The 57,671-nt window shown below is 27.4% G+C and carries 47 protein-coding genes and 1 other RNA gene (1 of these 48 running past the window's edge); 4 read left to right on the top strand and 44 right to left on the bottom strand.

Going from position 1 to position 57,671, the window contains the following annotated elements; translation table 4 throughout:
- The 6 genes from AAHF53_RS00240 to AAHF53_RS00215 form a co-directional block, all read right to left on the bottom strand.
- Positions 1–477, bottom strand: partial view of a hypothetical protein gene (locus tag AAHF53_RS00240; protein WP_342189816.1) — the beginning only. Its footprint begins 501 nt before the window's first position; 477 of the gene's 978 nt are visible here — the first part of the coding sequence; the start codon lies at positions 475–477; its stop codon lies beyond the left edge, outside the window.
- Between the two features lie 305 nt (positions 478–782).
- Positions 783–2,183 carry a hypothetical protein gene (locus AAHF53_RS00235; RefSeq protein ID WP_342189815.1) on the bottom strand — a complete coding sequence of 467 codons (1,401 nt, stop codon included), beginning with the start codon at positions 2,181–2,183 and terminating at the stop codon, positions 783–785.
- Positions 2,183–3,145, bottom strand: a complete 963-nt coding sequence (locus AAHF53_RS00230) for an ABC transporter ATP-binding protein (RefSeq protein WP_342189814.1) — start codon at positions 3,143–3,145, stop codon at positions 2,183–2,185. Before AAHF53_RS00230 ends, AAHF53_RS00235 begins: the two co-directional genes overlap by 1 nt.
- Before the next feature lie 47 nt (positions 3,146–3,192).
- Positions 3,193–4,122, bottom strand: coding sequence for a 6-phosphofructokinase (pfkA, locus tag AAHF53_RS00225; RefSeq protein ID WP_342189813.1), 930 nt, complete (start codon positions 4,120–4,122; stop codon positions 3,193–3,195).
- Positions 4,123–4,422: 300 nt separating this feature from the next.
- Positions 4,423–5,733 (bottom strand): phosphopyruvate hydratase, encoded by a 1,311-nt coding sequence (eno, locus tag AAHF53_RS00220; protein WP_342189812.1) that lies wholly within the window; start codon positions 5,731–5,733, stop codon positions 4,423–4,425.
- 339 nt (positions 5,734–6,072) lie between these two features.
- The gene (locus tag AAHF53_RS00215) at positions 6,073–7,164 is read right to left on the bottom strand and encodes an Mbov_0401 family ICE element transposase-like protein (RefSeq protein WP_342189811.1); all 1,092 of its coding nucleotides are present in this window, start codon (positions 7,162–7,164) and stop codon (positions 6,073–6,075) included.
- Between the two features lie 561 nt (positions 7,165–7,725).
- Here AAHF53_RS00215 and AAHF53_RS00210 point away from each other — a divergent pair.
- Both AAHF53_RS00210 and AAHF53_RS00205 read left to right on the top strand, forming a co-directional pair.
- Positions 7,726–8,202, top strand: a complete 477-nt coding sequence (locus AAHF53_RS00210) for a hypothetical protein (protein WP_342189810.1) — start codon at positions 7,726–7,728, stop codon at positions 8,200–8,202.
- A gap of 18 nt (positions 8,203–8,220) precedes the next feature.
- Positions 8,221–8,706: a hypothetical protein gene (locus tag AAHF53_RS00205; RefSeq protein ID WP_342189809.1), complete on the top strand. Its 486-nt coding sequence runs from the start codon at positions 8,221–8,223 to the stop codon at positions 8,704–8,706.
- Positions 8,707–9,004: 298 nt separating this feature from the next.
- Here AAHF53_RS00205 and AAHF53_RS00200 read toward each other — a convergent pair whose 3' ends face one another.
- The 18 genes from AAHF53_RS00200 to rpsF all read right to left on the bottom strand — a co-directional run bounded on the left by AAHF53_RS00200 (position 9,005) and on the right by rpsF (position 19,366).
- Positions 9,005–9,529: a hypothetical protein gene (locus tag AAHF53_RS00200; RefSeq protein WP_342189808.1), complete on the bottom strand. Its 525-nt coding sequence runs from the start codon at positions 9,527–9,529 to the stop codon at positions 9,005–9,007.
- 48 nt (positions 9,530–9,577) lie between these two features.
- On the bottom strand, positions 9,578–11,458 hold the full coding sequence (locus AAHF53_RS00195; protein ID WP_342189807.1) for a hypothetical protein: 1,881 nt from the start codon (positions 11,456–11,458) through the stop codon (positions 9,578–9,580).
- Positions 11,459–11,725: 267 nt separating this feature from the next.
- Positions 11,726–12,118 (bottom strand): hypothetical protein, encoded by a 393-nt coding sequence (locus tag AAHF53_RS00190; protein WP_342189773.1) that lies wholly within the window; start codon positions 12,116–12,118, stop codon positions 11,726–11,728.
- 22 nt (positions 12,119–12,140) lie between these two features.
- Positions 12,141–12,389: a hypothetical protein gene (locus AAHF53_RS00185; RefSeq protein WP_338967900.1), complete on the bottom strand. Its 249-nt coding sequence runs from the start codon at positions 12,387–12,389 to the stop codon at positions 12,141–12,143.
- Between the two features lie 2 nt (positions 12,390–12,391).
- Complete coding sequence (locus AAHF53_RS00180; protein WP_342189806.1) at positions 12,392–12,676, bottom strand: hypothetical protein; 285 nt, start codon at positions 12,674–12,676, stop codon at positions 12,392–12,394.
- A gap of 3 nt (positions 12,677–12,679) precedes the next feature.
- The gene (locus tag AAHF53_RS00175) at positions 12,680–13,666 is read right to left on the bottom strand and encodes a hypothetical protein (protein ID WP_342189805.1); all 987 of its coding nucleotides are present in this window, start codon (positions 13,664–13,666) and stop codon (positions 12,680–12,682) included.
- 24 nt (positions 13,667–13,690) lie between these two features.
- Entirely contained in the window at positions 13,691–13,936 is a 246-nt protein-coding gene (locus AAHF53_RS00170; protein WP_342189776.1) for a hypothetical protein, read from the bottom strand.
- Positions 13,937–13,955: 19 nt separating this feature from the next.
- Positions 13,956–14,090: a hypothetical protein gene (locus AAHF53_RS00165; protein ID WP_338968593.1), complete on the bottom strand. Its 135-nt coding sequence runs from the start codon at positions 14,088–14,090 to the stop codon at positions 13,956–13,958.
- An 11-nt stretch (positions 14,091–14,101) separates the two neighbouring features.
- Positions 14,102–14,332 (bottom strand): hypothetical protein, encoded by a 231-nt coding sequence (locus tag AAHF53_RS00160; RefSeq protein WP_338967679.1) that lies wholly within the window; start codon positions 14,330–14,332, stop codon positions 14,102–14,104.
- A gap of 3 nt (positions 14,333–14,335) precedes the next feature.
- On the bottom strand, positions 14,336–14,479 hold the full coding sequence (locus AAHF53_RS00155; protein ID WP_342189778.1) for a hypothetical protein: 144 nt from the start codon (positions 14,477–14,479) through the stop codon (positions 14,336–14,338).
- Positions 14,480–14,496: 17 nt separating this feature from the next.
- Complete coding sequence (locus tag AAHF53_RS00150; protein ID WP_342189804.1) at positions 14,497–14,718, bottom strand: hypothetical protein; 222 nt, start codon at positions 14,716–14,718, stop codon at positions 14,497–14,499.
- A gap of 2 nt (positions 14,719–14,720) precedes the next feature.
- Positions 14,721–15,047 (bottom strand): hypothetical protein, encoded by a 327-nt coding sequence (locus AAHF53_RS00145; protein WP_342189803.1) that lies wholly within the window; start codon positions 15,045–15,047, stop codon positions 14,721–14,723.
- A gap of 579 nt (positions 15,048–15,626) precedes the next feature.
- Entirely contained in the window at positions 15,627–16,247 is a 621-nt protein-coding gene (locus tag AAHF53_RS00140) for a hypothetical protein (protein ID WP_342189802.1), read from the bottom strand.
- Complete coding sequence (gene dnaB, locus AAHF53_RS00135) at positions 16,222–17,607, bottom strand: replicative DNA helicase (RefSeq protein ID WP_342189801.1); 1,386 nt, start codon at positions 17,605–17,607, stop codon at positions 16,222–16,224. Before dnaB ends, AAHF53_RS00140 begins: the two co-directional genes overlap by 26 nt.
- The gene (rplI, locus tag AAHF53_RS00130; RefSeq protein ID WP_342189800.1) at positions 17,607–18,029 is read right to left on the bottom strand and encodes a 50S ribosomal protein L9; all 423 of its coding nucleotides are present in this window, start codon (positions 18,027–18,029) and stop codon (positions 17,607–17,609) included. Before rplI ends, dnaB begins: the two co-directional genes overlap by 1 nt.
- Positions 18,030–18,142: 113 nt before the next feature.
- Positions 18,143–18,385: a 30S ribosomal protein S18 gene (rpsR, locus tag AAHF53_RS00125; protein ID WP_342189799.1), complete on the bottom strand. Its 243-nt coding sequence runs from the start codon at positions 18,383–18,385 to the stop codon at positions 18,143–18,145.
- A gap of 3 nt (positions 18,386–18,388) precedes the next feature.
- Positions 18,389–18,922, bottom strand: coding sequence for a single-stranded DNA-binding protein (locus AAHF53_RS00120; protein ID WP_338967839.1), 534 nt, complete (start codon positions 18,920–18,922; stop codon positions 18,389–18,391).
- Positions 18,923–18,946: 24 nt separating this feature from the next.
- Positions 18,947–19,366, bottom strand: coding sequence for a 30S ribosomal protein S6 (rpsF, locus tag AAHF53_RS00115; RefSeq protein ID WP_338967838.1), 420 nt, complete (start codon positions 19,364–19,366; stop codon positions 18,947–18,949).
- 296 nt (positions 19,367–19,662) lie between these two features.
- Here rpsF and AAHF53_RS00110 point away from each other — a divergent pair, with 296 nt between their 5' ends.
- A complete protein-coding gene (locus AAHF53_RS00110; RefSeq protein WP_342189798.1) occupies positions 19,663–22,194 on the top strand; it encodes a vitamin B12-dependent ribonucleotide reductase in 2,532 nt (843 codons plus the stop codon).
- Positions 22,195–22,265: 71 nt separating this feature from the next.
- Here the strand turns inward: AAHF53_RS00110 and lysS are convergent, their stop codons facing one another.
- From lysS to AAHF53_RS00020, 18 genes are all read right to left on the bottom strand, one after another.
- Positions 22,266–23,753: a lysine--tRNA ligase gene (gene lysS / locus AAHF53_RS00105; protein WP_342189797.1), complete on the bottom strand. Its 1,488-nt coding sequence runs from the start codon at positions 23,751–23,753 to the stop codon at positions 22,266–22,268.
- A gap of 19 nt (positions 23,754–23,772) precedes the next feature.
- The gene (locus tag AAHF53_RS00100) at positions 23,773–25,107 is read right to left on the bottom strand and encodes a CoA-disulfide reductase (RefSeq protein WP_342189796.1); all 1,335 of its coding nucleotides are present in this window, start codon (positions 25,105–25,107) and stop codon (positions 23,773–23,775) included.
- Positions 25,108–25,230: 123 nt separating this feature from the next.
- The gene (locus AAHF53_RS00095) at positions 25,231–25,638 is read right to left on the bottom strand and encodes a hypothetical protein (RefSeq protein ID WP_342189795.1); all 408 of its coding nucleotides are present in this window, start codon (positions 25,636–25,638) and stop codon (positions 25,231–25,233) included.
- 60 nt (positions 25,639–25,698) lie between these two features.
- Positions 25,699–29,529 carry an ABC transporter permease gene (locus tag AAHF53_RS00090; protein WP_342189794.1) on the bottom strand — a complete coding sequence of 1,277 codons (3,831 nt, stop codon included), beginning with the start codon at positions 29,527–29,529 and terminating at the stop codon, positions 25,699–25,701.
- Between the two features lie 67 nt (positions 29,530–29,596).
- Positions 29,597–32,650 (bottom strand): FtsX-like permease family protein, encoded by a 3,054-nt coding sequence (locus AAHF53_RS00085; protein WP_342189793.1) that lies wholly within the window; start codon positions 32,648–32,650, stop codon positions 29,597–29,599.
- Between the two features lie 63 nt (positions 32,651–32,713).
- The gene (locus AAHF53_RS00080; RefSeq protein WP_342189792.1) at positions 32,714–33,616 is read right to left on the bottom strand and encodes an ABC transporter ATP-binding protein; all 903 of its coding nucleotides are present in this window, start codon (positions 33,614–33,616) and stop codon (positions 32,714–32,716) included.
- Positions 33,617–33,656: 40 nt separating this feature from the next.
- Entirely contained in the window at positions 33,657–35,669 is a 2,013-nt protein-coding gene (ftsH, locus tag AAHF53_RS00075) for an ATP-dependent zinc metalloprotease FtsH (RefSeq protein ID WP_342189791.1), read from the bottom strand.
- A gap of 29 nt (positions 35,670–35,698) precedes the next feature.
- Positions 35,699–36,955, bottom strand: coding sequence for a tRNA lysidine(34) synthetase TilS (gene tilS / locus AAHF53_RS00070; RefSeq protein ID WP_342189790.1), 1,257 nt, complete (start codon positions 36,953–36,955; stop codon positions 35,699–35,701).
- Between the two features lie 13 nt (positions 36,956–36,968).
- Complete coding sequence (locus AAHF53_RS00065; RefSeq protein ID WP_342189789.1) at positions 36,969–37,943, bottom strand: hypothetical protein; 975 nt, start codon at positions 37,941–37,943, stop codon at positions 36,969–36,971.
- Between the two features lie 65 nt (positions 37,944–38,008).
- On the bottom strand, positions 38,009–38,665 hold the full coding sequence (tmk, locus tag AAHF53_RS00060; protein ID WP_342189788.1) for a dTMP kinase: 657 nt from the start codon (positions 38,663–38,665) through the stop codon (positions 38,009–38,011).
- Between the two features lie 15 nt (positions 38,666–38,680).
- On the bottom strand, positions 38,681–39,289 hold the full coding sequence (gene recR / locus AAHF53_RS00055; RefSeq protein ID WP_338967816.1) for a recombination mediator RecR: 609 nt from the start codon (positions 39,287–39,289) through the stop codon (positions 38,681–38,683).
- A 20-nt stretch (positions 39,290–39,309) separates the two neighbouring features.
- On the bottom strand, positions 39,310–41,202 hold the full coding sequence (dnaX, locus tag AAHF53_RS00050) for a DNA polymerase III subunit gamma/tau (protein ID WP_342189787.1): 1,893 nt from the start codon (positions 41,200–41,202) through the stop codon (positions 39,310–39,312).
- 93 nt (positions 41,203–41,295) lie between these two features.
- Positions 41,296–41,751, bottom strand: coding sequence for a nucleoside deaminase (locus tag AAHF53_RS00045; RefSeq protein WP_338967813.1), 456 nt, complete (start codon positions 41,749–41,751; stop codon positions 41,296–41,298).
- 31 nt (positions 41,752–41,782) lie between these two features.
- An RNA gene (gene ffs, locus AAHF53_RS00040) (signal recognition particle sRNA small type) lies at positions 41,783–41,877 on the bottom strand.
- A gap of 243 nt (positions 41,878–42,120) precedes the next feature.
- On the bottom strand, positions 42,121–43,401 hold the full coding sequence (gene serS / locus AAHF53_RS00035) for a serine--tRNA ligase (RefSeq protein ID WP_342189786.1): 1,281 nt from the start codon (positions 43,399–43,401) through the stop codon (positions 42,121–42,123).
- A 33-nt stretch (positions 43,402–43,434) separates the two neighbouring features.
- Positions 43,435–45,873, bottom strand: coding sequence for a DNA gyrase subunit A (gene gyrA, locus AAHF53_RS00030; RefSeq protein ID WP_342189785.1), 2,439 nt, complete (start codon positions 45,871–45,873; stop codon positions 43,435–43,437).
- Between the two features lie 13 nt (positions 45,874–45,886).
- Positions 45,887–47,797 (bottom strand): DNA topoisomerase (ATP-hydrolyzing) subunit B, encoded by a 1,911-nt coding sequence (gene gyrB, locus AAHF53_RS00025; RefSeq protein WP_425289534.1) that lies wholly within the window; start codon positions 47,795–47,797, stop codon positions 45,887–45,889.
- A gap of 293 nt (positions 47,798–48,090) precedes the next feature.
- Entirely contained in the window at positions 48,091–49,473 is a 1,383-nt protein-coding gene (locus AAHF53_RS00020) for an Mbov_0401 family ICE element transposase-like protein (protein ID WP_338967661.1), read from the bottom strand.
- Between the two features lie 248 nt (positions 49,474–49,721).
- On the opposite strand from AAHF53_RS00020, the gene AAHF53_RS00015 reads away from it, so the two are divergent.
- Positions 49,722–54,611: an ankyrin repeat domain-containing protein gene (locus tag AAHF53_RS00015; protein ID WP_342189783.1), complete on the top strand. Its 4,890-nt coding sequence runs from the start codon at positions 49,722–49,724 to the stop codon at positions 54,609–54,611.
- Positions 54,612–55,023: 412 nt separating this feature from the next.
- Here the strand turns inward: AAHF53_RS00015 and dnaN are convergent, their stop codons facing one another.
- Positions 55,024–56,145 carry a DNA polymerase III subunit beta gene (gene dnaN / locus AAHF53_RS00010; protein ID WP_338967809.1) on the bottom strand — a complete coding sequence of 374 codons (1,122 nt, stop codon included), beginning with the start codon at positions 56,143–56,145 and terminating at the stop codon, positions 55,024–55,026.
- Positions 56,146–56,316: 171 nt separating this feature from the next.
- Positions 56,317–57,663, bottom strand: coding sequence for a chromosomal replication initiator protein DnaA (dnaA, locus tag AAHF53_RS00005; RefSeq protein ID WP_342189782.1), 1,347 nt, complete (start codon positions 57,661–57,663; stop codon positions 56,317–56,319).
- Between the last annotated feature and the right edge of the window lie 8 nt (positions 57,664–57,671).

Raw genomic sequence — 57,671 nt, 5'->3', positions numbered from 1 at the left:
AAACATATATTTTATATCATTAGTTTCTTGCTTAATAATATAGTGTCTAGTATCTTTAATATTAATAAAAAATTGCATTTCTTTATGAGAATCCATTTTAATAAAACGATTCGGTACTACTGTTAAAATAGTTTTAACAAAAATATCTTCATTTATTACAGTATTTAATTTATTAGGTTGAATATTTAAACCATCAGCAGTAAACAATTTAATATTTAAATGTCTAATGTAATTTGAGTTATTAAAAAAATTAACAGGAACAGGTGAATTAAAACCCACTAAAGTTGGCTTATGTTTTAAATATTCGTTTAACCCCTTAAAAATTAATTCATTTGTTAACCGTGGATTTTTTTCAGTTAAGTTAATTCTGAATAATGATTTATCTAAATTATTAAAATGATTAGATAAAATTGATAAATCAATTATTTTTCCTTCATCATTATTAATGATAACAAATTGATCCGTTTCTAATAGCAATGCTATATTACTTAGTAGCAAAAATACTAATTAATACTAAACTAGAAAATAGTTTATTCACCAAAAACTCTCCTGACAATTAAAATAATAAGTTAATAGTAAAAGATAATACTTACAACCTCCTTTTTTAAAAAATAACTATTTATTAGTCTAACTTCATAACATTCTTATGAATAATATTAACAAATTTAATATTTAATTACTACTAGAAAAATAATAATAATTTTAATTTAAAAAATAGTTCTTACACATATTGTATAAGAACTATTTTTATTATTAATATTAATCAATTTAAAAGTAATAAATTAAGTAAAATCTTTATTTTTAAACACCCATCAGGTTCCAAAAATGACACCAATAGTTAAAAGAATATAGAAAACATAAGCACCAGGAATATTAATAATTTCTCTTGTAATATCAGGGCGATATGAATATGAACTATCAGCATTTTTTACAAATCCAATATTCTTGTTAGTATTAATCTTATTTATATTATTATCATTCAAGGCTGGTGACACTAATAACTGTCAATGTTTAACAACATTTAAATATGAAATTGCAGTAGCTATTTTCCCCATCGTAACAGTAAATGGTGGTATCTTCTGACCTAATAATTTTCTTCATTCATCAAATTTGATTGCAAACCAATATCCCATAACCTTATTAAATTCTTGACTATCATCTCATACTCTCGTAATTTTATTAAATATTTTATATTTCAAAATGATATTAAACATTTGTTTATAATTAATGTTATATGGGTTACTAATATTATTTGTATTATCCACTGCTAATTGAAAATTTGTTTCTTTTCACGGTTCTATTGAATAATCAAAATAATTATATCCAACTTCACCACCATTGTCTTGTGCATATTTATTAATTGCATTTTTTCATTCATTAAATCCTGATTTTTCTAATTCAACATCACTTAATAAAAGTAATTTCCTAAAATCAGGAATTAACTTAAAGTCTTCATCTCATTCTGATTGTCTTTGAAATAAATTTGAACCAGCAGCCATCGGACTTATAAATGTATCAACTAAACCAAAAATTTGAATTAAACCAAGAAATAAAGCAGCAAATAATATTAAAACTTTTGAAGAAAAAACTAATGACAATAATAAAGCAGGACTAGAAATTAAAAACTGCAATAATATTAAAACTCCAATTAAAATAAAAATATTTTTAGCAAATTGACCCATAAAAATAAATGGTAAAACTTTAAAAAATAATGGTGTTATTAAAATTGGCAATCCTAAACAAATAATTATATAAGTTATAATTGTAATGTGAAATGCTAAGATTTTTTCTGTAACAAGTCTTGTTCTTGTCATTGGTAAAGTATTAAAAATTAATAATGTTCCATCACTAATTTCATCACGAAAAATTTGTGATGCTTTATAATAACTTAATAAAATTAAAAAACTAATAAAAAAACCATATAAAATAGTAATTATTTGATTATTTAAAGAAACATATTCTGCTCTTATCACATCAGTAGTAATATTAGAAACAGTTTCTAAACGCATATTTAAAAAATAAGATAATGAACCGACAATCGCTAAAGGAATTATTAAACCAATAATTAGAAAAACTCAAGATGAAATTGCTTTAATAATTTTATTTAAAGTATAAAGCAAAATTGGCGCTCTAAAACTAAATTTATAGTTTTTACTTGTTACTTTTTGAGTTTTAATCGGCATTACTTCTTACCTTCCTTTTTATTACTGTTTTTATGACTAGACACAATTTCTGATTGTTGATCATTTTTAATAATTTGTTCATACAACTCAGTTAAGTCTGTTGTATACGGTTGTGTTGATTTAATTAAAATTTTATGTTCAAGCGCTAATTCACTAATATTTAACAATTCTTGATCATTTTTAATTTGCACCACAATTTTTTCATTCATTATTTGAACATCATAACCAGCTTTTTTTAATACTTTAATAAACAATTCTGGTTTTAAAGGATCAAACATATATAAATTTTGTTTTTTAGTTTGAATGATATCACTGTAAATAACATTACCATGATTTAAAATTGTAACTTCATCAATAATATTTTGTAACTCTAATAAAATATGTGATGAAATCAAAATGCTTTTTCCCATATCACGAAGTTTAATTAATTCATCAAATAATTCCATTCTCGCTGTTGGATCTAAATTAGCTGCTGGTTCATCTAAAATTAATATTTTAGGATTAGAAATAAGAGCTTGTGCTAATAATACCTTTTTTTTCATTCCAGAAGAAAAACTATTAGGATTTTTTCGTTGAAACTTTCATAAATTTAATTGTTCTAATGATGCTTTAGCTTCCTTTTTACTTTTTTTTCAATCGTTTCCTCGTAAAAAACTCATTCAAGTTAAATATTTATATGTTGATAAGTGCATTGGAAAACGAGCATTTTCAGGAATATATCCTAAAACTTCTTTAGCTACAGACAGCGTAGCATCTTTACCATCAATTTGTATTTCACCACTATTAGGAATAATTGAACCGATTAAACATTTAATTGTTGTTGTTTTTCCACTACCATTAGGTCCAATAAAACCATGAATTTTACCACTTTTTACTTTAATAGTAATGTTATTAACAGCAACTTGTTTTTTAAACCTTTTGGTTAATTCACTAATAGAAATTGCATAATTATTATTTTCCATTAATTTACTCCTTGTATATTTTATGACTAATGATGAATACGACCAGCTTATTTTCGTTTCATTGCTAATGCTTTAGTAAAAGAATAACTTTGTAAACCATTTCCACTTAATCCAATACAAATCCCTGTATTGCCAGCAATTAATTGCTTAATAGCTTCAGTTCCTAAAATTGTTGCTAAATAGCGATCCATTGCTGTTGGCATACCGCCTCTTTGAATATGTCCTAAGACTGTTGCTCGCGTAACATAACCACTACCTTTTTCAACTTCTTTCGCCAATTGATGAACATCATACAGTTTTTCCGTTACAAGAATAATTACCGAACGATACTTTTTCTCATAACATTTTTTAGTTTGCTGAATAATTTCTTCTTCTGTCAATTTATTTTCTGATGTACTAATAATTTCCACACCACTACCAATTCCCGCCAGCATCGCAATATCTCCACAATAACGACCCATAACTTCAATAATTCCACAACGATTATGAGATTCATTAGTATCGCGAACACGGTCAATTGCTTCAATAACGGTATTTAATGCCGTATCAAAACCAATAGTAAAATCACTTGATACAACATCATTATCTATTGTTCCTGGCAAACCAATACAATTTAATCCCATTGCTACTAATTTATTAGCACCTTGATAACTACCATCACCACCAATAACAATTAAATTATTAATTTCTAATTGTTTTAAATTATTAATCGCTCGTTGTCTTACTTCTTCCTTTGCAAATTCAGGATAACGGGAAGTACCAATCGCTGTTCCCCCACGATTAACAATTTTTCTCGCAAAGTCTTCATTAGTTTCTTCAATTCAACCTTGTGTTAAACCTTCATAACCATCCCTAACAATGTAAGGCAGAATATTATTTGCTATTGCTTTTTTAATTATTTGCGCCACCGTATTGTTCATTCCTGGCGCATCGCCACCAGAAGTTAATATCGCAACTTTCTTCATCAATTTTGCCATTTTTAATTTATCCCTTCTAAATATTTAGTATTTTAATTATAGCAAAAATATATTCTCCACAATATACTAATTTATTAAAGTGCTATTTGTCTCCTTAATAATTAATTAGTTGGGGACTATACTATTAATTTGTTATTTTTTAAAAAGGTATCCTTAATAAAATTTTAATTTTATCGTTAAACCTCCTTTACTACTACAATAGCAAGAATAGAGTGAAAATCGTTTCTAATTAAAGAAATAATATTCTTAAATAAAAAATATCTCCCAATTAACTAGGAAATATTTAAAGGTTTTAAGATTTTAAGATTTTTTTGTTAAGTTATAAAATGTTTCCATTCCATCATATTCACCAGTAGCACCTAATTCATGTGCAATCGTTAAGAGACGATTATATTTAGCAATCCGATCGGTTCTTGACATTGAACCAGTTTTAATTTGTCCAGTGTTTAAAGCGACCGCTAAATCAGCAATAGTTGTATCCTCAGTTTCACCTGAACGATGTGATACAACTGTTGTTCAATTAGCTTTTTGCGCCATTTGAATCGTCGCAATCGTTTCACTCATTGTTCCAATTTGATTTACTTTAATTAAAATTGAGTTAGCCGCTTGCTTTTCAATACCTTCTTTTGTTATTTTAGGATTAGTTACAAAAATATCATCTCCCATAATTTGGATTTTATTACCTAATTTTTCTGTTAATTTAACAAAACCATCTCAATCATGTTCTGATAGTCCATCTTCAATAGAAATAATCGGATATTTATTAGCTAACTGTTCTAAATACGAAATCATTTCATCAGTAGTTTTTTCAACAACTTTGCCACTTTTTTTGCTTAGTTTTTTAAAGACATAAATTTTTCGTTCTTTATCATATAGTTCGCTAGAAGCACAATCCATTGCAATTTTAATATCCGTACCAGCTTTATATCCTGCTGTTTCAATTGCTTTAACAATAACATCTAATGCACCTTCATTATCTAAATTTGGAGCAAATCCACCTTCATCACCAACAGAAGTAGTATCACCAGCATCGTGTAAAATTTTCTTTAAAGTATGAAATACTTCTGCTGCCATTCTAATTGCTTCTTTAAAATCAGGAGCACTAACCGGCATAATCATAAACTCTTGAAAATCAATTGTGTTGTCTGCATGTTCTCCACCATTAATAATGTTTAACATTGGTACTGGTAATTTTCTAGCATTAATACCACCAATATATTGATATAATGGTAAACCTACTTCATCAGCACCTGCACGCATAACTGCCATTGATACTCCTAAAATCGCATTAGCTCCTAATTTTTCTTTATTATCTGTACCATCTAATTTAATCATCACTTGATCAACTAAAAGTTGATTAGTAACATCCATTCCTACTACTTTTTCACGAATCATTTTATTAATATTAGCAACAGCTTTTAAAACACCTTTACCCATATATCGCTTTTCATCGTTATCTCTTAATTCTAAAGCTTCTAATTCACCTGTGGATGCCCCTGACGGAACCAAGGCTTTGCCGTAACCAAATTCACTTCACACTTCCACTTGAATTGTGGGATTACCACGAGAATCTAAAACTTCTATTGCTCTTACATCTGTAATTCTTGACATCTATTACTATCCTCCTCTAAATAAGATATATATTATATATTATAGCAAAAACTAGACAAAGACAGAAGGGCGCATAAAGTTTTGTTAGGTGGGTAAAGATTTGAATAATTTTGAAAGAAAAGCAACTAAAAATTTATTACCTTTTTACTTGAAAAATAATTAATAAAACAAAATATTTAATATTAACAAACATATTCTTAATAAAAGGTTATAAAAACTAAGTAAAATGCTTATAAAAACAACATTAAAATAATTTTTTACAACAAAAATCATACATAAGAAATATATACTTAATTTGCATATTGAAATAATTTATAGTAAATGACTATTTTTTCTTTTTTAAAAAATACCTAAGAAAACTAAACGCGACCGCTTATTATTACTGAAATAATTACTCGCCTTTCTTAAATTTGTTTTAATATCTTTATTTAATTCATTTTTAGCAAAATTACGAATGTTTTTGATTAATTCTTGATGATTTCCATCCTTATATAATTTAATTCAACTATTTAGTGTTACTTTGCGATTTTCAAAAATAATATTAAATGCGGTTTGTTTTAATTTTTTAATAGCGTGATAACCATCTAAAATATATCTAACATTACCAAAACTGTTGGCAATTTCTCTAATTCAAGAATCACCATCACCACAAACAATTACTCTGTCATAATTAATATTTACATAATTTTTTTGTACTTCTTTAATTAATAAATCACGATAATCCATCGTATTTATTCGTTTACCAACTTTTAACATTAGAAAATGACCTCGTTTGTTTTCTAATTCTCTACGAGCGTTTTTGTAATTTTTTTCTTTATGTCCGGTATGAAAAGTAACTAAACGAATTCTTTGGTCTTGTTTAACTTTATTATCTAATGTTGCTAAAAATGTCTCATCTAGTTGAATATATAAATCCTTATTTTTGACATCAATTCTAGTTTTAGTTTCTTTTTCTGCTAGTTGAAAATATTCGGCAATATCGTATTTATTTAAAATATTTGAAATACTAGCTTTTGAAATATAACAATGATTTAGAGCATCTAAAACATCACGATACCGTTTACCATCTCCCAAAAGACTTAAAACTTTAAATTGGACATCAAAATAAATGCGTTGTTTAGGCAATAAGCCAATTTCTTTATCTAACAAACATACATATTCAAATTTACCTGATTTTTGATTTCAATATTTATATCGGCGTCGTTTAAAAGTAACATCACCAAAAATTGTAATAATTGTTCTTGGTGCAAAATGAACTACTTTATAACCTTGTTTTAAGCGAAAATGATATAAATATAAGTATTCATCTAATTTTTCATATTCATTAGCTAGTTGTTCACATTTGTTGGTGTACATATTTTTATGGGTTGCGAATAAACCGAATCAATGCCTGTTTTCTACGGTTTTTACATTATTATTAATTTCTAACATAAAAAAATAACCTTTCTTGGTAGAGTAATTTTAACAAAGTTAAATTTAGTTAACTTATTTTTCTTTTTTAAAGATAAATGTTTTTCTAGAATTAGTATTCAATATTCTGAAGGGCGCATAAAGTTTTGTTAGGTGGGTAAAGATTTGAATAATTTTGAAAGAAAAGCAACTAAAAATTTATTACCTTTTTACTTGAAAAATAATTAATAAAACAAAATATTTAATATTAACAAACATATTCTTAATAAAAGGTTATAAAAACTAAGTAAAATGCTTATAAAAACAACATTAAAATAATTTTTTACAACAAAAATCATACATAAGAAATATATACTTAATTTGCATATTGAAATAATTTATAGTAAATGACTATTTTTTCTTTTTTAAAAAATACCTAAGAAAACTAAACGCGACCTATTCTGAAAAAATAATATAAATTCTTATTTAATGCTGTATAATTAAATTCCAAAAGCAAAGAGACTGTAGATTAATTTTTGGAGAAAGGAAAGGGTGTTGTAAATTTTATTAATTAATAAAATTTACGAAAAGGATTTGATTAATATGAAAAAATTACTCGCTATGTTAACAACAATTACGAGCCTATCAAGCATGACACCAATAATCTTGGCGAATGCCCCAGCAAAAATACCAGAAAATAAAATAGTAAATAACGAAATTAATTATCAACAAACAAATAATTTAGAAAATTTAAGTAGAAATAAAAGAGCAAATCAAAAAAGGAATCTTAGAAATCTTGTTTCTTATACTAATTTAGGTGAAATTAAGGATTTAAATATAGAGACAATTAGAAGAGCTATACATTGCAATAATGGAAATATTCCTTTTTCTGTGATTGAGAGAATAAAAATTAAGATTGAATCAAGTTCTTATGCATCAATATGAATAAGAGATGAATGAGAAGATGATTATTTTGGATCAACATATGTATATTTTAGAGTTAATCCAAATTTACAAGAATGTTCATCATCTGAATCATCATATAATTCTAGTAATGATAGTGAAAAAGATGAATTGTAATTGAAAGGAAATAACGAAATGAAAAAACTTTTAAGTTTATTAAGTATTATGACAATTACAGGAACAGCAATGCCGATGGTCATTGCCGCAGCCCCTTATCAAAAAAAAGAACATACAAAATTAAATAGAACAAAAAGAAGAGTTCATCCCAGTCGATTAGATATACAATATGATTGAGGTTCAACATGAAATAAAATGATAGCAACTTTTAGTCCTGCTGTATTTAATGATATAAGAAGACATTATGAATGTGCTAATACTTTTGATGAATTTAAAGCTCTTTTTGGTGTGGAAATGTATACTGGCATTTGAAAAGATCATAGGGTTGAAAATAATAAAGATACTTATCTACCCGCTCTTGCTAAATGCATTTGAAATAATTGAGAAACAATAAAAACAACTTTTATTAATGGTTCTATTGCTAATGGTAAAAGTAATTATAGTATAATAATTACATGTTGAGCATCTAATGGTAATTTTATAGAAACAGCAGTAGCGAATTAAATATTTAAAAAAAAAGAAAAACATTTATGGAAATAAATCAATAATTTATTTCCATTTTTAATTAAAAGAGAAGAATATTTCTTATATGTGTTATGTAGAAATAACCCGATTTTTAATTTTAATATATTTGTTAATTATCTAATTTAAATTAAGATTAAAAATATTTTTATTAAAGCAGTATTTAAATTTAAATACTGCTTTTCTATTTTGACAAAATAAAAAAATGAAAAAGTTGTTTAAGAGTATTGTCACTATAGAAAACTGCCTTTCTTGGTAATGATTTTAACGGTTTTTAAATTTAGTTATTAGGGAGATTTTCATTTTCAATTTCAAAATCATTTGTACATATTAAACTATAATCTGTTGTATTATCATCTTGTTTGTAGTCATTTAAATTTGTGCCTTGTGCTTTGATTGTTATTTTTTTATTGATTACTCATTCTTTCTTTCCTACTTTGGTTCCGTATGTAGTTATTAATTGTCTTATTTCATCTTGTTTATTTTTATTATTAGAGAATTCTGATTGTATAAATTTGAAAGTAAAATCGTTTAAGTTTTTAAATTCTGGTAATTTTTCATTTAGATTGATATTATCTTCTTTCTTTATGTTAACTTCTATAAGTCTGGTTGTTGGCCAAGTTTCGCGATCGCCAAAATGAAACCTCACCTTTTGTAAGTTTTTGATTTCAAAATTATAAATTTTATTAATATCTTTATTACTATCTTTATTTTTTTGTTTTACTGGTTCATTTGTTTTTTTGGAACAGCCGATTATTGGTAGTGTTATTAATCCTAAAACAGCGGTTATATTTAAAAATTTCATAAAATTAACTCCTTTATTTTATTTTTTCAATATATATATATATATATATTATACAAAAATTCTTAATATCATTAGAAAGATGGCAAAACCGATTAAAAATTGAAAGGTATAGTAAAAAGCTGGTACTGTTTTAAAAACCGGGAAAATTGCGGTTGAAAAGTTAACTGTTGCTTTTGCAATGATTGCTAATGGTCGTAAAATGGTAATGATTTGTGAGGCCGTTAGCATTCAATTAATCATTTTGATACCAGCATTTTGAATGGCACAGCCAATGTCATTAAAAGTAGGTATTCATCGTCCAGAATATTTACAATTTGCTGGCGGGATTATGTCATCTCATTCCGAGTTGGTTGAACCATCAGGTATAAACGCTGTGGAATTAAGGACATTAAAGTCATAAATTTTAAAATTATAATTAGAGGTATTTGTTTTATGGTACAAAGGAAAAGTTAAGGTAAAAATATTAATGCCATAGCGAATATCAATGTCCGTATTGAAGTAATTAATGCTGTTAGCAGTCTTACTGGTTGGCAAGGTAATCAGTTTATTGTCGTAAGATTTAAGAACATTAAATTCAATTTGATAGATACTATTATTATTTTTAATAGCATTAAAATTTTCTTGGTGCGTTTTTTTATCAAAAGTAAAAAAATAACTTCTTAGTAATAATTCTGAGTCTCCTATAATATTTATTAAGTATTTTTTGGGATAAAAAGTAATTAACGAGCGATAAAAAAATCCAATTTGAATAAAATAATTCTTGTTATAATTATCTACGCCTTTAAAATCAATTTCGGTATGAGTTTTTTCGTCCATATCAAAAGTCGCATAAAATAAACTGGAAAAGAAATTGCCAAGAATTTCATAGATTTCGTCAAAAACATTTTTGTACTCGCTGTTGTTAATACTAGGAATGTTGTTTTTAAAATAAAGGTAAATGTCATTTTTTAATTCAGGATCGTATCTCAAAAAACTAAATTTAACATTAAGATAATTTAAGGTACCAAAAAGATACTTAATTAAGTAATAATCGTTATCGTTTGCAGTGTCATATTTTCAGATTTCACTTTCACTGTGTAATAATTGTAAATAGTTATTACCCGCAATTAAGGTTTTATTAAAAGCTTTAATTTTCAAAATATTTGTATTAATTTCATCTTTACTACTAGAAGTTTTGTGATAAAAATAGCTTTCGTTTTTAAAACCGTGATTTTTAATGGTAAATTCTTTGTAATACCCTTTTTCTAAAGTATTAATGAAATTAAATACTGGTGTTCAATAAAGATAAGAGTAATTAAATTTATCAAAATCACCGCGGTGAATCATTAAATAATCAAGGTTATCAATAACATCGCTGTATTTGTGATTACCGTCAAAGTTAATAGTTGTTTCTGGTAAATCAATATCGGTGCTATCTTTTTTAATTTCAATTTCAAAATCATTTGTACATATTAAACTATAATCTGTTGTATTATCATCTTGTTTGTAGTCATTTAAATTTGTGCCTTGTGCTTTGAATGTTATTTTTTTATTGATTACTCATTCTTTCTTTCCTACTTTGGTTCCGTATGTAGTTATTAATTGTCTTATTTCATCTTGTTTATTTTTATTATTAGAGAATTCTGATTGTATAAATTTGAAAGTAAAATCGTTTAAGTTTTTAAATTCTGGTAATTTTTCATTTAGATTGATATTATCTTCTTTCTTTATGTTAACTTCTATAAGTCTAGTTGTTGGCCAAGTTTCGCGATCGCCAAAATGAAACCTCACCTTTTGTAAGTTTTTGATTTCAAAATTATAAATTTTATTATTTTGTCTTTTAGTTCTAATTAGTGATTGTGTTGTTATTTCATCATTGTTAATGTTTTGGGGAATGGTAAAAATGTTATTCAAACTAATAGTTAGCACGGTAAATATTTTCATAAACATTTTTATCACTCCTTTTTAAAATATTTTATTTTTCATTGTTCTTTTTTCTTTAATTTTTTTAATAAGTCACTCAATACCACAGTTTATAATTACCACTATTGTAATGCATATATCTAAATATCCTAGTATCTCATAAGTGAAATTAATAATTAAAATTTTTCATATAATAACTTCAAATCATTAATTTCCAATTTTAAAAATGAAATGAAAAAGATAATAATCATAAAAATGTAAAGTAAAATTCTCCATCAATATTTTTTTAAAGAATTAATGAGTTTGTTTGATTTCATTTTTCAAGGCTCTTTTTCTTTTAATTTTTTGAATAATCAAGCGGATGAATTTTTCAAATTTAATTGCAAAATATATTGCTCCGCCTCATCAAAAAACAAATATTCCCGCTAGCATAATACCACTATTGAACTTGCCAAAGAAATTAACCATTTCTTTATTCATAAAGTCATTAAATTCGTCACTTGTTCCGGTTATTCATTTAGCATCACTTACTGTTAATGCACAAATTAATAAGCTTATAAAGATGAAAACGATACTTAATACGATTTTTAACCACTGCTTTTTAAAAGAATTTTTAATTTTTAATTTTAATGGCATTTTTTCTTTTGAATTATCTTTTTTAAATAATTTTCCTAAAAGTTTTTTCATTTTAATTCTCCTTTCATATTTTTTATCGTCCTTTAATCACAATAAATAAAGCAATCAGCACACAAGTTACACCAAGAATGGTAAAAATTGGGTGTTGCGAAAATGTTCGTGCCATTGGTTTAAACAAATCTAAAATTGTTAAATTGCTAGTAATAAACTTTTGGAAATTGGCAAGCCCTTCGCTAATATAGTTCGTTAAAGTTTCAAAATGACTACCAGCTAATAATCCAAGAACAGTTATTAAGATAAAAATAATAATTAGTTTAAACATTGTTAGTTACCTTGTTTTGTTTTTATTGGTTTTATTTGTTTTTTAGCTTTTCCTCATGCACTTAACCGCCCTTTATTTTTAACGGCGTATTGGCGTTGTTTTTCTAAATTAACTTGTTGACTACCAAATCCAAGAATAATTGCCATAAGAAATTCTACAGCCAGCGTTAAGAATAGAGGAAATATTAGTTGAATATTCGTTCCTGGTACTTCCAAACTTCAAATTAAATCAAAAACTTTATAAAACATTTGGGCGAGAAAGTCGGCCATTTTTGCAAGATTTTCCATTTTTTATTGTTCCTTTTCTTTCATTTTTCTTAAAAATTTACTAAATTTATCCATTTTTAAGTATTCTAAGTCTTCTAAATCAATTGCCGTATCAGTATAGTATTTATCTTCATAATCAGGATTTACTTTTGCATTTAAGTAATCTCTTAAAAATGCTAGGTAAAAAGAATTGTAAGTGTTTAATATTGGTAGCGGGATTTTTAGTTTAAAAAAATAAATATCAAGTTCAGGAATATCACGATATTTAATGCGACGACCCTTTTTGCTATTTTTAGCATCAATTAAGGTGTTTCGTCAGCGTTCATATTCTTCAATGCTTGTAAAGGTGCCATAGATGACTTTTAAGTAGGGGCGAAAAATATTAACGGGTTTTTTGCGAATTCCCACAATCACATTATTGGCAATATCACGAACTTTAACTCAAATATGTTTATCTCTTTGACCGCTAGCCAGCACAATATGACCGAAATGGCGTGCCAGAGCGAAATATTCTTGAATACCGGTTTCTTCGTTTTTGGTATTATTTTTTTCTCAATCAGTTCCTTCTAAAAATAAGTTAGTTTCATCTCATAAAAGTAAGGTTTTGTCTGGCAATACCGGATAATCAAAATCTAATAATCCCATATGTCCTAAACTTAATTTTTGGGTTTCTAGTAATGGAAAGGTTGAGGCGATATGATATTTCTTCTTTTTTAGTAATTTTGATGCGTATACTAGAAAAGCAGTTTTTCCAGTTCCTAATGAACCAATCACAATATTTAATGGTGAATTTTTTAAGAAATTAATAACTTTGTTAATTTGTGTTAAATTACCGATTTTAAAAAGAAAAATTAAAATACAACCTGCTAAAAATAAATAGCTTACAATGTTTTTAAAATAACCGTTGTAAATATATCAAATTGCTCCGCAATGTCATAAAATTAAAAATGAGGTGCGATTCAATTCAATAAAATGGTTATTTTTTTCTATTATTCATTTGCAAAATTTCATCTTGCACCTCACTTTATTTTTTTGTTAGCGTACCGCTCCAAGTAATTTTTCAAACATTTTAAAGCAAATAAAGAATATTGCCAAAATAAATGGAAAAATGAATATTCAGTAGTCAGCAAAGAAGTTACCGACTTGTGGCATATTAACAGCAATAATTTCTCACATTTTAGTAAAAGCCGTTATAATTGCATTTCATAATTTAGTCATCGCGTCACTAGCTGTTATTTTTTCTACTGTTGCAGGTGCATCAGCCAAGAAAGTTCCAAACATATAATCACCCCCTTTCTTTTTAAAACATTCATCATTTATATTCAAAGTTTTTCTTAAATTTGTTAAAGCCACGATTAACCTTAACACGATTATATTTTTTCCTAATTAATTTTGAATTTCTTTGGGAATGCATCACAATGTAACTTCTTGACATTAATTTTTTCCCTATCTAAATACTGATATGGTTTTTCAAAGTAGCATTAGAATAAATCACACCATAATCGCTGTTAATAATCAAAAAGCAATGTTTGCTATTAAAAGTCAAAGTGTTTCTTGAGTTAAATCAATTTCTTTACCACCACTAATATGAGCCGGAATCGTTGTAATTTGAATAAATAAATCTCAGAAAGTTTGTTTGATTTGTTCTCAATTAAATTCTTTTAAATTTACCGTCATTTTTTATCTCCCAAAAATCATTTTTATTGGTAAATACATAATTGAAATTAATGCGAAAAGAAAAGTAATGATAATAATTAATCCGGCAATAAATGCAACTTGTGCAGGCATTTTTTCTATCGGAATAAACAGTTCTAAGAATTCCATGATAATTTTTCAAAACATTATTTTTTATCCGCGTTATTTTCTTTTGAATTAGGAGCTTTAACTCATTCCTCAAAGCGAGCAATAAATACTTTTTCGTCTTTCGTGAAATTACCAGTATTATTTTTAATGGCATTTTTATATTTAATTCGCATTTTTATTTTGGCATAAATTTTATAAGCAAAATATGCCAATAGCATGATGCTGATAATAATAAATATTAATTCAATCGTGATATTCATTTTTAAACTCCTTTAAAATAGTTATAATTTATATCTTTTTTGTTGTTTTCTTTTTCCGCAATGAAGAAGCTTAATAATTCTTGTCCCTTAATTAATTTGGTTTCATTTTCTTTTTGATTAATTGAAATTATTTGATATTTACTATCTTTTATTATTCCGACACAAATCGAATTTTCATATTTTCCTTTATAAACAAATCGCTTTGGAAACCAAATACCGATTTGTTTATTAAATCACGGAATTTCTGGTGCTTTAATAAGCATTGCGTTTTGTGTTTCTTTTAAAAGATATTTCTTAGTATTTAAGAAAATGTTTTCAATGTTTTTCATAATAAATTACCTTTCTTATAGATAAACTAAGTTAATTAACTTAGTTAATATAACTTAGTTTTTTAAACACTTATATATCGCAGATTTAAGTGTTTAACAGGCTTTGTTAGTGAATTTTGTTTTTTTAATTAGATAAAAAAATATTTTAATAATTTTAAACTTAGCATACCCCTATATAGAAATTTCTACACTTTAACATCCGCATCCTACCCTTGGAACTAATTTAATAGCGTGTATATTTTTAGGAAATCCACCCATTCATTTTTTTATTGCAAAACGAAACAAATTGCTATAGCTAATAGGATGTTATCTATTAACTGGTAAACTTCTTTTGGTTATGGCGACCACCCACAATTTATCGTGCTTTAATACATACCAACATTATTAACTCACTTGTATTTAATTTTCAAAGAACGAATTTTTAACATCTTATAAAATAAAAAGACAATCATTGCTGACTGCCTTAATACTTATTCAAATATTTATCTACCTAACAAAACTTTATGCGTCCATCAACTAAGAAAATTTCCATAACTCTTCTCTTAAAAAGAATTATGGAAATAATAATTAAATATTAAATTAAGTTACTTTTACAAAATTATTAATCTTAATGTCTGCTAAATCACTCTGATAGTCTCAAAAAAATATCAACTTATCAGTTGTTTCTTCCTTCGGATTAAGTTTCATAATATTATATTTTCAATTAACAGTACCACTAAACTTATACTTCTGAGCAATACCTTGAAAGAAAACATCAAAAGCAATTTCTCTAGGTGCTGTCTTATCATCGGTTACTTCTGCCTTAATACCATCAATTACTTTAATCTCAGCCCCATTAAAATTTAATTTATCATTAACAAACGAATTATTAATATCAAACTGATATGAATAGGTATCTCCTGACCTTGTATAAAAATCAGCATAAAATTGCGTTGCTAATTCACTATTTAATTGTTTTACTTTCTCTTTATTAGTTTCTACTCACGCTGTTTTACCAGTTTTTTTATAAGTATAAAATAAACTATTTATTGTCTTCGTAACTGCCTCAGCACGAAAAATCTTATCAAATATTGTTGATTCACTGGCAGCATTAGTAATATTAATCGTAATCGGAGGGGTCTTCATACTACAAGCAACAATAGTAAATACCGTTACAAAACTAGTCATTAAATGACTAATTACTGAAAACATTCTTTTCATATTGTGTTCCTTCTTTCTTTTCATTTTTATTCACAGTCTTATTATAATCAATAAAATTACCATACTTTTGTAAAAAAAGTAATTCTACTATGCCAGTGGGACCATTACGATGCTTAGAAATAATTAATTGTGCTTTATGTGATTCTTCATTCAAACTATCTTCTTTCTTTTCATAATAATCTTCACGATAAAGAAACATAATTAAGTCAGCATCCTGTTCAATTGCACCTGATTCACGCAAATCAGACATTAATGGTCGTTTATCTTCTCTTGATTCCACTTTTCGCGATAATTGTGACAAACAAACAATTGGAACTTCTAACTCTCTTGCTAATGCCTTTAAACTTCGAGAAATATTAGAAATTTCTTGTTGTCGATTCTCACCATCACCAGCTAATAATTGTAAATAATCAATAACAACCAATTTTAAGTCATAATTACGACTTAATTTTCTTAATTTAGAAATTAACTCAATCACTCGTAATCCCGGCGAATCATCAATAAAAATATTACTTTGCTTTAATTTACTACCAACACTAGTTAAATCTTGTCAATTACGACTTGTTAAATTTTTTCCCGTTTTAATTTGCATTGAACCAATTTTTGTTTCTGAACCTAAAATTCTTAAAATTAGTTGTTCAGTTGGCATTTCTAAAGAAAAAATGACCACAGCACTATCTTTATAAACTCGTGCACAATTAACAGCAAAATTTAATGCTAAAGCTGTTTTCCCCATTGATGGTCGCGCTGCCAAAATAATAAAATCACCATTTTGAAAGCCATTAGTAATCTTATTTAATTGCATAAAACCACTATCTGAACCTGTTAATTGATTATCACTATTTTGCAACTTTTCAATCTTAGATAATGTCGCATCAACAACATCCTTAGTACTTTTAAACTCATTTTTTTTACGATTATTAGCAATTTCCAAAATCTGTCGTTCAGCAATTCCTAAAAGTTCTCACACACTAATCTCAGTATTAATTTTCTTAGTAATATCTTGGGTTACTACTTGCAAATTTCTTAACATTGTCCGTTCAACAATAATTTTTAAATAATCATCTAAATTAGCATCACTAATATAACTTTGCGTAATCAAAGTCAAATATTCCACCCCGCCAGCCTGATTAAGACTTTGTTGTTTAACTAACATATCAGTTAAAATTGGTAAATCAATTGGTAATTGATGATTATATAACGAAATAATGGCTTTAAAAATTAATTTATGACGGGAATTAATAAAATCATTCTCATTAAGCAGAGCAACAACCTCATCACTAGCATTTTTAGAATTAATAACTGCCGCTAAAACACTAACCTCAGCATCTTCTAATAAAAAATTATTAGTAATAGTCATTACTTTTTACCCACAACTTGAATTTTCAAAATTGCAAAAATATCATTAAATAATTTAATATTAATATTTTGATAATTAACTAACTGTTTTTTATCTACTTGAATATTATACTCTTGACTTAATTTTTCAATAATTTGTTTACTAGTAATTGTTCCAAATACCTTATTTTTATTAATTTTCAAATCAAAATTTAAAATTATCTTTTCAATTTCTAATTTTAATGCTTCATTTTCAAGCTTTTTTTCATTAACTTCATTATCAAATTTTTGTTGTTGTTTTCCTAACTGCACTAAAGCTTGACTTGAAGCCACAATTGCTATTTTTTGTGGTAATAAATAGTTTTTTGCATATCCATCAGCAACGGTAATAATATCGTTTTTCTTACCATAATTTTTTAAATCTTTCAATAAAATTACTTTCACTTGTTAACACTCCACATCACAAATTTTTTGCATTATATATAATACATTACTTACTAATTGTAATATAAAAAGCATACTTAATACAAATATTAAGTATGCTAATCAACCCTTAATTATTTTACAAGATATGGTAATAAAGCCACGGTTCTTGCTCTTTTAATTGCCATTGCCACCATTCTTTGATGGAAAGAGCAATTACCACTAACTCTTCTTGTTAAAATCTGTTCATTAGCAGAAATATATTTTTTTAATTCTTCAACATCTCTATAGTTAATGTAATTAACTTTATTTTTTGTAAAAAAACATGGTTTTTTTCGCTTTTTAAACCGATTTACATTTATACGCTTATTTTCCATAATTTACTCTCCTCACGCAATAGCATCATCATTATCATTATTATCAAATGTTAAATTTGCACCTTCGTTATTTTCCCCTTGTTTCTTATTATCAACAACATCATTATTAACAAAATCAAAATTCATATTATTAAGATTAAATGTCTGTTCATCAATTTGGTTCTCAACGGGAGAACTATAATCATTAACAAATGACGGCGTCGCAGCATTGCGAGAATTCCCAATCCCAGCACCACTACCTCTTGAATCTAAAAACTTAACACTAATCGCTCTAACATCAGTAATCGTTGTTAGCACACCATTTTGTTCTTGTTTTCTTGATTGAATGCGACCTTCAACCGCTACTAATGAACCTTTACGAAGATTATTATACATTGAGTCTGCTACCTTTTCTCAAGCAACACAATTAATAAAATCTGCTTGATTATTAAAATTATTAATGGCTATTGTAAAATATAAAAATGATTTATTATTTTTTGCTGACCGTAAATTTAAATCATTAGTAATTCTACCAATTAAAATTACTTTATTTAACATAATATATTCATTCCTTTATGGTATTTACTTATTTTCAGGTTTTTTATAAGTTTCACGCGGTACATAAGGTCTTTGTCTTCTTTCACCGCTATAACGACTTGGTCGCTCATCATTTTCATTAGTATTTAACTTTAAGTCAGCAATCATTTTATCACTATAATTTTGTTCAGTATCAAGATTAATAATTAAATGACGATAGATATCTTGCTCAATTTTAGCAACACGCATAAACTCACTAATTGCTTCTTTATTAACCGTAACTTTTAATATTGTATAATAAGCTTTATTTTTATGATTAATTGGATAAGCTAAATCTCTTAACCCTCAATCAGTAACACTTTCAACTTTTCCCGTTTGTTTTAAAATATTATGCATCTTTTCTTGCAATGCTTTAATATCTTTACATTCTGGATTAATAATATACATAATTTCGTACTTATTCATCACTTCAACCTCCTCTGGACAATAAATATTATTGGTTCTTTTAACAGAACAAGAAATTAATATGGGAATTTATTAATTCAACAGTAATTATATAACAATCCTCAACATAATAATACTATTATTTATTTTTATTATGTTAATGCCTAATCATCACTTTAATTTCCCAATCTACATTTGTTTTAACAGAAGCAGTGGTTTTTGTTTGAGAAAAAATTTAAAATATATCTCGCACTATAAAAATAATTCGCTATACTAAATAATACAGTCATAAAATAAAGAAAGGAATTTAATTATTTATGTATAGTCAAAAACTAATTAATTCATTAAATGGTGATATTGAAAAATATTTCCCTCATATTAAAACTATTGACAATTCATTTAACATTGTTCATAGTGGGGTGTCACGAATGGTAATGCTTGACCGTTATTCCCAAAAAGACAAAACATTAGCAAGTCTCAAAGTTGGTGATTTAGTAGTTACAATTGTTCGTGATGATGCCACATTTCCCACGCGAGCAATTGGATATGTCCACAAACAATTAGCAAATAATTACTATGCAATATTAATTGAAAACGAATATATTAACGGTATTGACCCGAATATTTTACAAAACTCAGCAATAAACAATATTGTTATTAAACAAAAACATGAACTTGATAAACCATTAGAATTATTTTATGAACAAATTGCTTTTCGCGTTGCTACTAACTTAGCAACTGTTGAAACTAACAACAAAGAGCAATGACAAAATAAGTTTTATGAACAATTAAAAAATCTTAACTTTGTTCCCGCGGGAAGAATTCTTTACGGTGCAGGAAGCAACTCTGATGTTACTTTTTTTAATTGCTTTGTAATGCCAATGATTAAAGACTCAAGAAATGGTATTTCTGAACATCGTAAAGAAGTAATGGAAATTATGTCTCACGGTGGTGGGGTTGGTAGCAACGGTTCAACTTTAAGACCCAAAGGAACCGTTGCTAAAAGTGTTGGTGGCAAATCATCAGGTTCTGTATCATGATTAAACGACTTATCTTCGCTAACCCACTTAGTTGAGCAAGGTGGCAGTCGGCGCGGAGCCCAAATGATTATGTTAGCCGACTGACATCCTGATATTATTGAATTTATCGTTTGTAAAATGCAAAACCCCAAAATTTTAAAATGATTAAAAGAAAATTCGCAAGACCAAGCAATTCGCGAAGAAGCAACTAAAAAACTCCGATTTGAACCAATATTACCAGCTGAAAAACAATTATTAGAAGCTATTATTGAAAACGAAAACACCGTAGCTCTTACTATTGTTGAAACTGCCCGCAAAAAACTCTTAGATGGCGGTGAATGAAAAGTAAATCGTCCTGAATTTTTAACCGGCGCCAACATTTCTGTTACCATTAGCCACGCCTTTATGCAAGCAGTAGAAAATGATGCCCAATGAACTTTACAATTCTCCGACTTAGATAACTATTCACAAGCAGAAAAAGAACAATATGATACTCTTTGGCACACAATTGGTGATATTAAACAATGAGAACAAATGGGATTCAAACTTAAAAACTATTATCAAATGAAAGCTCGCGACTTATGAGACTTAATTAGTTTTTGTGCCACCTATTCAGCCGAACCTGGATTATTTTTCATTGACCAAGCCAACGATATGACTAACGCTAAAGCCTATGGTATGAAAGTTGTTGCTACTAACCCTTGTGGTGAACAACCACTTGCTCCTTATTCAGTATGCAATCTCGGGGCAATTAACTTAGCTAACTTTGTTAACCGCAATACAAAAGAAATTCTTTGAGATAAGTTAAAAGAAACCGTTAATATTGCTATTCGTTTACAAGATAATGTTATTGACAGTACCCCTTACTTTTTAGAATTAAACAAAATCCAAGCTTTGGGTGAACGCCGGATTGGTTTAGGCGTTATGGGATTACACGACTTATTAATATGAACCAATGTCGTTTATGGTTCCATTGAAGGAAATAGCATTGTTAACAAAATATTTCAATTAATAGCCGAAACTGCTTATTTAACATCAGTAAATATTGCCAAAGAAAAAGGTTCATTTCCCTTCTTAAAAGACCACAACGCCTTTATTAATACGGGTTATATGAAAAAAATGAACCCCGAAATTCGTAATGCTATTAAAAAATATGGGATTCGTAATTCCCACTTACTAACTATCGCTCCTACGGGAACAACTGGAACAATGGTTGGTGTTTCTACTGGCTTAGAACCATACTTTGCTTTTAACTTTTATCGGAGTGGTCGCCTTGGTAAAAATATTAAAGTTAATGCTAAAATTGTTGATGAATGACTAAAATATCATCCCGAATATGTTAATAAACCGCTACCTAATATTTTCATTAGCGCGATGGAACTAACTCCCGTTGCTCATGCTGATGTACAATGTATTATTCAACGCTGAGTTGACTCATCAATTTCCAAAACCGTTAATGCTCCTGTTGGCTACACAGTTAAAAATGTGGAAAAACTATATATGCACTTATACAAAAACGGTGCCAAAGGTGGTACTGTCTATGTTGATGGATCAAGAAACGCCCAAGTGCTATCGCTAACCGATGACAGCGAGCCAATCCAAGAACAACTCGGTCTGTCACCATTAGAAACACCCATTGTCACTAGTCCTAATCCCACAACCCCTAGCAACGCCTTTCCTACAAACCAATACCGTGGTATTAAACAAGACCGCACCCGTGGAACTAATATCGGCGACCTCTGTGCTTTCTGCAATGAAGGCAACATCGTTGAAGCGGGAGGATGCAATACCTGCGATAATTGCAGTGCTCAACTGCAATGTGGATTATAACATCTTAGAATTAACAAAAAAGAGTAAGGAATTTAATTCCTTACTCTTTTTTAACGCTTCTTAGCATCCTCTTATTCTTTAATTCGCATATGAGGAAATAATAACACATCTTTAATTGATGATTGTTCCGTTAATAACATTACTAAGCGGTCAATACCAATCCCTAAACCACCAGCTGGTGGCATCCCATATTCTAAGGCTTCAACAAAGTCTAAATCCATTTCATTAGCTTCCTCATCACCTAAATCTCTTAATGCTAACTGCTGTTCAAAACGATTATATTGGTCAATGGGATCATTTAATTCAGAATAACCATTAGCATACTCTCTACCGCCAATAAATAGTTCAAAACGATCAGTAAACCGTTCATCAGAACAACTCTTTTTCGCTAATGGCGACACTTCCAGTGGATATCCATAAATAAATGACGGTTGAATTAAGGTTTTTTCAACTAATTGTTCAAAAAATGCATTAATGATATGACCAATCGTATGCTGATGCTTTTCTAAAATTATGTTATGCTCTTTAGCTAACTTTCGTGCTTGCACTAATGTCATTTCGCGATTAAATTCTACTCCACTAACATTTTTAATTGCTTCCACCATACTCATTTTATTTCATTGCCGAAAATTAATTTTTTGATGATCGTAAGTTATTTCACTACTAGGCAAAATTGCCTTAACTAAATAACTAATTAAATCTTCGGTTAACTGCATCATAAAATTCATATCCTGATAAGCAACATAAATTTCAATCGCAGTAAACTCAGGGTTATGTTTCGCTGACATACCTTCATTACGAAACAATCGTCCCATTTCAAATACTTTCTCAAAACCACCGACAAGAAGTTTTTTTAAATACAATTCAGGAGCAACTCGCAAGTAAAATGGCATATCCAAAGTATTATGATGCGTTTTAAAAGGTTTCGCTGTTGCCCCACCTAATATTGGTTGTAAAACTGGCGTTTCCACCTCTAAATAGTCTCTTGTTTGTAAATATTGCCGAATTAAATTTAATATTTGCGTTCTTTTAATAAATACTGCTTTAACTTCTTCATTAACAATCAAATCAACATATCGCCGACGATATCGTTCTTCGGTATCCTTTAAACCATCATGTTTATTAGGCAACGGTTTTAATGCCTTACTAAGCAATTGAAACGCTACCAGTCTTAAAGTCAATTCCCCAACTTGTGTTTTCATTGCCCCACCAGTAACACTAATAATATCGCCTAAATCTAATTGTTCAAAAGCAAGAAATTCTTCCTTAGAAACTTCATCAAAACGAAGATAAACTTGAATTTGACCATCTTGGTCTTGAACATTAGCAAAAATTGCTTTGCCAGCCGTTCTTAAAGCCCTAATTCTTCCCGCAATCGTAATCACATCCGGTTTTCCTTGCAATTGCTCTTTACTATATACATCATATTGTTCTTTAAATTCAGCAGTAGTATGCGTGCGTTCTACCTTAGAAATAGCAAACGGATTATGGTTTGCTTTTACTAATTGCTCTAACTTATCGCGTCGCACAACTTCCTGTTCTGAAAATTTTCTTGACATAAATTAACTTCTCCTTTAATTATTTCTTAATTTTACTAGCACCAATATGAATTATATCACTAGTGCGTCCAAAAGGTGGTGCATAGACCAAATCTAACTTGGCAATTTCTGGTAATGTCATTTGCTTGCAAATCGCAACCGCTAAAGCATTAATTCTTAAAACTGCTTTATTATAACCAACAATTTGTGCTCCTAATAATTTTAAGGAATCAACTTCATAAAGCAATTTTAATTTTAAAGGCATTTGCTTTGACATATAATTTGGTAAATCATAATCATCAATGATAATTGTTTGATAGTTAAAATTCATTGCTTTTGCTTCTCATTCACTTAATCCAGTCCGAGCAACTTGCAAATCAACAATTTGTAAAATCGCACTTCCCAAAGTTCCTTCTAAGCGATCATCAACATTAGCAATAACATTAGCAATAACGCGAGCTAATTTAACTGCTGTTGTTGCTAAAGGAAGATATGATTGTTTTTTAGTTACTAAATTAGTAATTGTTGCACAATCACCAACACTATAAACATTAGCAATATTAGTCTTTCCTTGATGATCAATAACAATTGCCCCATTATCTAGCATTTCTAAACCCGTATCCTTAAATAATTGCGTATGCGGACGAAATCCCAGTGCTAAAACCACTAAACCAGCAGCAATAATTTCATTATTTGCTAATACAATTGCTTGAACATCATTTTCGCCTTGAAAACCTAATAATTCTTTGGAACAATGCACTTGCACAGTTTTTGCCAATAAATATTCTTGTATTATAGTGGTAATCTCAACATCAAAAGCTTTAGCACCAACTCGTTCTAACGCTTCAACAAGAATAACTTCTTTCTGCAAATGACTAAATGCCTCAACCAGTTCCAAACCAATAAAACCACCACCAATAATAGCAATTTTTTGTTTATCTTTAACTTGTTTTCTAATATTGTAAGCATCTTCTTTACTAACGGCTGTAAAAATATTTCCTAAATGGTCATTTTCAAATTTAGGAACAATTGGCATCGCCCCCGTAGCAATAACTAAATTATCATATTGTTTAGTAATTATCTCAGAAGTTACTTGATTACCAATCATAACTACTTTTTTATCAAAATCAACCGCAGTTAATTGCGAGTTTAAAAAAATTTGAATATTTTGTTTTTCAAATCAATCGGGCGTTCTTGCTAATAAATCATTAACATTATCAAATTCTTCAGCAATATAATATGGAATCCCACAAGCGCCTAATGAAACATAACTACTTGCTTGATAAACAATAATTTCCATCGTTGCATCATTTCTTCGTAGTTTACTAGCACAAGTCATTGCCGATGCCCCACCACCAATAATAATTGTTCGCATAACTTTAATCCTCCTTCTATTTAGTAATTGTTCTTACTAATAATAACACTATGCACATCAAAAAAACCACTTGTGTTTTAATAACAAAAAATACCTTATCATTAAGCGATGATAAGGTACAAATTAAACTAAATTAAGGTTCAATATGTTGGGGCATATATGATGGTAAAATCGTTTTGCTAATTCCTCAGCATATATTGGAACCTGCGATTCTTTTTTCCATTTTGAAAATTGCCTTCAAAGAAAATTACTATAACCTTGATATTGATATTTTTCAATAACCTTAATCATCGTATTTCTTAAAGCAGAATATGATTTAATAAAATTATTTACATAATGAAAATTATATATTGGAATATATTCATATCCTGTATGCTCAGCATAAAACTTTGTATTAACATAATGTTTTTTCATATCCCGATATACTTTCATTTGTCTAACATTTTCACGATTACTCTGTTGATAATTAATTAAATTAGGTGTTATTAATGATGTTCCTAACAAAGAAAAAACGATTAAATTTTTTCTCACTTAAACCAACTCCTTTTTATTTTATTATACAATTATCTGCAATTAATTTAAATATCTAAATTAATCATTTATTTTTAAAGCTTCAATTGGATTGACGCATTTTAAAATAAATCAACCAACAACAAATGTAATCGCATAAATTGCTAAAATAATCACTAAAACCGCAAAGATTAGTCCTCAATTAAAGTAAAACGGCATAACTCAGGTTGAATTCAATGCTAAATAATTAACTAACTGATTCATAATTACCCACGCCACAGGAAAACCAATAACAAAAGCAATAAACACGATGGGTAAATACATTCCTAATGTTAATCAATTAATTTTATAATCACTATAACCAATAACTTTCATTGTTGCAATTAACCGACTATTTTCAGTAATAATTATATTAGAAGTAATTAAAATTGTCACAAATGATATTAATAAAGAAATCGCCATAAAAGCCCATAATATTGAATCAGCAATACCTTTAATTTCATCAAATACCGATTGATGTGTTGCAATCGGCATTGCAAAAGCAATTGCTCCTTGTCCTAATCCAATATACTTTTGAACTAAATCACCAGAAACCTCATCCTTAGTTACCATACCATTTAATGTTAACTGCGTAAAATCACCATACATTTGCGCCACACTAATACTATCAGTAATATCAGTAATATTTTTATTTAATGAAAATTTAGCATTAAACAAAGGAAACATTGCCTGCACAGCCTCATCATAAGTCATATTAGGAAATCTTTGCTTAAATTCTGGCGTTGTATCATTAGCAAAGTGAGTAACTTCTTGAAATATATCTTTAATTTTCTCATAATGTTCTGAAAGCTCTCAACTTTTACCTTTTTCAATATAACCTAACATCACATCAGCATCATATTTAGGTAAAAACATTTTAGGATCACCATAACCCTCTTGGATACCAATAACGCGCATTTTTTGATTTTGATTATCTTCAGTTTTAATATAAACATCACCACTAGTAATTTTCTCATACATTGGTGAAGGAACATCACCCATTGAAAAATACAATCCTTGAACTCCTGCAATATCATTATTTGTCACTTGTTGAAAACCAGTACTTAATCCTTTTAGATGCCATTTTTTCAGGTCAACAATCTTACTATCAGCCGTAGCAATTTTAGAATATAATGATTGCTTATTAGGATTAATATCTAAAATGTCACCTTGATTAATTTGCAAATGTTTAGCAATAGTTTGATTAATAACTACAGGAATAATTTCCGCATTAAGCGAATGATTTTCATACATTGCTTCTAAAAGATTATTATTATCTTTATCTAACAAAAGATTCATTTTACTACTTCGTTCAATACCATAAGCTTTAAGCTTTAACATTTTTTTATTTTCATAAGTAATATTACCACGAGAAATTGTTTCAATATTAGGTTTAAAATAAGTTGCTAACTCATCTTCATCAAGATTATAGGGCGTCAATCCAAATTGAATATTAAAGGTTTTAGTAAGTTCTAAATCATTAGCAATTGCTTTCAGTTTTATTATCACCTTATTTAAATACCGATTTCATTGTTCATCATCTTTACTTGGATTAGCACTTTGACCATTATTAAGTCGCTTTTTAATTTCTTCATAAATTTTTAACACCACATCATAGCGGTTTTTATAATCAGCATCATTAGTAGCAGCAACAGTCATTTCATCAATAAAGCCATTATTTTCTTGTAAAGTTAACGGATTACCATTAGTAAACTCTGCAGTAGAATTCATTAAATCTCCCGACTGTAAAATATCAATTGCTAAACTAACTTCAATTTTTCTTAAAGTTAATTCTAATGATGATAACTTACTACGAACAAAATAAGGCGACTTTTTTGTCGTACCAATAATGATACAATCAGTAATTGCATACTTTGCCTGCTCGGCTTCTGTTTTATCATTCCAACCATCAACCGCCAGCATGCAAGTAATATCTTTAAACGGTGTTAATGTAGCTGTTGGCTCTAACTTCGTTAAAATTGAATTAAGGTAAAAATTTAAATCAAAAAGACGATAATTTAAAGTTGCGAGCTTTATTAATTCTAACAACATCGGACGATAGCGTTTGACATTCGGCTTGATTTCCTCTTCAACCATTAATTTTGGAGAATAAAGATCACCATTAATCCCTTGTTGATTATTTGTAATTTCTGGATTATAAACACCATATGATGAAAGCATTGAATTTCAAATCGGAGTTTCATATTCAGTAATTGATTCATAATTAATTCCCTTATAAGTTGCGGTTCGCATATCTTGTAAAGCTTTTGGACCCGTAATGGAAAATGTTAATAACAATGTTGCTGAAACCATTGTAATCATTACTGTTAACATCTTCGTAATTGATTTTGAAAAAACTGCTCAACGAAACCGCGTTGTAAATTGTTTGCCACGATTTAAATAATTAAATCATCTTGTTAAAATCGTTGCCCCCATATTTTCTTCAGGATGCAATAATTTCAAAGGACTACCTTTAATATATCAAATTGAGGCCACAATTGTTATTAAACCTAATAAAAGAAAAGTTCCACCAATTGAAAATAATAATGATAGCCAATTAAAACTAAATTTCCCTAATGGAAGCGTAAAATATCAATTAAATACACTTATAATAGGAATTTGTAAAAAAATACCAACTAAATATCCAATAATTCCCCCAACAATAGCAGAAATTAATGGATATACTAAAAACCCTTGGGCAATACTAAACGAAGAATAACCTAAACTTTTTAAAACACCAATTTGCGTACGAGAATTTTGAACGCGTTTTTTTGTTACTAATGCAATCACAAATCCCGCAATGATAAGCACCATTAATAGCAAAGCAATCGCCATAATTTGATAAGCAACCAAAATTGTTTTTAGCGTATTAACACGACCACTAAAATCATATTCAGGATAATTGGCATCATTAACCGCAAATACAAAATCATTATTACCATCATTACTAAGAAAATAATCTTGTAATTGTTTTTGAATTAAGGAAATATTTTGTTCACTACCAGCAGTTCACTGAGCAACAAAATATCCTTCACGATCAACTTCAGAAGTTAACGAAACTTTTTCAACACTTTTATTATATTGTCATTTAATACCTTTTTCAATTAATTGCGTATTATTAGGACTAAAAAGTCCTAATTGGTGCGGATGAACAAATGCCATCCCCTCACGCGCTTGATTAGGAATTGGCGTTGTTAAATCAAGTTGGGGAAACATATAATCAACAGAAGTTCCTAGCCCGACAATTTCTAAAGCATTATTATCAGGATTATTAACATCACACTGTTCTGACTGTAAACAAATAATATCACCAACACGATATTTATTTTCATTAGCAAATTCAGGTGATAACACCACTTCCTGCTCAGCTTCAATATTGCGACCTTCTGTAATAACTAATTTATCAATCGTATCTTGAATTTCAAGAGCAATAACTTTAAACAAACTTACATTATTATCAATAACACGAGAAACCATTCGTCCTTCACGATATGCAAACACAAAATTATTATTTGTTTCATTAGCAACTCTGACTTTTTCCATTGCTCATTGAACATAAGCAGTTTTCTCAACTAATGCCTTTTGAACATTAACATCAGTTTCATCAGCTTCTTTTCCTGGAATCCGATTTTTATTTCTTAAATCAACAACAAAATGATGTAAATTAGATGCCGTAATAAAATTCTCATAAGAATTATTAATTCTTTGTGTTGTTGTATACATTAAAGTAAAAATAACTGCCGTTAAAACTATTAAAAGAACTAATCCTATCATTTGAATCTTATTTCTTAAAACTGATTTAAAAGCGTTTTTAAGAATGTAATAGTTTTTGAGTTTTCCAAGATTAAAACCTTGTCATTTCCTTTTTTTCACTATTAAACTCCTTTTAAATATGTTACCCTGCTTTTTTCGCATTATTTAAATTATACATTAAAAAATTCTATTCTTGAAATTCCTTAATTTTTTGCACAATACTTTGTTGATGAAGTTTAAAAACACCAACAAAATATGATACCAAATATACTACTAACTCAATAGCAATCCCTACTATAATATGTCATCACTGTCAATTAACCGGTAAACTAAATTCAGTTAATTTCGCAACAAAGATAAATAATTCTTTTAAAATAATAATACTTATTGGCACGCCAACTAAAAATGCAATAATAATCGTTGGAATATAGGCACTCATAATAATATTTGACACTTCATGAATTTTATAACCTAAAGTTTGAAAAACAATAATCATCTTCTTATTCTCAGTAATAACAATATTAGTAATCATTACTAATATAACCACAGAAATTGTCGTTGCAAAAAATAATATCATTGCAATCATAATTGCAATGATATTATTATATTTCAAAGCAATTTGCTTAACAGCACTCATATCCAATAATGAATTTAACAATGGTTTTAAACCTTGTAAATTATTATTACCATCAGTTCTTAAAGTTATTCAATCTTGAACTTCTAAACTATCTTGTTGTGAATATTTAGCATTATAAGAATTATTATCTAAACCAAAAACAAAACGCATCGCATCAAGGGGTGCATATACATAAGAATTTTGATAAAAATCAGCAATCCCAACAATTTTAAAATTTACTTTTTGGATAGTATCATTATATTTAAACTCAATTACAAAATAATCAGCAACTGTTAAATCGTGCAAAGTTGCCATTACTGAATTAATTACTAATGGTATTGGTTCATTAATATCTTTAGCTTCATTTCAATTGACTAATTCTTGTTCTAATAATGGATATAAATTATTTTCATTCTCATCTTCTAATTTTAAAAACGCTTTGTGATGTTCAAAATCAACACTATGAACCATCAAACTTCCTAATGCCTTATTATTATTACTAATCGCTTCACCAAGAAGCAACAAATATGGTAACTCATTAGCTTCTTGATAAGGAACAAAATCAAAACCGATATTTGTTGTAATTACTTTTCTAACATTACCCTCAGCATCAGTTTTAGTTGTTTTTGAAAGATCCGCTAATTCCCGTAAAATAAATCAGTTTTCAATAACCATTTGTGTTTGTTGAACGCTAACAGTTTCTTTAAAAGAAAATAAGTTATTAATTGCCATTGTTAATTTATTATATATTGCTTCGTGTTCACTAACAGGACTGTTTTCAATTTTACTAATAAACCCATTTAATTGACTATATATTAAATCTAATAACGGAGCAGGAAGATAATAATCCTTAAAAATTGTTTCTAATTGTAATTTATTATCACCATATAACATTAATAAGTCAAACAAACCAAGTTTTGTTTTTTTAATGTTAATTTCTTCTACTTTAACAAAAGGATACTTAAAAGATTTTTTATCATTTTGCAGTAAAAAACTACTATCATAAAAATAATTATAATGATAATTTATCGGCGAAAAAGACTTATTAATTGAATCATTAACAACCGTTGAAGTTACAAAAACAAACATTAACAGAATTGTTGTTGAAATCATTGCAATAATAACAACAACAACCCGACTAAATGATTTAATAACTAATGAAAATGAAACTTTAACTTTAAAAGGCGCAAATGAACCTAATCTTAAAAAAAACAACTTAATACCATTTATTTGTGGTGAAATATTAGGAGTTAATAATACTAACGGTGGTTTTTTTAAAAATACATTCGCAAAAATATAAGTAATCATTAGTAAAAAAAGTAACGGTCCCAACGCAACAATTAAGAAAATTACTCAATCAAAAGTAATATAAGATAATGGTAACTGAATATGATTAACATACACTACTGATAACAAATATTGCACAAATAAACTAGCTCCATAACCTAAAAACGAGCCCACAATACTTGAAAAACTAATTACGCCTAAAAAACTAAAACTAATTTTTCAATCACGATATCCTATTGCTTTTAACAATCCAATATGGATTTTTTCATCATTAATATCTTTTTTAACAAGAAAAATAATAATTACAAAAACAATTAATAAAATTAAAAATAAAAATGTTGTTGAAATCACACCATTAGTTCGTGACTGAATAAATAATGGTTTTACAGTATCATTTGTTTCTAAACTAGCAATTGCTTTATAATTAATTTTTGTCCCTATTAATTCATTAAATTGCTTTTCTAACCGCAAATATTCATTCTTCCTAATATTATTCCACTCATAACCCGAATTAAACTGTCCATAATAATGCTCTTGAATTAAAGACTTATTAATAGCTAATTGTCGAAACTTAAATGGCTGCATATAAACAAATGTTTGCGTAGCAAACTCAGGGATTGTTATCGTACTTTTCATAATTCCAATCGGAACGACATAATCAGGCGTCATCCCATAACCAACAATTCGTAATCCTGTAACTGCTAAATTATTAACATCACCAACACCTGGCAAATAAAATTGCGGATTATTAATATTTTTTCCATCATAAATTTTCAAATTATTTGCCACAGCAAACTGCTTAAAAATAATAACTTCATTACTAGCAATTGGTTTTCGCCCCTCAGTAATAATTACTTTATTCATATCTTTGCGATTACGATTATTTTCAATTAAATGCTGATAATAATCTGCTAACACTAAAGTATAATTTAAATCTTTACTACGATAATTAGTAGTTTTAGCATATAAGCTCCGCACTCCTAAGTGATAGGAAAATTTTTCCTGAAAATGTTCAGTAATTAAAAATGAAATCATTGCTACATCATTGCTAGCAAAATTCTTATTAACATTCTTTTTTTTATATTTGATAAATTCGTCAGAAAATTTATTAATTGTTGCTTCGCGATTTTTCAAAGTCATTTGATTAAGCGGATAAAAAGAAAAATGGTGTGAATTACCTTTATCTAACAAAACACTAAAACTTCTTAACAACTCACGATTAGATTGATTAATACCAGAAAAAACAGTTACTGATAAAAATATCAATACAATTAGTCCAAAAAACTGCACTCATTTTTTATTAATTGATCGTAATCCGTTAATAAAGAGAAGCAACATTGTTTTTTTCACTCCTTGAATAATAATATCCTTATCAGTAACTGTTTTATTAATACAATTTTATTAAGCTCATTTTATATCTTTAGGTTTTTTAGGGTCTTTATTAACTTTTAATTCATCAATAATACCATTTCTCACATGAATAACAATACCTGCTAATTGAGCAATATTAGGATTATGAGTAACAGTAACAATCGTTGTTTTTTCTTTTTTATTAATATCTAACAAAATTTCTAAAACTTTTCGTCCCATTTCTTCATCCAAAGCCCCTGTTGGTTCATCACAAAACAAAATTGAAGGATTTTTAGCAATTGCTCTTGCAATTGAAACTCTTTGTTGTTGACCCCCAGATAATTGCGAAGGTTTTTTATCCATTTCTGCTGACATACCAATTGATGCAAAAATTTCTTCCAATGTCATTACCCGCTTTTTATTTTTAGCTAAGTTTTCCCCAACTTCAGCATTTTCTTTAGCACTTAAAGTATCTAATAAATTATAATTTTGAAAAACAAATCCAACATAATTACAACGAAAATCAGTTAAATGACGATTTTTTAACAATGTTAAGTTATGACCATCAACAAAAACATCACCAGTTGAAGCTTTATCTAAACCAGAAATAATATTTAATAATGTTGTTTTCCCACTACCACTAGGTCCTAAGATAACAACAAATTCACCACGACTAATTTTTAAATCAATCCCTTTTAAAACTTTATATTCAATTTCTCCCATTACATAAGACTTTTCCACATTATGCAATTCAATAATAAATTTCTTTAAATCCGGTTTATAACCTAAGGTGGAAATAATTTCACCTTTTAAAATTCTTTTGGAACAAGCTTTAGTCATCTTCTTTTGTAACTTTAAATTTTCTTTAATCGTCGTTAAAAGTGCTTTATTATTTTCTAATGAAATAATACTCTTATCATTTTCCGTTTTTTTTGAAGATCGCTTTTTTGCCATTACACTTACTCCCAACTTTTTCTAATTATACCACTGATTATTATTTATCTTCTTTATCTTTATTATCATCAGTTTTAATATCTGATGATAAAATATCAGAATTTCTCCCTTTAGGTTTTGCTTCAATAACATCACCACGAAGTTCTTTTTCCCGAAATTCTTCTTGAGTTTTTTTAGCAGCTACCACATCTGGTGGTAACTTTTCATTTTCATCAATATATTCAATTTGTTCAGCAGTAATTGTTTCTAAAACTCTTAACGATTCAGCAATTAAATCTAAAATATTACGATGCTCTTTAATTACTTTTTTTGCTTCAAGATAACATTCATCCAAAAATTTATTAATCTCAGCATCAATTTTTTGTGCAATATCATCAGAAAATTTATTAGCACTATTAACACCCATATACTCATCTTTCGCACTTTCAAATTGTCGCAATCCCAAATCAGACATTCCAAACTCAACAACCATTCGGCGGGCAATATTAGTTGCCTTTTCTAAATCATCATGCGCTCCTGTAGTAATTTTTTCAGCACCAAAAATTAATTCTTCTGATGCTCTTCCACCTAAATAACCAGTAATAGTTGCCAAAAGATTATCACGGGAATGTAAAAAACTCTCTTCTTTTGGTGTCATAATCGTATAACCACCCGCATTTCCACGAGGAATAATCGTTACTTTTTGAACTTTAGATGCATGTCTTAATTTTAATCCAATTAAAGCATGCCCCGCCTCATGATAAGAAACCACTTGCTTATCATTTTCCGTAATTGTTCTTGAAGTTTTAGCAGGTCCACCAACAACACGGTCAATAGCCTCATCAATATCAGCTAAATCAATAACAGTTTTTCGCTTTCGCACCGCTAATAATGTCGCTTCATTAAGCACATTTTCCAATTGGGCACCACTAAATCCTGGGGTTCGGTCAGCAATCCGATTAAAAGCAATTTTAGATGATAAATTCTTATTACGAGCATGTAATCGCAAAATTGCTTCTCGTTCACGAATATCTGGCAATGATAATTGAATCGTACGATCAAACCTTCCTGGTCTTAAAAGGGCTGGATCTAAAACATCAACACGATTAGTTGCCGCAATGATAATAACACCAGCATTCGTCTCAAAACCATCCATTTCCACTAATAATTGGTTTAAAGTTTGTTCACCAGCTCCTGACCCCATTGACAATGAGCGTTTTCTTCCCACAGCATCAATTTCATCAATAAAAATAATACACGGCGAACTTTTTTTCGCATTATTAAATAATTCTCTAACCCGTGATGCCCCCACACCAACAAACATCTCTTCAAATTCCGAACCAGAAATTGAAAAGAAAGGAACATTAGCTTCACCTGCTACTGCTTTTGCTAACAAGGTTTTTCCTGTCCCAGGAGGACCTTCTAACAAAACCCCTTTGGGTGTTCTTGCCCCCATTTGTGCATACCTTGTCGGATTTTTTAAATAATCAACAATTTCCACTAATTCTTGCTTTTCTTCATTTATTCCCGCCACATCAGTAAATCTAACTTTTGATTCTGTTTGGCGCGCTTTATTTTTCCCCATTGAAAACGGATTCATTCCGCCACCGCCACCTGGAGAACGCATCATTCTTAAAGTAAGAAATATTGATGCTCCAATTAATAATAAGAAAGGTAACATTCGCAATAATTCAGTTCAAAGACTTGATTCATTAGGATTATATACCGTTGGTAATTTACCTTTAAAAATACTGCTTACTTCTTCACCATTAAGCAAGTCATTAACTGTTTTTCACATTGAATCAACTAAAACCATTTGAAATTGATAGCGTTGCCCATTGCCTAACTTAAAAGTTCCAAATAATGTATAATTTCCTAATGATTGACCCATTTTTCAACTAACAGCAGTAATATTCTGGTCTTTAATTTTACCTTGTTTAAGTCAAATTTCAAGGTCATTAAAATCAGGATACTCATAACCACCTTTTAAAAAGTATCATATTAGAATCCCTAATAATAATGCGAACAGTAAAGTAATAAAAATAAAACCTAAATTTCTTTTACGATTTTGCACAATCTTTTCCTCTCTTCATAATTACTAACTTATTTTAACATAAATCAATTACTTTTGTTTTCCAAATGATTAGCATCAACAGCCAACATTGGAATCGCAATTAATTGTTGATGACAATTATATATTACCGGTCAATTAATTCTTTGCTGAAAACTAATTTTATTGTTAATAAATAACCGATTAATTTTTTGGGTACCATTCTTAGTTTTAATTTTTTCATTAGACGCATTACACTTAATATAAATCGGAAACTCATCATTAGCAACAAAAAATCCCATTCCTTTAATATTACCATTATTTTTTAATTTTAATACTAAATAACGACTTTTAAAATTTTTTAAGTTAGTAATTGTATAACAATAATTATCCTTAATAATTGGTTTACTTAAATATATAAATTCATATTCTTTAATAAATATTCATTGATCATTTAATTTAATATGAATATTTGGTTTACTACTTTTAAGGACACTATTTAAAATTTTTTTTAAATAATTTTTAGTTACTAATTCATCATCAATTGTTAATAAATATTGATAAATTAACTTTTGTTGTCATTTTTCTTCTAATAATAAAAACGACTTGTAATTGATTTTATCATCAATTGTCATTAACACCAATAATTTTCTTATTTTTTGTTGTTCTTCCTTTAAAAGGATATTTTTCTCATTAATTTCTTGTAATAAATTATTAATTTCAAGATTTGAAAAATAAGCAATTTTTTTCCGAATAACATTGCGCACATAAATATCCAATTCATTAGTAGCATCAACCTGAAAATTTAATTGGTTTTTTTCTAAATAATCAAGAATCATTTGTTTTTTTACTTCCAACATTGGTCGAAAAACTGTTAAATTTTTAATTTTTCGCTTAAAAGGTAAACCATAATATGAAACTAAACTTTTTCTTTGTTTTTGCAATAAATAAGTTTCTAATAAGTCATTAAATTGATGAGCAATAACAAGATTAAAAATCCTTTGTTTTTTTGCTATTTTCATAAAAAAATCATAACGAATTTTCCGAGCTTGATTTTGAAAATTTTCTTTCTGATATTGTTCTGGTTTTACTCGTAAAACCGCATATTCAATATTATTTTTTAAACAATAATTAACAACAATTAATTCATCTTGCCAACTATTAGTTCTTTTTTGATAATTAATATGAACAACAAAAATTTTAAATCCTGCTTGATACAAATTATCTAGCAAAAACATACTATCAGTTCCACCAGAAATTCCTAATAAATATTTTTCTTGAATATCAAGACTTTCATAAAATTTTTTCATAGTAACTCCATTTTTAAATTTTTAACATCATAATTATAAAATAATCAACAAGTAAATTTTTATTAACAGGAAACTTTAATCTTTCTAAACATTCATAAATTATTGTTAAAAAATAATTTTGTTTATTAGCAATTTTGTTAGTAACTTCCTTAATAAATTTTTGTTGCGTAATAAAATATTGTGGAAATTCTAAAAAACTATCTTTCATTATTAAAATTATTAATTTTCAAAATAAAGATAAATAATTTTTCTCTAATTTATTAATTTTACTAGACAATAAGTAATTATCTTCATTATTATTATTAATAAAATTAGTAATAAAATCTAATGCTAGCAATTTGATTTCCAAAAATTTAGCATAATCCCCATTTGCAACAATTTCATTTCAATCAGAAAAACAATTACTTATTAGCTTAGCATCCTCAAAAGTAACTTTTCATTCATTAATAAGTTTTGTCGTCACTATCTCAAAATCAATTGGTAGTAATGTTAAAACTTGACTGCGCGAAATAATTGTTGGTAAAACACGATTAATACTTTTACTAGTAATAATAGCATATGTGTTAATTGGCGGTTCTTCTAAAAATTTCAATAAACTATTATTAGCTTCCAAACTACCATCTTCAATATTTTGAATTAAATAAATCTTTTTATTTGTTATTTCTAACGAAGACAAACTAAATTTACTAATAATTTCACGAATCATTTCTTTTTTTAATTTTTCAGAATATGAATTTAAAATAACAAAATCAGGATAACTATTACTAATTACGCGTTGACAATTATTACATTTTCCCTCACACCAATTAATACCTTCACATACTAAGCGACAAGTTAAATATATTGCTGACTGATAATTAATTTCATCACTATTACTAGCAATAATTAGCGAATGCGGAAACATATTATTAATTAAATAATTTTCAATTGTCGTAATAAATTTCTTTGATAACATCTTAAAATTCAACATTCGTGTATTTGACTCCATTAAATAGTTTGATTAATAATAGTTTTAAATAAAAAATAAATAGGAATAAAATTTGTAATGCTTAACTAACTAACATTCATATTTAAAGTAAGCAAATGCTTTTGTACTAAAACTCACACTTGTTCAAAAACAATTTTTATATCTGGTTTAGCATTAATTGCTTTAATGCGTTGTGGATTCTGACTAAGTAAAATTCGATATCCTTCATAAACCTTTTGATGAAAGTCTAATTGTTCTAAATCCAAGCGATTTAATTCTGATGTCGTTCTAAAATCTTTAATCCGTTTTAAACCAATTTCTGGTTCAAGATCAAAAAAAATTGTTAAGTCCGGTTTAGCATTACCAATAATAGTATTTTGAATATCATTTAAAGTTATAATTCCTAAACCACGACCTAAACCTTGATAAGCTGAAGTTGAATCAATAAAACGATCACAAATAACAATTTTATTATCTTGTAATGCTGGTAAAATAACTTCAACCGTATGTTGCCTTCTAGCAGCAATATACAACAACGCTTCCGTTCATTTATCCATTTCGGAATTTCCTTTATCTAAAATAATTTCTCGAATTTGTTCCGAAATTTTTACTCCTCCTGGTTCACGAGTTAAAATCACATCATAATTTTCTTGACGCAATTTTTCTTTTAGCATTTGCCCAACAGTTGTTTTTCCTGAACCTTCAGTTCCTTCTAATGATATAAAAAATGGTTTTGCACTCACAATTTTAATTTCTCCTTACGATAATTTTTTTCTACCTTCTAATGACTTTTTTAATGTAAACTGATCAGCATAATGAATTGTTGCTCCTACTGGTAAACCGTGAGCAATTCTAGTAATTGTAACATCAGAATAATTTTTTAATAATTCATTAATGTATTGCGCTGTTAATTCCCCATTAATTGTTGGACTAGTAGCAATAATTATTTCTTGTCACTTTTTATTATTAACACGAGTTAATAATAAATCTAAAGATAAATCATTTGGTGAAATACCTTTTTGTAAATCAATTTCTTGCATCAAAATATGATACATACCATTAAATACTTGATGATTTTCTAATGCTCATAAATCTTGCCAATTACTAACAATGCAAAGCACATTTTGTTCCCTTTTCGTATCTTGACAAATCGTACATATTTTTTCATTACTAATATTATTGCATTGCCTACATAATATTAATGAGTCCCGCACTTCTTGTAATGTGGTAACTAAGCTATTAATAAAATCCGATTTTTGCAAAAATATTTGTAAAGCCATCCGTTCAGCATTCTTTTTCCCTATTGCTGGGATTTTTTTTAAAATATCAACTAACTTTTCTAAAACTTCAGGATATTGCATTGTCATTTACTTGATTCTCCTTTAAATTAGTCAATTAAGATAATATTATCAAATAATTCTTGCACCGTTTGATAAACTGAATTATCTAATAACTTCTCTTTGCTAATAATATCTTCTTCTTGACGATAATAATCTTTAAAATTAAGCGCATATGGCGTTGGTAACTTATTAGCAATTCGTAATTGATAATATTCTTGGCGAATATATGCTAATTCTAGCGTATGAACCGCCATAATAATTAAATTTTTCGTAAGCAAAATATCTTTCAAAAATTCTTGCATATTTTTAGTAAAACTATAATTATTAATAATTGTTGCTTGGCGTTCAATAGGACAAGATAAAATAATTGCCCCCTTCATAGCAGCGACAATTGTTGTATCAACTAACATTTTAGCAATCTTCTGAAACGAACTATGAGTTAAATACTCATTAACCAAATTTCAACGATTACTATATTCTGTTCTTAAATACTTATCAGCTTGTGATAAAACATTAAGATAATCCGTCATTTCTCAAATAAAAGGTTTATTAATAACACTAATATTATTAGTTTCAGAAACATTTTCATCTTTTTCATCTTGATTTTCACTATCATTTTGTGGTATAATTATCTTATTGGATACTTCTTTTTCTTTAATTATTTGATTTTTATTATCATTTTGTAAACAATTTTGTGGTATAATCATTTTATTGGTCTCTGATTTTAAATCATCAATGGCTACCACTAACTCAGAATCATTTAATGTTAATGATTCTTTTTTATTGTCAACTTGCTGGTTTTCAACAGTAGTAATTATTGCATCATGATGCCTAACCTCAGTCGCTACTATTGAAGCCATATTTTGAAAGTAATTCATATTTTTAAACGAAGCAATTTCAAAATACATTATTGCATTATTACTAAAACGATAATTATTTAATGCCTCTAAGTAATTTTCAATAATTTTTAATAATTGTTCTTGTGTCAAAATACTAAACGGTAACGAATCATCAGGATCTAAAATCATTAATATTTCTTTATTAGTAGTACCTTTATAAATAATAATTTCTTTACAAATATTAATTAAATCAATTGTTAAATTATTAATATCAACACCAACTTGAAGAAAATTATTAATAGTTTGCAAAACTTTTAATGTATTGTTGTTAATAATATCTAACAAAAACGCAATTTTTTCAGCTTTACTGGGAATCATAAAAAGCATATTAACACTTGCTAAATTAACAACTTCACGATTATAAGCAATTACTTGTTCTAAAATACTTAATGAATCACGAACCGCTCCGGAACTTAAAAGCGCAATTTGTTCTAAACCATCTTTTTCATAAGGAATTTGTTCTTGTTCTAACACTGTTATTAAATTTTGCACTAAATTATTTTTATTAACTAATTTAAAATCAAATTTTTGACAACGAGAAACAATTGTTAAAGGAATTTTATATACTTCTGTCGTTGCTAAAATAAAAATCGCATGTCGTGGTGGTTCTTCTAATGTTTTTAATAAAGCATTAAAAGCACTAATCGTTAACATATGAACTTCATCAATGATATATACCTTATATTTACAAAGGGATGGTAATAACGAAATTTTTTCTTTTAATTCTCTAATTTCATCAACACCATTATTTGAAGCACCATCAATTTCTAATAAATCAAGACAAGAATTATTATTAAAAGTTTCACAAATATAACATTCATTACAAGCTTCACCATTAATTATTTTTAAACAATTAACAGTTTTAGCAAATACTTTAGCAATTGAAGTCTTACCAACCCCTCTTGGTCCACAAAGCAAATAAGCATGACTAAATTTATCATTAATAATTGCATTTTGTAACGAAGTTACAATTTGATTTTGACCAATAATTTTACTAAATTTATTGGGACGATATTTTCGATATAGCGTTAAATATTTCATTTAGTAATCCACCCTTTATACTTATTAAGATTATACTCTCAATAAAATTATATAATATTATGGCAGTCAAAAAAATTTTATTTACAATTATTATTAATTTTTACGAACTTCTTGAAAAAACCTTTGTAAAATTTGTTTTACTGGCAATTCTAATAACCCTTCATCATATGAAGCCTGATGATTAAACTTATTTTTATCTAATAATTGATTTTGGGAAACAACAGTGCCAAACTTAGGGTCACTAACAGCAAAAAAAACTTTTTTTATTCGCGACTGCAAAATCGCTCCGGTACACATTAAACACGGTTCTAAAGTTGAGTATAAAACACAATCATTTAGTCTTCATTGACCTAATGTTTTAGCGGCATTAGCGATAGCAATCATTTCCGCATGCTCCAACGGATTATTATTAACTTCTTTAGAGTTATAACCTTGACCAATAATAATACCATTGGGATCAACAATTACTGCTCCAACGGGAACATCACCATTTTGGTATGCAATTTTAGCAAGGGATATGGCTACTTTCATATATTTAATATGTGGCATTTTTTTACTCCTATTTTATTAATTTATTTTAGCATAAAAAAATACCACTACACATAGCACTTTTCCTTATGGCTGCTACTTTCGTCCTGACCAGATTCAGAAGTTACTATTGTAATGGTTATGTTAATTATAATACATAATTAGGAAAAATAGCAATAAATTTTAAAAAATTAGATTGTTAATTGTTTCATGTGAAACAATTAACAATCTAAAATTAAACACATCTTATATCACTTTAAAATATTACTGCTATTTCGCAAACTATATAAAAAATAAATTTTAAAATCTTTAATCTAAACTATTAATTAAATCCAATCAATAAAACAAAATTCTAAAAAAGGATGTTTCACGTGAAACATCCTTTTTTCCTTAAACGGTAATCTTTTCTAATCCTCCTAAATACTTTTGCAATATCTTAGGAATCACAACCGTTTTACTATCAGATTGATAATTATTTTCTAAAATTGCCGCTACCAAACGATCAACTGCTAATCCCGAACCATTTAATGTATGAACTAACTTAGCATTATCTTGTGACTTTACTTTATAACGAATTTTTCCTCTTCGGGCTTGAAAATCTTCACAATTAGAACAAGAAGAAATTTCACGATATTTATTTTGTGAAGGCATTCAAACTTCAATATCATAAGTTTTCGCAGCACTAAATCCTAATTCACCTGTACAAAGTTCAATAACGCGGTATGGTAGTTCTAAAAGTTCTAAAATTTTACAAGCATCATTAGTTAACTTTTCTAATTCATCATATGATTGTTCTGATTTAGTAATTTTAACTAACTCAACTTTATGAAATTGATGCAAACGAATTATTCCTCGCGTATCCTTACCAGCTGCTCCCGCTTCAGAACGATAACAAGTGGTATAAGCACAATATTTTAACGGTAACTTATGACCATCAATAATTTCATCTTGATATAAATTAGTTATTGGTACTTCTGCCGTAGGAATTAAATAATAATCTTTTTCTTGTAATTGAAATAAATCTTCTTTAAATTTAGGCAGATTTCCCGTAGTAATTAATGAATTTGCATTAACAATTGTTGGCGGAATAATTTCCTCATAACCAGATTGATAATGAACATCTAACATTAAATTAATTAAGGCACGAACTAAGCGGGCACCAGCGTTTTTATAAATAACAAAACGACTACCAGTTATTTTTGTTGCCCGAATAAAATCAATAATATCTAAATCTTTCGCAATATCTCAATGCGGATGCGTTGATTTTAAAGCCTTGTTTTCATTTCATTTTTTAACTTCAACATTATCGGCTTCACTTATCCCAATAGGAACAGTAATTTCAGGAATATTTGGTGTTTTTAATAACAAATCCTTAATTTCACTTGCAACAACTAGTAATTGCTGTTTTAATGTTTCAATTAATAACTTATTACTTCCCAAATTTTCTTTTAAGACTTCAATTTCATTAGTTTTCTCTTTTTGTATTAATGATGCAATTAATTTTGATTGTTTATTATGTTCTGCTTGTTTTTGCTCTAATTTAGTAATAATTTCTTTGCGTTCCATATTTAATTGTTTAACTTTTTTTAAATACAAAAAATCAGCATTTCTGGTTGTTAATCTTTTAATAACTTCATCAATATTTTCTGATAAATAATTTATATCAATCATTTTAACAAACCCTTTCTTATTTAAAGAATAATTCTAGTTAACAGAAATAATAGCACTAGTTTTTATCTTTTGTTCTGATTTTAACTTAATTAGTTTAACACCACTACTATTTCTTTGAGAAATTTTCATTTCACTCAAATTAACACGAATCCCAATACCATTATTCGTAACAATTAACATCTCTTCATTACCTTTAATAGCTTTAATCGTAACAATATCACCGGTTTTAGGAGTTAATTTCATTGCTTTAACACCTTTAGTAGCTCTTTTTGTTAAACGAAATGACTGCAAAGGCGTTATTTTACTTAAACCATTTTCAGAAATAGTAATAATATTACTTCCCGTCGCACTAGTACAGCCCCCAATAACAAAGCAATCATTATCTAACATAATTCCTTTAATTCCTGTGGCTTTTCTTTGTAATAAGCGAATTTCCTTTTCATTAAAATGAATTGCTTTACCATTACTAGTAGCAATAATAATTTTCGTATCACCGGTTGTTAATAAAACTTCAACAAGACTATCATTAGTTTTAAAATCAATTGCAATTTTACCTGTTTTACGAATTGAATCAAACTCACCAATAGCAGTGCGTTTCACAATCCCATTTTTAGTAATAAAAAATAAATACTGTTTACTATTTTCTGAATTTACGGCAATTAAAGTTTTAATTTTTTCTTTTCGTTCAATATTAATTAGATTAATAATTGGCGTTCCTCTTGCTACGCGTGAAAAACTACTAATTTCATAAGCTTTTAAACGATATACTTTACCGACATCACTAAAAAACAAAATATCATCGTGCGTATTAGCAATAATAATTATTCTGGTATCATCGGTTTCACCTAAATTTATTGTATTAACACCCGTCCCACCGCGTTTTTGGGTACGATATTCATCTAAATTTAACCGCTTAATATAACCATTTTCAGAAAAAATAATAACTACGGGTTCATTTTTAATTAACGATATTTCATCAATGCTAATATCCTCTTCATCACTAGTAATAATTGTTCTTCGCGGATCACCATAATTATTTTTAATTGTTATTAACTGCTTACTAATAATTTTTGTTTGTTCACTGACATCTTGTAAAACTTTTTGACATTGAGCAATCTCATCATTTAATGTTTGTAATTCTTCTTCTAATTTAACTTGTTCTAAACCAGTTAATCTTTGCAAACGCATTTGCAAAATCGCTTGAGCTTGAATTTTACTTAACGCAAATTCGCTAACTAATTTGTCAATTGCTTCTGTTGGTGCGGTTGTGCTTTTAATTAAACGAACAATGGCATCAATATTAGATAAAGCAATAACTAATCCTTCACAAATATGAGCACGGTCTTGATTTTTTTGTAATTCAAACTTAGTTTTTCGAACTAAAACAACAAATTGATGTTCTAAATATGCTTGTAAAATTTGAAGTAAATTCATAAGTTTGGGACGACCATTATTTAAAGCAATTAAATTAATTGAATGTGTTGATTGTAACGGTGTCATTTTATATAACTTATTCAATAAAATTTTACTACTAACATCATTTTTTAATTCCATTACTACTCTAATCCCTTCGTGATTAGATTCATCGCGTAATGCATAAATACCTTGTATTTCTTTATTTTTTACTAAGTGCGATATTCTTTCAATTAAGCGAGTTTTATTTAATTGATACGGAATTTCATTAATAATTAAAGCTTTACGACCGTTTTTAAATGTTTCTTCACTTACTTTTCCCCGCACCGTAATCGTATCACGACCTGTTAAATAGGCTTTTCTAATTCTTTGATTACCAATAATACTTGCTCCCGTGGGAAAGTCTGGTCCTTTAACAATGTCTTGTGAAATTAATTGTTCAATTGTAACCTGAGGATTTTCCAAAACATAAATTAAAGCATCAATAACTTCATTTAAGTTATGTGGCGGAATATCCGTTGTAATACTAACAGCAATTCCTTTTGAACCATTAACTAGTAAGTTAGGAAAAGATGCTGGTAATACTTTCGGTTCTCGTTCGGTACTATCATAATTATCAACAAAATCTACCGTATCCTTATTAATATCATTTACTAATTCATTAGCTAATTTACTCATTCGTGATTCCGTATAACGCATCGCGGCTGGATTATCGCCATCAATCGAACCAAAATTTCCTTGACCATCAACTAACGGATAGCGTGATGAAAATTCTTGTGCCATTCTGACCATTGAATAATACACAGCAGTATCACCATGCGGGTGATATTTCCCAATAATTTCTCCCGTAATTCGGGCTGATTTTTTATATGGTTTGTCATAAGTTATTCCTAAATCATACATAGCATATAAAATTCGGCGATGCACTGGTTTTAAACCATCACGAACATCAGGAATCGCTCGGGAAACAATAACTGACATTGCATATTCTAAAAAGCTTTCTTGCATTTCTTTACTAATATCAATATCTTTGACATTATGTTGCTTATCTAAATTCATTTATTTCACCTTCCTAAATGTCAAGATGCTTAACATACTGGGCATTCTCTTCAATAAATATTTTTCGTGGTTCTACTTGTTCACCCATTAACATAATAAAAGTCATATCAGCAATACTAGCATCTTCAATTGTTACTTTTAGTAACTGGCGATTTTCAGGATTCATTGTCGTACTTCATAATTGTTCAGCATTCATTTCTCCAAGTCCTTTATATCTTTGAATACTAAATTTTTGATCATCTTTTAACGATTTTTTAAAATTTTCTAATTCTTGATCAGAATATACATAATTACTCTTTTTACCAACTTGAATTTTATATAGTGGTGGTTGTGCAATATACACACAACCAGCGACAATTAATTCGTGCATATAACGATAAAAAAATGTTAGTAATAGCGTTCGAATATGAGCACCATCAACATCAGCATCCGTCATAATTATTACCTTATGATATCGTAACCTGTCAATATTAAAATCTTTATTAACACCACAACCTAATGATGTTATCATTGTTAAAATTTCATCATTTTCTAACACTCGTTCAATTCTTGCTTTTTCAACATTAAGAACTTTACCTTTTAATGATAAAATAGCTTGAAAATTACGGTCTCGTCCCATTTTCGCAGTACCACCAGCCGAATCACCTTCAACCATATAAAGTTCACTAATCTTAGCATCATTACTACTACAATCAGCTAATTTACCTGGTAATGGTGCCACATCAAGTAAATTTTTCTTACGAGTAATTTCACGAGCTTTTCTTGCTGCCATTCTTGCTCTAAAAGCTAATAATGTTTTTTCTAAAATATTCTTCGCAATTTGTGGATTTTCCATTAGAAAATTTTTAATAACATTACCAATCGCATTAGAAACTATTTGTCTAGCAACTTTATTACTTAATTTAGCTTTTGTTTGTCCTTCATATTGCGGATCAGATATTTTAAGAGAAAGTAAAGCAACTAAACCTTCTTTTAAATCATCTCATAATAATTTTTCATCATTACTTTTAATATACTTATTATTTAATGCATATTTACTTATTTCTCTTGTTAGTGCCAACCGTAATCCTTCTTCATGCGTTCCACCTTCAGAAGTATTAATGTTGTTACAAAAAGAATATAACTGCGTATGATATGTATCATTATATTGCGCAGCAAATTCAATATGAGTATCATCATATTGGTAATCACTATAAATTATTTCCTTATGAATAACAACGCGGTCACTATTTAAATCAGCAACATAATCACGAAGCCCATTAAAATATTGAAATACTACTTGGCGTTGTGCTTTTTCATCAATAAGAATAATTTTTAAACCCTTATTTAAAAATGCTAATTGTTTTAATCGCGTTTTTAAAGTTGTGTAATTAAATGACTGACCTTCTTCAAAAATACTAATGTCCGGCATAAAACGAACAACCGTTCCTCTTTTGTCAGTTGTGCCCGTAATTTTTAAAGCTTCTTTGATTTTTCCTCCATTATGAAATTTTAAATCATAAATATTACCATCACGATATATCGTGACATCTAAATAACTACTTAAAGCATTAACAACCGATGCTCCCACACCGTGAAGACCACCAGATACTTTATAAGTTTCACCATCAAACTTACCACCAGCATGCAATACAGTAAATACTGTTTCTAAAACAGAAATTTTACTTTTAGGATGAATATCAACTGGAATTCCACGACCATTATCTTCAATAATAATTTCATTATCATTTAACAAAGTAATTTTAATTTCGTTACAATAGCCACCCATAACCTCATCAATTGAATTACTAATAATTTCTCATGCTAAATGATGTCATCCTTCTTTAGAAATATTTCCAATATACATTCCTGGTCGTTTACGAACTGCTTCTAAATCTTCTAAAATTTGAATTGAAGATGCATCATATTTTCTTTTCAACACTAAAATCTCTCCTATCACACATTGATGTTTTTACTACTATAAATTTACACCGAATATAACTAATTATACCACTTTTAAGGACATTTAGGAAATACATTCAAGCCACCGGTCGCGTTTAGTTTTCTTAGGTATTGCTTTGAAGAAGTAAAACAATCAGCTAATTATATTATTTAATTACTAAACTAACCCTGCCTTTCTTGTTATTATCATTTTTATTCTTTTTCATTTTATCATATTATTGAATTTTTACACAACAAAAATTATTAATTTTATTAAATTTTAACTAATATTTTTACTTACTTAAATCTATTATATTTATTTGTTACAGCATTACCTTTATAGTTAATTCAACTATCATCATTTTTGTTATTATATTTATTTCATAATGAAGTTTTATATATTTCTTTTCTGATTTCTATTTCTGAATTAATATTTTCATTAATGTAATGTAATACATTTAATTTGTTTAAATTTGCCATTCTTAAATGTAATAAGTTATTTAAATTTTTATGATTATATATTTTCGCCCCATATCCTAATTGTTGTTTTACCAAATGTGACACATCACTTTCAATGCTACAACCAATATTTCATTCTAAATTTTGATTATGAATACCTTGCTTATTATTACTGAAATAATTACTCGCCTTTCTTAAATTTATTTTAATATCTTTATTTAATTCATTTTTAGCAACATTACGAATGTTTTTGATTAATTCTTGATGATTTCCATCCTTATATAATTTAATTCAACTATTTAGTGTTACTTTACGATTTTCAAAAATAATATTAAATGCAGTTTGTTTTAATTTTTTAATAGCATGATAACCATCTAAAATATATCTAACATTACCAAAACTATTGGCAATTTCTCTAATTCAAGTAGCACCATCACCACAAACAATTATTTTGTCATAATTAATATTAACATAATGTTTTTGCAATTCTTTAATTAATAAATCACGATAATCCATCGTATTTATTTGTTTACCAACTTTTAACATTAGAAAATGACCTCGTTTATTTTCTAACTCTCTACGAGCATTTTTGTATTTTTTTTCTTTATGTCCGGTATGAAAAGTAACTAAACGAATTCTTTGGTCTTGTTTAACTTTCTGATCTAATGTCGCTAAAAATGTTTCATCTAGTTGAATATATAAATTCTTATTTTTGATATCAATTCTAGTTTTAGTTTCTTTTTCTGCTAATTGAAAATATTCGGCAATATTGTATTTATTTAAAATATTTGAAATACTACTTTTTGAAATATAACAATGATTTAGAGCATCTAAAACATCGCGATACCGTTTACCATCGCCCAAAAGACTTAAAACTTTAAATTGGACATCAAAATAAATGCGTTGTTTGGGCAATAAACCAATTTCTTTATCTAGTAAACATACATATTCGAATTTACCTGATTTTTGATTTCAATATTTATATCGGCGTCGTTTAAAAGTAACATCACCAAAAATTGTAATAATTGTTCTTGATGCAAAATGAACTACTTTATAACCTTGTTTTAACCGATAATGATATTTATATAAATATTCATCTAATTTTTCGTATTCATTAGTTAATTGTTTGCATTTATTGGTGTACATATTTTTATGCGTTGTAAATAAGTTTAATCAATGCTTATTTTCTAAGGTTTTTACATTATTATTAATTTCTAACATAATAAGTTACCTTTCTTGATAGTAATTTTAATAAAGTTTAGTTAGCTTATTTTTCTGCTTTAATGATAAATATTTTTTTAGAACTAGTATTCAATATCCTGAAAAAATGATATAAATTCTTATTTTAATGATTTATAATTAATTTGTATTAATTAAATTTTATAAATTTAAGAAAAGGTTTACGGGATGATTACTATAAAAATTTATTAATTTAGTAAAAATTGACATAAAGGTAAAGGATTTAATAAATGAAAAAACTTTTAGGATTATTAGGAACAATTTTAATAACTGGCAACGCCTTGCCGACCGTGATTGCAGCTGCTCCTAATCGAAAACAAAGAACAAAAACTAAATTATTAAATAGTGAGCTTAATTATTCACAAACAAATAATTTAGAAAATCTCCAAAGAAGTAAAAGACAAAACAACGAAGATATTTCAAATACTCCAAAAATACAAGATGAACAACAATCTCAATTTTCATCAAATTCAGATAATCAAATTGATATTATTGAAAAAGAAGTTACTCTGGATAAAAATTATTCCGAAGGTATTAAAAAAATATTACAAGAACTGATTGATGAAAAATATATTGATCCATTAAGAAGTATCAATATGGGCGGACTTATAAGCAAAGAACTTGATAATAAAACAATTATTTCTAAATTAGAAGAATTAGATCCTAAAATGATTAATTGAATTAAAAAACAACAAAATAACAAAGAAAAAATACTAATATTAACATTAAAAAATAGTAATAATAAAAGGATAAAATTAGTAATTAATTTAAATAATCTTTATTTACTGGGATTTATTAATAATCAAAATCAATATTTTTATTTTGATGATGAACTTTTAGAAAAAATAAAACAACATAATCAAGAAGAAATCAAAAAACTTAATAATTTAAAGGAAAAATTAAATAATTTAAAAGAAAACAAACTTTTATTTAATGAAGAAAAAGTAAAAGAATATTTACAACAAAAAAATGAACTTATTCCACTTAAAGAAAAAGAAAAAAAAATTAAAAAATTAAATTATAATAATGAATTAAATTCTTTAAATAAAAAAATTAATAATTTACAAGGTGAAAATTTAAAAGATGAAGAAAAAAAAATTAAAGCTTTAAATGAATCAGTAATTAAAAAATATAATTGTCAAAATATTAATTTAAATTATACAGGAGCATATACAAGTGACGGTTTAAATGTTGTAATAAAAGAAAATGGAAAACTCGATAAAGGAAAAGATATTATTATTTCAAAAGATACTTTAAATAATGCAATTACAAATTTAACAAATTATCATAATAAACAACAAAATCAATCAATAAAAGATGATTTAGTAAGAATGATTTTTATTACAAGTGAAGCTATGAGATTTCAATGTGATGAAAAAACTTTAGAAATTTTTGCAGAAATTAAAAATACCAATGAATTAAAAAAAATCATAGCTGAGAGTCAAAATATATTAATAAATATTCAAGAAAAAATATTTATTAAAAATCAAAAAATAAATTGAAAAGATTATACATCACAATTAAGGGGTGATTGAAAAAAATATTCAGAACAATTCAATAAATTTAGAATAGAAATTTGAAATGAATTAAATGAATTTAAAAAAATTTTTAATTTTATTAATGATTCAAAATATGAAGTAAACGAATTTCTAACAAAAATATTAGATAATAATGTAGAGAAAATAAAACAAATTTTAAAAATTGCACAAGAAACTAATTTAATTCAAAAAATAAATAAATATGATTTAGATAATAAACAAGCTATTATTTTTTTGCTTAGTATAAAAAAAGATATTATTACTTGAAAAAAAAGATTAGATAAATTATTTCCATTAAAAAACTGAAAAGAAATAGAATTTGGTTGTTTTAAATTTTTACATGTAACAATTTTACAACGCAACCTTGATTTAACTAAATTACTGATTAATATTGATGCTGGTACTACTGATATTAATCCTCAATATAAAAATAGCTTAAGTCTTTTATATTATGCAATAGATACAGGCGACATTCAAATAGTAAAATTATTGATTGATAATGATGCTGATGTTAATTTTCAAGATGAAAACGGTTTAACTCCTTTACATTTTGCAATAGAGAATGCAATAGATACAGGTGACATTCAAATAGTAAAATTATTGATTGATAATGGTGCTGATCCTAATGTTTTAGATTGTAATAATGATTTTATTTCACCTTTACATTATGCAATTATAAAAAACAAAAAAGAAGTGGTGGAAGTGCTTTTAAAATCAAAAAACATTAAAAATAAAATTAATAATAAAAGTTATCTAAATATAGGATGTTTACATTGAATAAGTTTAAATTCAAAAAATATAAATAATTTAGAAATAGCAGAATTATTGATTGATAATGGTGCTGATGTTAATCTTCAAGATGAAAACGATGCAACTCCTTTATACTATGCAATAAGTACCAACAATAAAGAAATGGTTCAATTATTAATTAATAAAGGAGCTAATATTAAAAATATAACTAAGAATGGTTTAACCCCACTATATTACGCAATAATTTTAGACAATAAAGAAATGGTTCAATTATTAATTGAAAAAGGTGCTAATGTTAATATGCAAGATGAAAACGGTTTAACTCCTTTACATTTTGCAATAGAAGAAAATAATCAAGAAATGGTTCAATTATTAATTAATAATAATGCTGATGTTAACATTAAAATAACATCAGATGGTGCAACTATTTTACATTATGCAATTCTAAACAATAAAAAAGAAATGGTAAAGTTATTGATTAAAAAAGGTGCTAATGTTAATAACGGTGTAAATGGTTTAATTCCTTTATACTATGCAATAAGTACCAACAATAAAGAAATGGTTCAATTATTAATTAATAAAGGAGCTAATGTTAATATGCAAGATGAAAATGATTTTTCTCCTTTATACTATGCAATAAATGAAGAGAACATTGAAATCGTTAAATTATTGCTTGCCAATGATGCGGATGTTAATCTTCAAAATAAAAATGGTTTAACTCCTTTACTTTATTCAAAATATAACAAATATATAAAAATTGAGAATCTTTTTAAAAATTTTAAAAATTTAAAAAATAAAATAGAATCATTAAATGAACAATTAAAAAAGATAAAAATTAATGAACAAAAAACAAAAATTAATAACAATTTAAAAAAATCTGAGGATAAATTAAAAAAATTATTGTATGTTACACTTGATAAAAAAATATATACGCCAATTTATACACAAAAAACAATTACAGAATATGAATATAATGCTGGTATAGGACAAAATAATTTAAATGCACCAACACATCAAAATAATCTATATGATGTTCCTGCAGATAATAGTTGTTTATTTTGGTCTGTGGCAACAGCTTATTTATTGCCGGTCCGAAATAATTATGAAGAATTTAGAGCAAGATTCATTCAATTATTTGGTGAAGAAAATTTAAAAAATATATTACATCTTCAAAAATTACTACAACAATATGATTTAATAAATAATAGAAATTTAAATCAATTATGATATAAAGATGTAATAGTAAATAATTTAGTCACAAATGTTTTTCGTAATAGTGTTGAGGATTATATTGAAAAAAATTTAGATAATCCTATTCAAAACAATTCTAATAGAAGCCAAGCACCAACTTTTAGAAATCTTATTCAAGAAAATAATGAAGTTGCTTCTAACTACTTAGAAAGAATGCGGCAATCTTCATCGTGGGGTGGGGTGCCAGAAATAATAGCAATGAGTAATATTTTAAATTCTAACATTAGTGTAAATAATGACGGATCTTATCAACCCGTGCATCAAAATGCAAATAATAATAACATCGCGATATCTTATGTTGAGCTTGAAAAAGGTTCGGGTATTAACAATCATTATAATTTTGCTTTAACACCAGAAGAAGATCAAACAAATCACCCTATTGTTATTAATGACAATCAGGGAAATGCCCCGGTCGTTGATATAACCAAGAGACCAGATAATTTACTACCAATCACGCCAAAACCAGAGGCGAACGCAATTAAATTAGCAGTTGATGATCATGGTCAATACCACGCCAATTTGGCCAACAACAATAATGATGATGATGCTAATCAAGGTAATAATATTGCCAAAGCACCAGAACCAGCAACAACCCCATTGCAAAAAGATGAATATCATTTTGTAGATAAAAAAACAGAAGATGATAGTTTAAAAAATGATGAAAATTTAGAAATTAACTTAATTAAAAACAATAAAGACGAAATAAAACAAAATGCCTCGGCAGGAAATCAATCCATCAGTACAAATATTGAGAATTTACAAACAACAACTGCTGAGGCAATAAATCAATACAACGCTCTTTCAAAAGAAGAAAAATTAAAAAAATTAAATGAAATTAATCGTTATTATCAAACATTACCGGAAAACGATAAAAAAACTTTTAAAGAAAAATTAACAAATACTGGATTAGCAGCTTTAAGTGGGGGTGCATTAACAGCTTATGGAACCAAAATAACTGTTAGTGGCACCGCCGCCGCTACTGGTGTTACAAATGCAGAAGCAATGGAAATGGCCCCGCTCTTATCAACAAGCACAACAGAAAGCTTGGCCGCCGCAGAAACAATTACTGTTGCCGAAACAGCGGCGGTTGAAGGCGGAGTTATAGCCGGAGAAGCTGGTACTGCTGCCGCTCTGGCTCCGGAAACCCTAGGCCTATCCTTAGTGATTGGAGGATTGGCAATTGCCGGAACATGAATGTATTTGACTTTTCATCATCATGCAACATCTGATATTGCGTTGCCAACTTCAATTCATCATAATGTTTATGATAACATTGAAAAATGATATAAATTTCTAGCCCATGATCAATTAAAAATTAAAATTAACAAAAATACATGAAATGAAATTAAACAAAATAAAAATTCACAAGCAACCATTACTAAAATTATTAAAAATAAATTTATTATAAATGACCATTCTGGCTGAGGCGAAAGTGTCACAAATGAAGATTTCAATACTCTCGTAAAAGTAATACTGCTTCATTTTGAACAAATAAATGGTTATTTTGAAATATTAGATAATGAAAATGATGGTTTTGTCATTATAACCAACACTGAAGGTGATTGACTAGGAATAGAATAAAATTTAACATTATTAATTAAAAGAGAAAAATATTTCTTATATGTGGGTCGCGTTTAGTTTTCTTAGGTATTTTTTAAAAAAGAAAAAATAGTCATTTACTATAAATTATTTCAATATGCAAATTAAGTATATATTTCTTATGTATGATTTTTGTTGTAAAAAATTATTTTAATGTTGTTTTTATAAGCATTTTACTTAGTTTTTATAACCTTTTATTAAGAATATGTTTGTTAATATTAAATATTTTGTTTTATTAATTATTTTTCAAGTAAAAAGGTAATAAATTTTTAGTTGCTTTTCTTTCAAAATTATTCAAATCTTTACCCACCTAACAAAACTTTATGCGCCCTAAAAATTAAAAATGCGAATTCATAACATAAAAATTTATCAACTCGCATTTTTAATTTTTTAACTAATAAGTTCGCATTGGTAAGACTAACTGTAATAATGTTGGATCTTCATCACTAGTAATAATAATTGGTTTATCTTCAGCCGTTAAATTAATATTTAAATTACTAGTCTTAAAAGCTCTAATTGCATCAAGCATATACTGTGAGCGAAACGCAATATTCATTATCTCACCAGATAACTGAAACTTGCTTAAATGCTCATTAGAATTACCAATCTCACTAGAACTAGACTCTACCTTAATTTTATCATTACTAATATTTAACTTAATTGTAGTATTACTAATTTCGTGACTTAATACACTAGCACGATCAATGGCATTTAATAAATCACGATTATTAATCACAATCTTACTATTATAACTTTCAGGAATAATTTTATTAATATTAGGATACTTACCATCAATAATTTTTGATTGTAAAATTGTATTATTAATCTTAAAAACAACATTTCTTTCATTAATAATTATCGTAACATCATTATTTTTTTCACTAATCTTATTTACTTCTTGAATTACTTTTCCTGGAATAATAACTTCATAATCATCCTCACTATAATACGGAAAATTTATCTCTTTACTAGCTAATCGAAATGAATCAGTAGCTGTAACCTTTAATTTTCCCTTACTAAACAAAAAATGAATCCCTGTAAAAATAATATTTCTCTCTTGTTCACCAATTGCAAATCCAACTTGATTAACAATTGCTTTTAAAACACCATCACTAATAATAAATTCTTGCCCCCTAGTATCAAATAAAATTTTAGGATACTGATTAACATCTAAAGTATTTAATTGCGAATCAAAATTATTCGCATTAATACGAATTACACTACCTTCAACAACTTCAATGCGAATAATTTCACTTTCAATTTTCCGAATCACTTCACTAACAAATCGTACTTTAATTAAAGTTTTTCCCAATTCTTCAATTTGTAATTTACTTTCATTAACTTTAATTTCGACTTGCATTGATAATGTTCCCGAAGAACCAATTAAAACTAACTTATCAGGTTTAACTTCAAATAATAGACCTGTTAATGCTGGTAATGGTGATTTATATGAAATGATTCGTGAAATCTTATTAATTTCATTTAATAATCTTGTGCGAGAAATAGTAATAATCATTTAGAGTGACTCCTTATATATATTATATTTATATTTATTGTAGTATTAGTAGTATACTGTGGACAATGTGGATAACTTCCAAATACCGTTAACTATTTTATAGTATCACACATTTTTAGTGTTAATAATTTGTTGACAATTTTGTTAATAACTTTTTTGCTTTAAAAAAGTTTATCCTTGACATTTAGCAATTAACAAATGAACTACTTTAGCAAATTCTTTATTATTTTTAATTAAAATCTCAATTTTTTGACAGGCACTCATTACCGTTGAATGGTCTTTACCACCAAATTCAATCCCAATCCGTGAAAACGGTTCATCAATAAGCGTTCTTGCTAAAAACATTGCTAAATGACGGGCAATGGTAATGTTTGCAACTCTAGTTTTACTAATCAGCAACTTAACAGGAATATTATAATATTCGGCAACAATTTGTTTAATTTTTTTAATAGTAATTTTTTCTCGCTTGTCAATAATAATATTTGAACTTTTAAATGCTTCTTTAACATCTTCTAATTCAATTATTTTTTCAGCACTAATGTTCATTACTGAGAAGAAAATCATCCGATTTAAAGCTCCTTCTAATTTTCGAACATCAGTATTAAAATTTAAGGCAATAAATTCTAAAACTTCTTTGGCAAAAACCGTTGCACTATAATTAACTTCTTTAACTTTTAGGTTTAAGATATTTAAGGCTGTTTCAAAATCAGGAGCATCTAAGCAAACACTTAATCCGCTTTGAAATCGTGACACCATCCTTTGTTCAAAACCATCTAATTCATCAGGATATTTATCAGAAGTTAGAATAATTTGTTTATTGTCATCAATAAAACGATTAAAAATATTAAAAAAGATTTCATTAGTTTTGTTTCTTTTGGCTAATAATTGAATATCATCAATTAATAATACTTGATAATTATTAAAAGAATCCTTAAAATCTTCAATCGCATCAATGCCATGATTATATATTTCTAAGAACATGCGACCGAATTCTTCTGAAGATAAGTAGCGAATTTTAATATTAGGATTATTTTTAATAATTTCATTTTCTACAGCGTGTAATAAATGCGTTTTACCTAGTCCTGAATTTCCATAAATAAATAATGGATTTCAACTAACACCAAGATTTTTAACAACAGCTAATGATGCTTGATAAGCATCTTGATTACAAGCTCCTTTAACAAAGTTAGTAAAGGTAAATTTTTTTTTATTACTTTTTAAATTATCATCACATTCATCATATTGTTGATGGGGCATATTTTCAATTTCATATTGTTCAAGGAATTTAACACTTAGTTGCCGATTACTAACTTGATTAATAATAATTTGAATTTTATTAGTTAAATTTTTTGTTAAAATTTCTTTTGCAAAACCACTCCGAACTAAAATGATACATTCATTATTATTAGTAATTGAATGAATATTAGTATTTTTAATATAAGTATTAAAAATAATTGGATCAATTGTTTCACCCATTAATTTTGTTTTAACTTGTTCTCACATTTCTTTATGACTCATAAATCACA

This window comes from Spiroplasma endosymbiont of Dilophus febrilis, assembly GCF_964030685.1.
Lineage (GTDB): Bacteria > Bacillota_I > Bacilli_A > Mycoplasmatales > Nriv7 > Nriv7.
This window is presented reverse-complemented; position numbering and strand designations above follow the sequence as displayed.